43 protein-coding genes and 1 pseudogene (1 of these 44 only partly in view) are annotated in these 54624 nt (G+C 40.0%); 20 read left to right on the plus strand and 24 right to left on the minus strand.

Annotation, left to right across the window (positions count from 1 at the left end; genetic code table 11):
* Positions 1 to 589, plus strand: the 3' portion of a protein-coding gene (gene macB, locus G6Q48_RS11210) for a macrolide ABC transporter ATP-binding protein/permease MacB (RefSeq protein ID WP_166266498.1). It extends 1355 nt beyond the left edge of the window; 589 of the gene's 1944 nt are visible here — the last part of the coding sequence; the start codon falls outside the window, past its left edge; it ends in the stop codon at positions 587 to 589.
* Between the two features lie 63 nt (positions 590 to 652).
* Here the strand turns inward: macB and G6Q48_RS11215 are convergent, their stop codons facing one another.
* The 3 genes from G6Q48_RS11215 to G6Q48_RS11225 all read right to left on the minus strand — a co-directional run bounded on the left by G6Q48_RS11215 (position 653) and on the right by G6Q48_RS11225 (position 3760).
* Entirely contained in the window at positions 653 to 1717 is a 1065-nt protein-coding gene (locus G6Q48_RS11215) for a mannonate dehydratase (RefSeq protein WP_166266500.1), read from the minus strand.
* A gap of 29 nt (positions 1718 to 1746) precedes the next feature.
* Positions 1747 to 3009, minus strand: a complete 1263-nt coding sequence (locus tag G6Q48_RS11220) for an MFS transporter (RefSeq protein WP_166266502.1) — start codon at positions 3007 to 3009, stop codon at positions 1747 to 1749.
* 67 nt (positions 3010 to 3076) lie between these two features.
* Positions 3077 to 3760: an RraA family protein gene (locus tag G6Q48_RS11225; RefSeq protein ID WP_166266504.1), complete on the minus strand. Its 684-nt coding sequence runs from the start codon at positions 3758 to 3760 to the stop codon at positions 3077 to 3079.
* A gap of 199 nt (positions 3761 to 3959) precedes the next feature.
* On the opposite strand from G6Q48_RS11225, the gene G6Q48_RS11230 reads away from it, so the two are divergent.
* From G6Q48_RS11230 to G6Q48_RS11250, 5 genes are all read left to right on the plus strand, one after another.
* Positions 3960 to 4655 carry a FadR/GntR family transcriptional regulator gene (locus tag G6Q48_RS11230; protein WP_166266506.1) on the plus strand — a complete coding sequence of 232 codons (696 nt, stop codon included), beginning with the start codon at positions 3960 to 3962 and terminating at the stop codon, positions 4653 to 4655.
* 434 nt (positions 4656 to 5089) lie between these two features.
* Positions 5090 to 6436, plus strand: coding sequence for a purine-cytosine permease family protein (locus G6Q48_RS11235; RefSeq protein ID WP_102138442.1), 1347 nt, complete (start codon positions 5090 to 5092; stop codon positions 6434 to 6436).
* Positions 6437 to 6446: 10 nt separating this feature from the next.
* A complete protein-coding gene (locus tag G6Q48_RS11240; RefSeq protein WP_102138443.1) occupies positions 6447 to 7280 on the plus strand; it encodes a nitrilase-related carbon-nitrogen hydrolase in 834 nt (277 codons plus the stop codon).
* Positions 7277 to 8035, plus strand: a complete 759-nt coding sequence (locus G6Q48_RS11245) for an IclR family transcriptional regulator (RefSeq protein ID WP_102138444.1) — start codon at positions 7277 to 7279, stop codon at positions 8033 to 8035. The genes G6Q48_RS11240 and G6Q48_RS11245 overlap by 4 nt, the downstream gene beginning before the upstream one ends.
* 236 nt (positions 8036 to 8271) lie before the next feature.
* Positions 8272 to 9210, plus strand: coding sequence for a DUF1177 domain-containing protein (locus G6Q48_RS11250; protein WP_166266508.1), 939 nt, complete (start codon positions 8272 to 8274; stop codon positions 9208 to 9210).
* Positions 9211 to 9291: 81 nt separating this feature from the next.
* Here G6Q48_RS11250 and cspD read toward each other — a convergent pair whose 3' ends face one another.
* The gene (gene cspD, locus G6Q48_RS11255) at positions 9292 to 9534 is read right to left on the minus strand and encodes a cold shock domain-containing protein CspD (protein ID WP_102138446.1); all 243 of its coding nucleotides are present in this window, start codon (positions 9532 to 9534) and stop codon (positions 9292 to 9294) included.
* Between the two features lie 393 nt (positions 9535 to 9927).
* On the opposite strand from cspD, the gene clpS reads away from it, so the two are divergent.
* Together clpS and clpA are read left to right on the plus strand one after the other, a co-directional pair.
* Positions 9928 to 10248 carry an ATP-dependent Clp protease adapter ClpS gene (gene clpS, locus G6Q48_RS11260; RefSeq protein WP_102138447.1) on the plus strand — a complete coding sequence of 107 codons (321 nt, stop codon included), beginning with the start codon at positions 9928 to 9930 and terminating at the stop codon, positions 10246 to 10248.
* A 31-nt stretch (positions 10249 to 10279) separates the two neighbouring features.
* Positions 10280 to 12562 (plus strand): ATP-dependent Clp protease ATP-binding subunit ClpA, encoded by a 2283-nt coding sequence (gene clpA, locus G6Q48_RS11265; protein ID WP_102138448.1) that lies wholly within the window; start codon positions 10280 to 10282, stop codon positions 12560 to 12562.
* A gap of 60 nt (positions 12563 to 12622) precedes the next feature.
* Here the strand turns inward: clpA and infA are convergent, their stop codons facing one another.
* The 6 genes from infA to trxB form a co-directional block, all read right to left on the minus strand.
* Positions 12623 to 12841, minus strand: a complete 219-nt coding sequence (gene infA / locus G6Q48_RS11270) for a translation initiation factor IF-1 (protein ID WP_004244560.1) — start codon at positions 12839 to 12841, stop codon at positions 12623 to 12625.
* A gap of 140 nt (positions 12842 to 12981) precedes the next feature.
* Entirely contained in the window at positions 12982 to 13683 is a 702-nt protein-coding gene (gene aat / locus G6Q48_RS11275) for a leucyl/phenylalanyl-tRNA--protein transferase (RefSeq protein WP_166266510.1), read from the minus strand.
* Between the two features lie 7 nt (positions 13684 to 13690).
* A complete protein-coding gene (cydC, locus tag G6Q48_RS11280) occupies positions 13691 to 15433 on the minus strand; it encodes a heme ABC transporter ATP-binding protein/permease CydC (RefSeq protein WP_166266512.1) in 1743 nt (580 codons plus the stop codon).
* A gap of 2 nt (positions 15434 to 15435) precedes the next feature.
* Positions 15436 to 17202, minus strand: coding sequence for a heme ABC transporter permease/ATP-binding protein CydD (cydD, locus tag G6Q48_RS11285; protein ID WP_166266514.1), 1767 nt, complete (start codon positions 17200 to 17202; stop codon positions 15436 to 15438).
* Positions 17203 to 17615: 413 nt separating this feature from the next.
* Complete coding sequence (locus tag G6Q48_RS11290) at positions 17616 to 19295, minus strand: DUF7057 domain-containing protein (RefSeq protein ID WP_166266516.1); 1680 nt, start codon at positions 19293 to 19295, stop codon at positions 17616 to 17618.
* Positions 19296 to 19477: 182 nt separating this feature from the next.
* Positions 19478 to 20437 (minus strand): thioredoxin-disulfide reductase, encoded by a 960-nt coding sequence (gene trxB / locus G6Q48_RS11295; protein WP_004909448.1) that lies wholly within the window; start codon positions 20435 to 20437, stop codon positions 19478 to 19480.
* A 536-nt stretch (positions 20438 to 20973) separates the two neighbouring features.
* On the opposite strand from trxB, the gene lrp reads away from it, so the two are divergent.
* The 6 genes from lrp to G6Q48_RS11325 all read left to right on the plus strand — a co-directional run bounded on the left by lrp (position 20974) and on the right by G6Q48_RS11325 (position 29974).
* Positions 20974 to 21468: a leucine-responsive transcriptional regulator Lrp gene (gene lrp, locus G6Q48_RS11300; protein WP_004256338.1), complete on the plus strand. Its 495-nt coding sequence runs from the start codon at positions 20974 to 20976 to the stop codon at positions 21466 to 21468.
* Positions 21469 to 21892: 424 nt separating this feature from the next.
* A complete protein-coding gene (locus G6Q48_RS11305; protein WP_166266518.1) occupies positions 21893 to 25519 on the plus strand; it encodes a DNA translocase FtsK 4TM domain-containing protein in 3627 nt (1208 codons plus the stop codon).
* An 88-nt stretch (positions 25520 to 25607) separates the two neighbouring features.
* Positions 25608 to 26228, plus strand: a complete 621-nt coding sequence (lolA, locus tag G6Q48_RS11310) for an outer membrane lipoprotein chaperone LolA (RefSeq protein WP_102138454.1) — start codon at positions 25608 to 25610, stop codon at positions 26226 to 26228.
* A gap of 86 nt (positions 26229 to 26314) precedes the next feature.
* A complete protein-coding gene (locus G6Q48_RS11315; RefSeq protein WP_102138455.1) occupies positions 26315 to 27658 on the plus strand; it encodes a replication-associated recombination protein A in 1344 nt (447 codons plus the stop codon).
* A gap of 109 nt (positions 27659 to 27767) precedes the next feature.
* The gene (gene serS, locus G6Q48_RS11320; protein WP_004256329.1) at positions 27768 to 29060 is read left to right on the plus strand and encodes a serine--tRNA ligase; all 1293 of its coding nucleotides are present in this window, start codon (positions 27768 to 27770) and stop codon (positions 29058 to 29060) included.
* Between the two features lie 185 nt (positions 29061 to 29245).
* Positions 29246 to 29974, plus strand: a complete 729-nt coding sequence (locus tag G6Q48_RS11325; protein ID WP_102138456.1) for a sulfite exporter TauE/SafE family protein — start codon at positions 29246 to 29248, stop codon at positions 29972 to 29974.
* Here the strand turns inward: G6Q48_RS11325 and G6Q48_RS11330 are convergent.
* The 3 genes from G6Q48_RS11330 to G6Q48_RS11340 all read right to left on the minus strand — a co-directional run bounded on the left by G6Q48_RS11330 (position 29960) and on the right by G6Q48_RS11340 (position 32624).
* Positions 29960 to 30853, minus strand: a complete 894-nt coding sequence (locus G6Q48_RS11330) for a LysR substrate-binding domain-containing protein (RefSeq protein WP_166184662.1) — start codon at positions 30851 to 30853, stop codon at positions 29960 to 29962. The genes G6Q48_RS11325 and G6Q48_RS11330 overlap by 15 nt on opposite strands.
* Positions 30854 to 31004: 151 nt before the next feature.
* Positions 31005 to 31811, minus strand: coding sequence for a BPSS1780 family membrane protein (locus tag G6Q48_RS11335; protein WP_102138458.1), 807 nt, complete (start codon positions 31809 to 31811; stop codon positions 31005 to 31007).
* A 345-nt stretch (positions 31812 to 32156) separates the two neighbouring features.
* Entirely contained in the window at positions 32157 to 32624 is a 468-nt protein-coding gene (locus G6Q48_RS11340) for an Lrp/AsnC family transcriptional regulator (protein ID WP_166266520.1), read from the minus strand.
* Positions 32625 to 32773: 149 nt separating this feature from the next.
* Here G6Q48_RS11340 and G6Q48_RS11345 point away from each other — a divergent pair, with 149 nt between their 5' ends.
* A complete protein-coding gene (locus G6Q48_RS11345; RefSeq protein WP_166266522.1) occupies positions 32774 to 33196 on the plus strand; it encodes a DUF2000 domain-containing protein in 423 nt (140 codons plus the stop codon).
* A 47-nt stretch (positions 33197 to 33243) separates the two neighbouring features.
* Here G6Q48_RS11345 and pflA read toward each other — a convergent pair whose 3' ends face one another.
* From pflA to G6Q48_RS11365, 4 genes are all read right to left on the minus strand, one after another.
* Positions 33244 to 34041 (minus strand): pyruvate formate lyase 1-activating protein, encoded by a 798-nt coding sequence (gene pflA / locus G6Q48_RS11350; RefSeq protein WP_229597552.1) that lies wholly within the window; start codon positions 34039 to 34041, stop codon positions 33244 to 33246.
* 121 nt (positions 34042 to 34162) lie between these two features.
* Positions 34163 to 36445: a formate C-acetyltransferase gene (pflB, locus tag G6Q48_RS11355; protein ID WP_102138461.1), complete on the minus strand. Its 2283-nt coding sequence runs from the start codon at positions 36443 to 36445 to the stop codon at positions 34163 to 34165.
* A gap of 70 nt (positions 36446 to 36515) precedes the next feature.
* Positions 36516 to 37373, minus strand: a complete 858-nt coding sequence (gene focA / locus G6Q48_RS11360) for a formate transporter FocA (RefSeq protein ID WP_102138462.1) — start codon at positions 37371 to 37373, stop codon at positions 36516 to 36518.
* Between the two features lie 462 nt (positions 37374 to 37835).
* Positions 37836 to 38609 carry an IclR family transcriptional regulator gene (locus G6Q48_RS11365; protein WP_166266523.1) on the minus strand — a complete coding sequence of 258 codons (774 nt, stop codon included), beginning with the start codon at positions 38607 to 38609 and terminating at the stop codon, positions 37836 to 37838.
* Positions 38610 to 38955: 346 nt separating this feature from the next.
* Here G6Q48_RS11365 and G6Q48_RS11370 point away from each other — a divergent pair, with 346 nt between their 5' ends.
* Genes G6Q48_RS11370 through G6Q48_RS11380 form a run of 3 tightly spaced genes read left to right on the plus strand, consistent with a single transcriptional unit; the run spans position 38956 to position 42835 of the window.
* Complete coding sequence (locus G6Q48_RS11370) at positions 38956 to 39849, plus strand: dihydrodipicolinate synthase family protein (protein WP_166184650.1); 894 nt, start codon at positions 38956 to 38958, stop codon at positions 39847 to 39849.
* A 51-nt stretch (positions 39850 to 39900) separates the two neighbouring features.
* Positions 39901 to 41214, plus strand: coding sequence for an MFS transporter (locus G6Q48_RS11375; protein WP_102138465.1), 1314 nt, complete (start codon positions 39901 to 39903; stop codon positions 41212 to 41214).
* 25 nt (positions 41215 to 41239) lie between these two features.
* Entirely contained in the window at positions 41240 to 42835 is a 1596-nt protein-coding gene (locus tag G6Q48_RS11380) for a UxaA family hydrolase (RefSeq protein ID WP_166266525.1), read from the plus strand.
* A 67-nt stretch (positions 42836 to 42902) separates the two neighbouring features.
* Here the strand turns inward: G6Q48_RS11380 and ycaO are convergent, their stop codons facing one another.
* Entirely contained in the window at positions 42903 to 44657 is a 1755-nt protein-coding gene (gene ycaO, locus G6Q48_RS11385; protein ID WP_166266527.1) for a 30S ribosomal protein S12 methylthiotransferase accessory factor YcaO, read from the minus strand.
* 194 nt (positions 44658 to 44851) lie between these two features.
* On the opposite strand from ycaO, the gene ansB reads away from it, so the two are divergent.
* Complete coding sequence (gene ansB / locus G6Q48_RS11390) at positions 44852 to 45895, plus strand: L-asparaginase 2 (RefSeq protein ID WP_166266529.1); 1044 nt, start codon at positions 44852 to 44854, stop codon at positions 45893 to 45895.
* A gap of 535 nt (positions 45896 to 46430) precedes the next feature.
* Positions 46431 to 47828: a chitoporin ChiP gene (chiP, locus tag G6Q48_RS11395; RefSeq protein ID WP_166266531.1), complete on the plus strand. Its 1398-nt coding sequence runs from the start codon at positions 46431 to 46433 to the stop codon at positions 47826 to 47828.
* A gap of 166 nt (positions 47829 to 47994) precedes the next feature.
* Here the strand turns inward: chiP and G6Q48_RS11400 are convergent, their stop codons facing one another.
* From G6Q48_RS11400 to G6Q48_RS11425, 6 genes and pseudogenes are all read right to left on the minus strand, one after another.
* Positions 47995 to 48528 carry a bactofilin family protein gene (locus G6Q48_RS11400; RefSeq protein ID WP_232368197.1) on the minus strand — a complete coding sequence of 178 codons (534 nt, stop codon included), beginning with the start codon at positions 48526 to 48528 and terminating at the stop codon, positions 47995 to 47997.
* Between the two features lie 634 nt (positions 48529 to 49162).
* On the minus strand, positions 49163 to 49612 hold the full coding sequence (gene fur / locus G6Q48_RS11405) for a ferric iron uptake transcriptional regulator (protein WP_004256285.1): 450 nt from the start codon (positions 49610 to 49612) through the stop codon (positions 49163 to 49165).
* 269 nt (positions 49613 to 49881) lie between these two features.
* On the minus strand, positions 49882 to 50409 hold the full coding sequence (gene fldA, locus G6Q48_RS11410; RefSeq protein ID WP_004256261.1) for a flavodoxin FldA: 528 nt from the start codon (positions 50407 to 50409) through the stop codon (positions 49882 to 49884).
* Positions 50410 to 50563: 154 nt separating this feature from the next.
* Positions 50564 to 50857, minus strand: coding sequence for a LexA regulated protein (gene ybfE, locus G6Q48_RS11415; protein ID WP_102138471.1), 294 nt, complete (start codon positions 50855 to 50857; stop codon positions 50564 to 50566).
* 169 nt (positions 50858 to 51026) lie between these two features.
* Positions 51027 to 53126 (minus strand): annotated as a pseudogene (locus G6Q48_RS11420) (type I secretion system permease/ATPase).
* Positions 53127 to 53129: 3 nt separating this feature from the next.
* A complete protein-coding gene (locus G6Q48_RS11425; RefSeq protein WP_166266533.1) occupies positions 53130 to 54458 on the minus strand; it encodes an HlyD family type I secretion periplasmic adaptor subunit in 1329 nt (442 codons plus the stop codon).
* Positions 54459 to 54624: the final 166 nt, after the last annotated feature.

Consider the following 54624-nt stretch of genomic DNA (forward strand, 5'->3'; position numbering starts at 1 on the left):
GTTACCAGATACCACGGTAAATAGTAAAGTGCTTAATCGGCCCTATTACGACAGTATTACTGTACGGGTTAAAGACGGTTATGACGCTAAAACTGCGGAGCAGCAACTGATCCGTTTACTGACATTACGCCACGGTAAACAAGATATTTTCACCTATAACCTCGATACCTTTATTAAAACGGCAGAGAAAACAACCCAAACAATGCAGTTATTTCTCACACTAGTGGCCGTTATTTCATTAGTGGTCGGAGGAATTGGTGTGATGAATATTATGTTAGTTTCCGTTACTGAAAGAACGCGAGAAATTGGTATTCGAATGGCAGTAGGTGCTAGAACTAGCGATGTGATGCAGCAATTTCTCATCGAAGCCGTGCTGGTATGTTTGATGGGAGGGCTAATGGGGATTGGACTATCGTACGGGATTAGCTTATTGGCTCAAATGGCGTTACCGGGCTGGACATTTTCTTTTGATCCTGTGGCGTTAGTCAGTGCCTTTGTTTGTTCAACGGCCATTGGTATTATTTTTGGTTTTTTACCTGCTCGAAATGCGGCTCGCTTGAACCCAATTGATGCGTTGGCGAGGGAATAAATTGTACATATAAAGTACTCCATGCACATTTATCAAAATAGTGCATGGAGTATTATTTATATATTATTTCAGTACTTTAAGCAATGCTTGCATATATCCCATCGCATAGGCCATACCTGCGTGCCATGGGGCACCACATGACATTTGTGGCGTATGGTCAGGGATTAATACACCGGTATAATTATTTTCTTTTAATATTGTTAATACCTTCAACATATCAATATCGCCTTCATCAATGAAGGTTTCATGATAGTGTGGCACTTTACCTTTGACGTTCCTAAAATGGACGTATGCCATCGCATCTTGACTTGCATATTGTTGCACGGCTTCGTAAACGTTACCCTCAGACATTTCAGCGATGGTTCCAAGACAAAACTCTAGCGCATTTGATTTGCTTGGTTTTATATCTAATAATTTTTGATATAAGTGGGGTTGATTGACGAGCCTTGGCTGGCCTCTGACAAACTCTAGTGGAGGATCATCTGGGTGAGCAGCTAGGCGAACGCCTGCTTCTTCAGCGACAGGGATAATATGGTTTAAGAACCAAGTTAACCTTTCCCAGAGTTGCTCTGTTGTTGTTTCAGGGCGGTAACCATCACTATGGTTATTGATTTTCATATTCCATGCCATATTATCTGGCATTGGCTCTAGAATGTCTTCGTTGATGCCAGATAAACCAACAGTTTGAGCTCCTCCCCGTGCTTTATTTTCGATAACTCGTCCTGCGACTCCTGCCAAACTGAAATTATATCCAAAGACAGGAATACCTGCTTTCCCTACATTTCTAATAATGTTTTTGACGACTTCAAGCTGTTCTAATTTTTTAGGGCCGTCGAACAAAATATCATCCCAATGGCAAGGGTCAAAATTTTCAATTGCATAAAATGTTAAGCCAAACTTTTGCATCTGATCACGGATTTTTACTAACTCATCTACAGTCCAGACGTCTCCAATAGCTGTTCCCCAGCCATCATTATCACCGATTGGCTGGTCACTGCGTGAAAATCGTTCATTACTGTTAAAGTAGTCGACCATATGAACAACGATATGAGTTGCTCCACATTGTTTTGCAAAAGCATAATGTTCATCATTAAGCATATGTCGATATAAACCAAATCCTAGTTTCATAATTATTAACCTTTTAATTTGAAAGTTTCTTAGTTAGTGAGATTTAGTGGTTTTACATATAATGCGACACTGATTGCGCCAACAATACCTATTCCTCCTGCCACAAAAAATGCGATGCTATACATTCCAGACCATTCAATGATATAACCTGTAATTATTGGGCCTAAAATACCGGCGATATTTGCCATTGCGTGCACAAATCCACCAACTGCACCAATATTATTTTTTGCAACGGTATCTTGTAGGATTGCCCAATAGGTTGTAGCAGATAAATATAAGAAGAATATTCCGAATGCCATGAGTGCTACAGCACTTTCAACACTAGTTACATTACCGACAAGAAAGACAAGGATTGCAGATATTCCTAGACAACTAACCAATACAATTTTTCTAGAGAATAATGGTCTATTTGTTTTCTTTAAAACAAAGTCACAAAGTATCCCACCTAAAGCCATTCCAATAGCACCTAATAGCCAAGGTATAATACTCACTATACTCATATCTTTTATACTGAGATTTTGAACGTTAGATAAGTAACTTGGAAACCATGATAGAAAGAAAAACAAAATGTAATTTAGACTAAAGAATGCAAGCGTTGTTGCTAATATAGTCGGGCTCTTTATATAAAAAGATAATGGTTTCGAAATCGTACTTGTATTTTTTGATTCTACATTATTATCGTCAGATAAAATATATTCTAATTCCTCTTTAGATATTTTCTTATGTTGTTCTGGCTTGTCTTTAGCAATTTTTAACCATCCAAGTAGCCATATAAAACCTATTGCAGCCAGTATAAAGAATGCAACTCGCCAACCAGTTGTAATTATTAATATTCCCATTATAGGGCCTGCAATAGCGCCGCCTATCGGGTTACCTGCAGTTGCTACACCTATAGCAGTGGCAACTTCTTTTTTGGGGAACCAGTTATTAACCATTTTATTGAGTGTTGCTGCAAAGGGGCCTTCAGCTGCACCAAATAAAGTACGGATAATAAGCATAGAAATAAAACCAATTGTTACCCCGATCATGCCGCAAAAGATAGACCAAAGAGCCATACTTACGGCAAAAACTTTTTTAGGACCATATTTATCTGATGCATATCCACCAATGAAATTAAATAAAGCATACCCAATAGAAAAACTACTGAAAAGTATGCCCATTTCACTTGGTGTTAAGTTTAAATCTTTAGAAAATACAGGGGCTGCGATAGCAAATGCAGAGCGATCCATATAGTTTATCATCCCTCCAAGAGAAATGAATAAAACTAAATTCCATCTTATTTTTTTAAACATAAATCACCTTTGATATAATGATATGTTTATTATTTAATTTAATAAGACATATCTATTTTTATGTTTATCACATGACACCAAATTTATTATATGCTTCTACAGCACCCATTCCATTTGCTATTTCTTTTTGTACTTTATTCTCCATTTTTTGTTTTTCAAATGCATTCTCAATAACGTAAGACTCTACACTTTTAGGAATAATTAATACGCCTTCTTCATCAGCAACAATTAAATCACCTGGTTCAATTAAAATATTATTAATTTTGATTGGAACTCGATAGTCTAATACTTTCCCTCTTATTTTTTGATCCTGTGCATAGCTACCTAATGAAAATACAGGGAAATCAAGTTCTAGTATTTCTCTTTTATCTCTCGAATAGCCGTAAATAATAGCGCCCGCAGCGTTAAGTTTTTTAGCTCTTGTCGTCATTAATCCACCCCACAGGGCGTAGTTATGCGAGGAACCTGAAGCGATATAAACTTCACCTTCTTTTAAATTATCTAATGCTTCAAACATAATTCCGAAATCTTTATTTCCTAATGGTCCATTAGATGTAACATCAGGTGGCAACATATAGTCCGCTTCTAGTACAGGCATTGCTCGACCTACAATCTTCATATCCTCAGTCAACGGTTTGAGGATAGGAGGCAAAAACTGATGGTGTAATCCAATTTCATCTAGGATATCGCCTAAAAGAGCTACGGGTAATTCTTTCTTAATCTTATTAAACAAATCATTATCTTTATTCATCTTATATTCCTATATTCACGATCCTAATCTTCCTGTTTGGCTGTCAACCTGTCATACAAGCTAACAGTCTAGCCTTAATATTAAAAGAGGGTTAATATAGGAATTGTGATATGACTCTAGTTTTATTATTGCTTCAATCACAGGAAGATTATTTTTTTGATTTTAAATCAAATGGATATTGCTAATTTTGGGGGTTAGATTGCATCCTTTAATTGAAAAACAAACACTTTCAGAACAAGTTAGAAGCTATGTTCTATCTTTAATTTCTCAATCAAATCTAAATCCAGGTGATGAAATACCGAGTGAAAAAGAGATTATTGAACGTTTAGGGGTTAGCAGGGGCGTGGTTCGCGAGGCTTTTCAGAGTCTTTCTATATTAGGTATTTTAGATATCAGTAGCGGTAAAAAACCGAAAATACAAAGGCTTAACTCAAATCCATTAGAAACTATTTTTAATCATGCTATTGTGACTCAACAAGTTAATTACCAGCAAATTTTAGGCCTTCGACGTGCGATTGAAGTTGATTCTGCAGTATTGGCAGCTATGCATGGAAATAAAAATGATTATATCAAGTTAAGACAAATTGCAGATAAAATGCAGAAATCCCTTCTAATTTCTAATGACTGGGATTTATTCATCGAGAGCGATATTGATTTTCACTTAACATTAGCTGAAATGTCGCAAAATCCTCTGTATGCATTGATGTTAAAAGCATTAAGAGGCGCATTAGGAGGCTCTATTTCAGCCGGTTTATTGAACCAAAACAATCAAGATGAACATAAAAAAATTATTGATATTCATTTTGATATTTTAGAATCAATTGAAAAGCAAGATTTTGTGGAGACTGGGTTAAAAATGGATACTCACTTTAAATTAACCATGGACAGTTTTTAGAACAGCCACCCATAATAATTTTTCTCAGTGAGATGTTTGAGTGGCGAAGGATAAACTAAATTCCTTCGCTCTATTTTTTGTGTTAATCAGTTTTGCGAACAACGATAAATGTATATGCATGTATCGTAATAAATTTAGGTTAAATTCAGTCCCATTTTTTGGAACTGAGTTCCTCAATTAAATTCTGCTAATTAAATGCGTTATTTTTAACTCCTTAATTTTCTAATAATATTTTTTTTAATCTATATATTCCCTCGTTTCTTAAAATATTTCATAATAAAAAACTGTCTGAAAAGATAAATTCTGCTTGCGAATTGGTATCGATCATAGATATGATTTGCCCTGTAGAATAAATGAAACCCGGTTCCATATAATGGAACTTATAATAAAGCCAGTAAAAAACTAAGCAAAGACAACCACACAGCAGGTGCGATATGGCGAATAAAGCAGGTGAAGATTATTCTTTGGCTCGAGTACCCCAAAGTGCTCGTAGGCCGTTCTATGAAGTGTTAATTCTACGAATTGGTGCGCTAGCTTGTGTTTCTCAAGTGATGTTAGGTGCGGCTCTTGGTTATGGGTTAACTTTTTGGCAGGCGTTTTGGGCAACAATGCTTGGCTCTGTAATTTTACAGGTTGTCAGCTGGGGGCTTGGAGCAGCTGCATGCCGTGAAGGAATGTCGATTAGCCTACTGTCTCGGTGGGCGGGTTTTGGTAAGTTAGGCTCAGCTCTTATTGGTGGCGCGATTGCTATCTCCTTAATGGGCTGGTTTGGCGTCCAAAATGGTTTCTTTGCGGATGGTATGTATAAAGCGACTAATGTGCTAACACCAGGGACTTGGTCACTTATTACAGGTATTGCGGTGACGGTTATAACAGTATATGGGTATCGATTTTTATCTATTACTGCCAATATCTCAACGCCGCTATTTTTATTTGCGTTAGGCTGGGCGACATATAATTTATTATCAGGTCAAGATATTGGTACGCTTATCAATGACACTGAACCCGCCGGGCCATTAATGACTATGCCTGCGGCCATCACAATGGTTGCTGGTGGTTTTATTATTGCAGCAGTAACAACACCTGATATCAGCCGCTTTATGAAAGGGCCTAAAGATGTGTTTTGGATGACGCTCATCGGCACATTTTTCGGTGAGCTACTGGTCAATATGATAGCGGTACTGATGGCGCTGTCATTACGTACAAGCCAAGTATTTGATTTAATGATGGCGCTGACAGGCCTATTAGGTGCATCGATTGTTATCTTCTCAACAATAAAAATGAATGATATCAATCTGTATTCATCATCGTTAGGTTTTTCAACACTGTTAAATGCCATATTTAATAAGCATTTTGACCGCCGTTATTTAACGTGGGTGATTGGTATTTTTGGGACTATCGCTTCAATGTTAGGGATCTTAGATAACTTTATTGGTTTCTTAATTTACTTAGGAATAGCCATTCCGCCTGTCGCAGGGATCATGGTTGTTGACTATTATTTGTTGAAGCGTGACCGCAAAGAGCTAGATATCACTCGAGAACAAGGCATATTACCACCCAGCTGTGAAGCATATAACCCAGTAACACTTGTGGTATGGGTGATCGCAGTACTGGTTGGGTGGGGGACATCAGAATTAGGTCCACTACACGCTGACTATGGCATTCCTGCGCTTAACTCTTTAATTACTGGTGCTGTCGCTTATTGGATCGGAATGCGCTGGCAGGCGAAAGCGAAAGGTGTTGAAACGGTACACTTTCGCAAAGTGTCTCATTTAGATTAAGGATTAAACCATGTCAGGTACAAAAGTTAAAGTTGCTCTGGCTCAGTTTGATTCAGAACTTGGCAATAAAACTAATAACTTACAACGTATGGCACAATTGTGCCAACAAGCCGCGGATTCAGGAGCAAAATTGATTTGTTTCCCTGAACTGGCGACAACGGGTTACCGTGGTGACTTATTGACTACCAAGCTGTGGGATTTAAGCGATTCCATCGGAAGTGAAACTTATACGCTATTTAGCGAACTTGCTACTCGTTTAAATATCACTATTGTTAGCGGTTTTGTTGAACGCGGTGAATATTTAGGTGATATCTATAACTCTGTCGGTGTTTGGAACCCGGGGTGTGATGGTATTAGTGGCGTTTTTCGTAAAGTTCATGCCTTTGGTATAGAGAAACAGTGGTTTGGACGAGGTGATAGTTTTCCGGTGTTTGAAACCCCCATTGGTAAAATCGGTGTCATGATTTGTTATGACATGGGGTTTCCTGAAGTCGCACGAATTTTAACATTACAAGGCGCGGAATTATTATTAGCGCCTTCAGCTTGGTGCGTTCAAGACCGAGATGTCTGGGATATTAACAGCGCCTGTCGAGCATTAGAAAATGGAACTCACTTACTTGCGGTGAACCGTTGGGGCCATGAAGAAGATCTGCATTTATTTGGTGGTAGCAAGGTTTTAGGTCCTCGCGGCCAAGTACTTTGTGAAGCGGGCTGTGAAGGTGAGGAGCTATTAATTGGTGAGGTTGATTTTTTAAACCAAGCCCATACACGCTTAAATGTGCCTTATCTAAGAGACAGAAAGCCACAAAGTTATAGTGTATTAACCCAAGGTTCAGGGTCATGAGTATTTTATCTAGCGTTGTTGATGTTTACCAACTGTTCCTGCGTTCAGGGAACGAACTGACTGTGACAACGTTAGTTAATGAGTTAGGTATGCCTAAAAGTTCAGCCTCCCGTCTTTTAAAGCAAATGGCTGAACTCGGATTGCTTGAAAAGAAAAACAATGCACCTATATATCGACCGGGTTTGTTGATTATGGAATTAGCGCATCGGGCTAGAGGGATGAATCCATTAATCGATATGATGCTTGAAGCACTTGATGAACTTGCGAAAGATAGCGGGTTTACCAGTTATGTATCAGCACTTGATGATGATATGGTTCGTGTCGTTCATGCGCGCTTTGGCAATAGCATGTTACAAGTGATCACTCAGCCGGGTACGCGGTTGCCCATACTGGGGACTTCAACGGGACGTGCGTTATTAGCAAGGTTACCGCTAAATGAGCGGTCAAAAATCATCGGCCGCGAACTAAAAGAAGAGCAAGAGCAGGCTAAATTAGTTGAGCGTTTGGACATAGTGGCTGAGCGTGGCTGGGAATTTTCGATGGATGAATCTGTTGCTGGCGTCGCGTCAATATCAAGTACAGTTTTCGACCCAGCGCAAAATACGTTATATGCCCTGTGCTTAAGTTTACCTGCAACACAAATGAATGATGAGGTTATGGCACAGTTATCCATGAGTCTTTGCCATAAAGCTGCTTATCTTGGTTGTATGGTGGGTGACCCGTATTGGTTACAAAAAAGCATAAATAAGTCATGAGTTTATTTTGTTCATAAAAGTAAACAGTAGTAAGAAGTAGGTAGTAGCAGTAAGTAGTAAATTATAAATATTTATATTGTTAGTATTTTAAGTGCGTGAATACGCCTTCATCAGGAAAAATGAGACCTCAATTACGTGAGGTTTCATCTAGAGCGAAATGAGGTTAACTCATTATTTTAGGCGAGTTAACCTCAAAGTAGCTCTTCACTCCCATAAAAAAAATTAAAGGAAGTACAATGAGTCTAAAACAAACTCTTTGCGTATATGAGCTAATCGATTGCGCTAGTGTTAAAGGTGAAGACATTGTTGCATTGTTCCAAGATTTCTCACACATTGAAGTTATGTCTAAAACGGTTAAGGATCACAAAGGACAAAGCGATTTTGTTCGCATTCTTATTCCTGGAACACAAGGTAAATCACAGCATAAAGATGCGCCAACACTGGGGATCATCGGGCGTTTAGGTGGAATAGGTGCTAGGCCTTCTCGAATCGGTGTTGTGTCTGATGCAGATGGCGCAATTGCCGCACTTGCAGCAGCGCTTAAACTGGCACAAATGCATGAGAAGGGCGACCGATTACTCGGCGATGTCGTGATCACAACCCATATTTGCCCAAATGCACCAACACGTCCACATACACCTGTTGATTTCATGGACTCCCCCCTTGAAGATGCCACGATGAATCAACATGAGGCGATCCCAGAAGCGGATGCTATTTTGTCCGTAGATACCACAAAGGGAAATCGCTTACTCAATCATAAAGGGTATGCACTGTCTCCTACAGTAAAAAATGGTTGTATTTTACCCGTATCAGAGGATTTAATTCGTTTGATGGAGTGGAGTAGTGGCCAAAAAGCGGTGACATTCCCACTATCAATTCAAGACATCACGCCATATGGCAATGGCCTACATCATATCAACAGTATATTGCAACCTGCGGTATCAACATCTGCACCAGTGGTTGGTGTCGCTATTTGCTCAGAGACTGTGGTGCCAGGTTGCTCTACAGGAGCTAGCCATGAGGTTGATATTGCGGCTACAGTAAAATTTATGATAGAAGTTGCGAAAGAGTTTACAGCGAATCAGTGTGCATTTTATGATGTTGAACAATATGCATTATTAACTGCACTGTATGGTGATATGTGTCATCTGCAAACAGCGGGTAATCGTACTTAGTCATTTCAGAGAATAGCCACAGTTAATTATTAGCCTCATCAATGTAATTGAAATAATTAACTGTGCTCTATTGAGTAAAGCTTAGCTCGATTCGCTGTTATTAGCGGAATTGTCTTCAGCTTCAATAGGGATGATAAGCTCAGCGTGGTTGCCTTTTGGCCCAATGGTTAAACTGAACTGAACTTTCTGGCCCGCTTTTAGTGTCCTGTAACCGTCCATTTGGATACAGGAATAATGTGCAAAAATATCTTCTCCGCCATCAGCTGGGCAAATAAAGCCAAAGCCTTTTGCGTTATTGAACCACTTAACGATACCTGTCTCCATATTTCATCCTTCAAATTTACCAATATTTGCGTTTAGAGCTATGTATAAAAAACATACACCGAATAAGTATAAATACCGTGTTATTTGTTTACAAAATATACTGTAATAAATTGCCTTCTAAGGTCAAGAGGTGAGGCTCAGGAATTAGTGGAAAGTGTTCAGAATTCGCTAATCAATCGCGCTCATTTTTTGTAATATTTGATATGGTTCACAGATTGCTAACCATGGAAGCAAAGATGATTCCCATGCTACACTGTCATTTAATGCAATATAAACAAAAAATATCATAGTGACTAAATGGTATAGTTTTACGATGTTATCAATATGATTGATAGAAATCGTTGATAATAAAGACTATGCTTAAATTGAAGTTAAACACTGAGCAAGCAAGTAATGAGTGATTTTCTGGGCACATTTAAAACTGACGTCATTTTTAAAGATGAAATAGATCAAACCTTACAGCCACCATCGATGTATAAGGTGCTATTAAATAATGACGATTATACTCCGATGGATTTTGTTGTCGAAGTGTTACAAAAATACTTTTCTTTTGATGAAGAACGCGCTACACAGATAATGTTAGATGTCCATATTCAAGGAAAGGGAGTTTGTGGAATTTTTACTGCAGAGGTTGCTGAAACTAAGGCGGCACAAGTCAATACTTTTGCTCGTGAACATGAGTACCCTTTGCTTTGCACTATAGAGAAAGTCTAATTTGGCTTAATATCAATTTTGGGAGGTGCTTATGCTCAATCAAGAACTGGAGCTTAGTTTAAACGTAGCTTTTACGAAAGCGAAAGACAGTCGCCATGAGTTTATGACTGTAGAGCACCTATTGCTAGCGTTACTGAGTAATATCTCTGCTCGCGAAGCTTTAGATGCTTGTAAGGTTGATCTTGTTGCATTACGTCAAGAACTTGAACACTTCATCGCGCAAACTACACCTTTGTTACCCGAAAATGATAGCAGAGACACCCAGCCTACGTTGAGTTTTCAGCGTGTATTACAGCGTGCTGTTTTTCATGTGCAATCATCTGGGCGCAACGAAGTCAGTGGTGCAAATGTATTAGTGGCGATTTTTAGTGAGCAAGAGTCCCAAGCTGCGTACTTATTACGTAAGCATGATGTTAGCCGCTTAGATGTGGTTAATTATATTTCTCATGGCACGATAAAAGGCGAAGAGTCGTCATCAGAACAAGATATCTCTTCTAATAGCGTGCAGAATGAAGAGCAGCCGGTCTCAGAAGACCATATGGACAACTTTACGAGCAACCTGAACCAACAGGCCAAGAAAGGGAATATCGACCCACTGGTAGGGCGTCAGGCCGAATTAGAGCGTACTATTCAAGTATTGTGTCGCCGTCGTAAAAATAACCCATTATTAGTTGGCGAGTCTGGTGTCGGTAAAACCGCTATTGCTGAAGGGCTAGCGTGGCGTATTGAGCAAGATGATGTACCTGACGTCATGAAAGGTTGCACAATTTATTCATTAGATATTGGTTCATTACTGGCAGGAACCAAATACCGTGGTGACTTTGAGAAACGCTTCAAAGCATTACTGAAAATGTTGGAAAAAGATCCAAAAAGTATTTTATTTATTGATGAAATACACACGATTATCGGTGCAGGAGCAGCATCTGGTGGGCAAGTTGACGCGGCTAACTTAATTAAGCCGTTGCTATCAAGTGGCCGAATTCGTGTTATTGGTTCTACAACATACCAAGAATTTGGCAGTATTTTTGAGAAAGACAGAGCTTTGGCGCGTCGTTTCCAGAAAATTGATATTGTAGAGCCAACTCCAGAAGAAACAATTCGCATCATAAATGGGCTAAAACCTAAATATGAAGCGCATCATGATGTTCGTTATACCGCAAAAGCAATTCAAGCCGCGGTGGATTTATCGATTAAATATATCACTGATAGGCATTTGCCAGATAAAGCCATCGACGTGATTGATGAAGCAGGGGCGCGAACGCGACTGGTTGCACCAAGTAAACGTAAAAAAACCATTGGTGTACCTGAAATTGAAACTGTCGTGGCACGCATTGCCCGCATCCCTGAAAAAACCGTTTCCTCCAGTGATAAAGACAAACTCAAGACACTTGATTCACGTTTGAAAATGTTAGTTTTTGGACAAGATAAAGCGATAAATTCGTTGTCTGAAGCAATCAAAATGAATCGCGCAGGCTTAGGGTTAGAAAATAAACCAGTGGGCTCTTTCTTATTTGCTGGGCCGACGGGGGTGGGTAAAACGGAAGTCACGGTCCAGTTAGCTAAAGCACTGGATATTAAACTATTACGTTTTGATATGTCTGAGTATATGGAACGCCATACTGTTAGCCGTTTAATTGGTGCTCCTCCTGGCTATGTTGGCTTTGATCAAGGTGGCTTACTGACGGATGCAGTTATTAAACATCCGCACTCAGTGGTATTGCTAGATGAAATCGAAAAAGCCCATCCTGATGTGTTTAATATCCTCTTACAGGTCATGGACCATGGTACTTTAACGGATAACAACGGTCGTAAGGCTGATTTCCGTAATGTTGTAGTGGTAATGACAACCAACGCAGGGGTACAAGAAACTCAGCGTCGTTCTATTGGTTTTGCAGAGCAAGATAATAGCACTGATGCGATGTCTGAGATCAAAAAGGCGTTCTCACCAGAGTTTCGCAACCGCCTTGATGGTATCATTTGGTTTAACTCATTAACTCCAGAAATTATTACGCAGGTCGTTGATAAATTTATAGTGGAATTACAAGTTCAACTTGATGAGAAGGGCGTCTCAATTGAAGTCAGCGCTGCGGCTCGCCGTTGGTTATGTGAAAAAGGCTATGATAAAGCGATGGGTGCCCGACCTATGGCTCGCACCATTCAGGACAACCTGAAAAAACCATTAGCAAACGAGCTGCTATTTGGTTCATTAACGAATGGTGGCTCTGTAAGTATCGGGCTTGATGAAAAAAGTAACACACTGACATACAGCTTCAGTAGCGTGCACAAGGCCTCTCCGGAGGATGCGGTATTCTGACGAATAGACCACAGGTGTATTAATGCACCTGTGGTTGTCAGGCCTTGCCTGAAGAGAATATCAACGGCTACGGAAAATGATTCGGCCTTTGCTCAGGTCATAAGGTGTTAACTCTACAGTTACCTTGTCGCCTGTCAGGATGCGGATATAGTTTTTACGCATTTTTCCAGAAATATGAGCAGTCACCACGTGACCGTTTTCCAGTTCAACACGGAACATTGTGTTTGGCAGGGTATCTAACACAGTGCCCTGCATTTCAATATTGTCTTCTTTGGCCATCTAATCCTCTAAGTTTAATAACCTGATTTTTAACGGGCAAGATAATGCCCAAAAACCCACACTAAGTAAAGAAATGTCGCATTTTAACGCGATCTTTATTTTTACATGAGGGTATAAATTTACTATAAAACCAAAATTCGTTACTCGAAAATTGGCGGTATTTCAATCGATTGCGGTAACCAGCAGGCGGGGTCAATCGCTTTGTCACGCCACCGGTAAAGAATATGTAAAAAATCCCTACGGGATATCTCTTTTGCGCCCATTGAGGCAGTATGGTGGTTAAGTACCTGACAATCAAAAAGCTGCCCATTATAGCGCAAAAAATGAAAATAGAATGTAATAAAAGCAAATTTGGATGCATCATTCATTCTGCTAAACATGGATTCCCCACAAAATAGGTGCCCCATGTTCACGCCATACAGGCCTCCAACGAGTTTATCGCCATACCAAGCTTCAATGGAATGCGCCATCCCCGCTTGGTGTAATGCCAAATAACCTGCTTGCACTTCGGGTAAAATCCAAGTGCCCTCTTGACGTATAGAGCAAGCTGCAATAACTTGCTCGAAAGCATGGTTAATAGTAATGCGATAAGTCTGCTTTTTTAATGCTTTTTTCATTGACCGGCTAATATGTAATTCACCAACCATGAGTACGGCTCTAGGGTCTGGAGACCACCATAAAGGCATCTCTCCAGGATTAAACCAAGGAAAGATACCATCATAATAGGCAGCTTGCAGCCTTTTTGATGAAAGATCTCCACCAATCGCTAATAAGCCATTGGGTTCCCGCATCGCTTCAGACACGGGAGGAAACAAATAGGAGTCATCATCTAATTGGTACATATATGCCTCAGAGCGGTTGCTGTGCCCAGTGGCGCTGGCGGAACTGATAATATTGGCCTTGCATACTCAACAGCGCTTGATGGGTACCTTGTTCGATGATTTTACCATTATCCATCACACAAATGTTATCCATTTCCTCTAAGCCTTGCATACGGTGAGTAATGACAATTAATGTCTTATCAGCACATTTTTCCTTGAGCAGCGCTAAAATCTGCTGTTCAGTATGCGCATCAAGCCCTTCCGTTGGCTCATCCATAAGAATTAATGGTGTGTTATGTAACAACGCACGGGCAATGCCTAAGCGGCGTTGTTCCCCGCCAGAAAGTTGTCTACCGCCTTCACCCATCCACGCATTAAGCTTTAATTCGTTTTCTAATAAATTACCTAATCCAACTTGCTGTAATACTTCGTTTAATTCGATATCAGAGGCTTGTTCATTGGCGAGCAATAGATTATTGCGCAATGTATCACTAAAGACATGAACCCGTTGTGGCACAACAGACATTATATTGCGTAACGATTTTTCGCTAAATTCGTTAATAGGCGTGCCATTTAAGTAAATGGTTCCGCTATCAACATCCCAAGCCCGGGTTAATAACTGCAGAAGAGTGGATTTACCACAACCTGTTTTGCCTAATAAAGCAAGGTGTTGGCCTTTATTCAACGTTAAAGACACATTGTGAAGAACAGCAAATGGCTGTTCTGGATAGGTAAATGAAATATTATCGACAGTCAGATTTTCTAATGTTGTGATTGAAGGGCTTTCACTTGGGAAAGTGACCTCTGGTTTCGCGGTCATTAATTGGGAAACGCGAGTAGCAGATGCAATCACTTGACCCATATGTTGGAAGGCAACAGCAACAGGGCCTAATGCTTCGAAAGCCGCTAGCGCACAGAACACAAATAAAGCAATCAGTGCTCCCGGTTTTGTGTCGCCCCCTACATGGTCGGCAGCCATCCAAAGAAGTAGTGTTGCTGTAACACCAGAGGCAAATAAAATAATGGCTTGAGATAACCCAGTGAGGGCCGCTTGCTGTTGTTGGCGCACTTGCCACTTATTTTCGATATTAAGCAAGTTTTGGCGAAAACGTTCAGTGGCACCAAATAATGTTAACTCAGCTTGCCCTTGCAGTGCTGAGGTTAAAATAGTGCGATAACTTCCACGTAATTCGGTTAGCTCACGGCCAATGGGCTTTCCTGCACGATAAAATATAAATGGCATCGTAAATAGCAAGAACAACATGATGCCACCCAGAGTCCAAGCAAGACGTGGGTCGAGGTAACTTAAACCAAAAATAAGGACAAAGGTAACAAAAAATGCCGTAATGATCGGCGATAAAACCCGCAAATAGAGGTGATCTAGGGTCTCTACGTCAGCGACCAGACGATTGAGTAACTCCCCTTGGCGAAAACGGCTGATCCCCCCCGGCGAAAGGGGCAATACTTTACTAAAAGCAAAAACTCGTAAATGAGCAAGTACCTTAAAGGTCGCATCGTGGCTAACGAAGCGTTCTCCATAACGGCCTGCGGTACGAAAAATTGCAGCACCACGGACACCCGCAGCGGGTAACATGTAATTAAAATAATAAAGACCCGGAAACCCCGCAATTGCGGTTCCAGCTAAAAACCAACCGGAAAGGGTAAGTAAACCAATACTCGCCAGCAAGGTCACAATTGCTAATATGATGCCTAACGTAATTAAAAACCAATGGCGGCGGTAAAGGGCTAAGAAAGGTAATAAAATTTTCATTATCAAAGCTCCTCACTGCGATGGGCAAGTAACTGGGCAAAAGCGCCTTCTGACTGACTCAATTGTGTGTAATTACCTTGCTGAATGATTTGCCCATTAGCCATTACCCAAATTTGGTCGTAATCCAGGGTTTCTTCCAGTAAATGGGTGACTAAGAGGGTCGTTTGCTGGCTTGATAGCTGGTTAAGTGTCTGCATGACACGTTGCTCACTGTGGGAGTCTAGGCTTGCAGCGGGCTCATCTAAAAGTAGCATACGAGATGGTTTCAACAGGGTCCGAGCAACGGCAACTCGCTGAGCTTGGCCGACCGAAAGACGGGCAGCATAGTCACCGAGTTTGGTATTTAGGCCGTCAGGTAAATGAGCTAAGAATTCGGAAACATAGGCATTATCAATAGCCTGTTTAATTTCTGCTTCTGTAGCATTTGGCTTGCCTAAACAGATATTTTCAATCAATGTTTGCTCTGGAAGGTGGGGGTTTTGCCCAACCCAACCCAGTAACTCACGCCATTTGTCAGGGCATAATTCGCGAAGTTCAACGCCATTTATGGTGATGGAGCCGCGATAAGGTAGAAAGCCTAACAATAAATTCAGTAATGAGCTTTTCCCTGCACCACTTTGACCGACAATAGCAATACGTTGTTGTGGCTCAATATTGAAATCTAATGGCCCTGCAAGGCGCACGCCATCATGGGATAAAATTTCTAATTGTTTAGCCTGAATATAGATAGCTTCATTACTCAGTGTTTGGGTGCCTTGTTGAGCTTTTTTTTCCCCCTCACTGTTTAATAGCGTTTCGAGTGTTTCAGCGGCACCAACAGCTTGTGCTTTAGCGTGGTAGTATGTGCCAAGGTCACGTAACGGTTGGAAAAACTCTGGAGAAAGTATCAAAGCAAGGAAACCAGCAAACAGTGTGACAGGTAAACCATAGCTACCAAAGTTCATTTCACCAAGGTAGGAAAATCCAAAATAGACGGCAACAACAGCAATCGAAATCGACGCAAAAAACTCAAGTACGCCTGAAGACAGAAATGCCATTCTGAGTACTTCCATCGTTCTGGAACGAAAATCCTCTGTTGACTCGCGAATTTGCTTAATTTCTGCTTTTTCACGAAAAAATAGCCTTAAGGTATCTAGGCCTCGTAACCTATCAAGAAAACTGCCACTTAAACGGCCTAATGCAATAAAATTACGACGGTTAGCGTCTGCCGCACCTAAGCCAACTAATGCCATAAAAATCGGGATCAGCGGGGCAGTGACAAATAAAATGAGGGCGGCTGCCCAGTTAAATGGGAAGATAGCAATCAGGATCATAATGGGGATGATCCCTGCTAAATACATTTGTGGAAGATAGCGTGAATAGTAATCTTGCATGTCTTCAATTTGTTCAAGAATAATCGTAGCCCAACTCCCCGCAGTCTTACCTTTAACCCATACAGGGCCAAGTTCTTGAAGTTTATCGAGTACCATGGTGCGTATTTCTTGGCGCACCACTTGGCCACAACGAAAGCCAACACGTTCTCGTATATAAGTGACAATTGCGCGTAAGACGAAAACGCAGATCAAAAGCATAAAAGGGGTTAATAGCTGTTCTCGAGGAACGTTATCCATAATCAATGCTTGTAAGATAACAGCTAAGAACCAGGCCTGAGCAATAATCAGTAATCCGCTCAAAATGCCTAGTAACATAGAGATCCGCAACCAGCGCTTGGCAGGGGCACTGTGTTGTTTTAACCAACGTACCAATTCAGTCTGTCTTGATTTATCCATAATGATTTAGTTAGCAGGTGTAGTTTTAATGTCATTGAGTATAGTTAGGAAATACCAACCTAACGTTGCTTTACCATGCGTTATATTGCAGCTGGGCTGTTTTAAAACGCATGAGAACGATAATTTTTTGATCGGGTCACGCAATGGGTGATTATAAGAAAATCTGCGTTTTTGATCTTACCCATAAATTCGAGTATTAGGCTACATCATAACAGCTTCACCACCATATGTTGCATAATAAAAGTGGGTTATTTAAAGTGATTTGTGTTTTGTTATCAAATTGTTTTGTAAAGGTAAATTTAATATTTCAGTAGAGCTTGAGATGTAATGATATTGGGATGTTACTGTATTTTTACGTAATGAAAAGGCGGCTTAACAAAGAAATGTTAAGCCGCCTGCATTTTTAATTAGAATTAAGAAGAGGGGTCTATCATTAACCATTCTTTAGGTTTCAATTTAAAGTTTCCTTTCAATAAATTATCCCAAGCCTGATCTTTTTCTTTTATGGTATCAAATGAGTGAGTTTGCGTATCCATTAACTCCCAGCTTTGTTCCGTTTGTTGCCATATATGGCAATCAATATTAGAGCCACTTGGGTAGGAATAGCACATAACCACATCATCTTGATTGTTTTGGTTAATATCGGCCATAAAGCCAACACATGGGTATGGGTCGTATTGTGAAGTACAATACCATGCACTGCTAAGGTTTTCCCCGAGGTCGAACCAACTATCGGGTATTGTAGGGCTATTTTGAGCTTGAATTAAAACTGACTTTAGCGGTTTTCGCTGTTCTTCTTCATAAGGGCTAGTTTGGAATAGCTTTTGATATTCAGGGTTCTTATTGAGTTGTTCAAAAGCCTGTAGTCCTTTTTCACCTAATTGTTTTAAGTCATAAGCAAGGGAGCTATTGACTTTAATTTTGCCATTTTCAATACCTGCAAGAATACTGTTCAGTGTGATGCGTTTAAAATCAGCTATTGGGCTGTTAATAACTAATATAATGGCAATCAGAGATAAAATTCCTGCTTTATTGATAGACCCCAGATAGGACATCCAAGCTGATTTTTTATAGATAATGGCAATGCTATAAGCAAAAACCAGTGCAAATAGGAATAAGGCAATAGTAAAGGCATACAGGCGTTCAATACTCCAACTATACTGGTTTACTCGCACCAAAATGCCATAAAGAGAAAGCACTGAGAATGCATTGAGTAGAATAATGCTAATTAAAACAAAACCATTTAGGCCTGCACGGAATTGATATTGCGTTGTGCCATCGCCATACACAAAATTAATAAAAATGAGGTTTAAAATTAAAAACCATAGCATCACTGCGGAGCCTAAACCCGCAGAGGTTAAACCTGAAAAATGAGAAACAACGAAACCACCCAAGAAAATAACGGCAACAATATTTAAAAGAGGTAAGAAAAAACGAGCAATAAAGCTAACAAAATTACTGAGTTGTACATTCAATGTTGCGCGTAAAAAAGCTAAACTTACGTTGAAGCCAAGTGCAAAGCTCACCCAATAGATAACGTCGTTATCAAGAGCTTCACTCAAAAAAGTTAGGTTAACAATACCAAATAGAAAACTGGCTATTTTTACGATTAAAGTGAGTAACCCACCTATTGCAGAAGCTAGAACACCTAAAAAGGTATTTTTAATATATAGCCCCATCAAGCAACCGTAGTCGATTTTCCATGTTCTTGTGGTTTGCCACGATTGCATCCAAGGAAGCATAAAAAAGAGTAGAACAGTTAGGGTGATAAAGGCGAAGAATGGGTCTGCATCTGTCGGATTTTGAAAGTCTTGGGAATGCCAGTAATTGAGCCAGAAAATTAACCCAATAATGACAGCAATGTTGAGATAGAAAATAGCGGATTTTGCATTGGTAATTAGGTAACTTATTGCTGAAGGAACAAAAATGGCGAGCAAAATAGGTAGATACAGAGTGGTGGCGCTAAGTTGGCTTTCTAGACGGGTAGAGTAATCAGTCGTGGCTGTGATGACGATGCCTTGAATTACGGCAAGTATGACAATAATAAAATAAGAATAACCGCGAATGACATCACGTTCTGATTGTTGCCCCATACCTACACCTTATATTAATTAATGTTATGTAAAAACAGTATAGGCAGTATTAAAAAAGTACAATATAAACTTGGTCTTAAAAATATATGTAAAACTAATAGTTAAGATGGTTAACATAGGTAATAAAAAAGGCTTCAATTGAGGAAAAATTGAAGCCTATCTAAATCACAATAACTTATTGATTATTTAGATGCTAAACCATCAAGGTAGCGTTCTGCATCTAAGGCTGCCATACAACCTGTACCCGCAGAGGTAATTGCTTGGCGGTATATATGGTCCATGACATCACCTGCAGCGAACACACCTTCAACAGACGTTTGAGTTGCATTGCCTTGAGTGCCAGATTGCACTTTAATATAACCGTTGTCTAAATCTAATTGGCCTTCAAAAATACCGGTATTTGGGCTGTGGCCGATGGCAATAAATGCCCCCATAACAGGAATATCTTCTGTTACATGTGTTTTAGTACACTCTAAGCGCACGCCCGTTACGCCCATATCATCACCTAATACTTCATTTAATGTACGGTCGGTATGCAGAATAATATTACCGTTCTCAACTTTATCCATTAAACGATTAATCAGGATTTTTTCTGCGCGGAAACTATCACGGCGATGAATTAAATGGACTTCTGAAGCAATGTTAGAAAGGTACAGTGCTTCTTCTACTGCAGTGTTTCCACCACCAACGACAGCGACTTTTTGGTTACGATAGAAGAAACCGTCACAGGTTGCACAAGCTGAAACGCCACGGCCTTTGAACGCTTCTTCTGAAGGTAGGCCGATATAACGAGCGGAAGCCCCTGTCGCAATAATCAGTGCATCACAGGTATATTCATTTTCATCGCCAATTAAACGGAAAGGACGTTGTTTTAAGTCCACTTTTTGGATATGGTCAGATATGATTTCGGTGTCAAATTTTGACGCGTGCTCATGCATGCGTTCCATAAGCCCTGGACCGGTTAAACCTTCTGGGTCACCAGGCCAGTTTTCAACTTCAGTTGTGGTGGTCAATTGACCGCCTTTTTCCACCCCAGTAATCAATGCTGGGTTTAAGTTTGCACGTGCAGCATAGACAGCCGCAGTATAGCCCGCAGGGCCAGAACCAAGAATGATTAACTTGCGATGTGTTGTTGTGCTCATGAATTCCTCTTTAATCTAAAAAGCATTTACGAGATTGTAGGAGAAATAAGAGGCTAACAAAAGTGGTTTAAGTGTAAGTTAGTTTCATTTAGCTTATTTCATCAATAGGTAATACCGACAAAATGTAAGAAAATGTGACAAAAAGTTGCTTGTGTCACGCATCACAATTTTTAGGAATTATCTTGAATTAAGGCTGCGAAACGTTTTACTGGAAAAAAAAGCGAAATCTTGTACTGATTTTTATTCATTTGCTTTGACAATCGGCTGCGCATTTGCGAAAACATCAGTGTAAGAGTTAATTATCTAGCAGATCAATGGAAATGGCGCATTTTTGTTCTTACTGGAAAATTAACTTTACACTACTTACAAATTTAAAATACAAGTAAAAATTGTGGGTGATAATTACATTCACGCGAACTTCAGCATTATGAATAAAATTTGCTCCTGAACACGAATTCCTAAATAAATAGAGGTGGTGACTAAGGTGCTTATTTTTAGATGTAGAAAATAACAATTAGAGAAAGAGAGATAAAGAGATGATTGACAATAAAAAGCGTCCTGGCAAAGACCTTGACCGTATCGACAGGAATATATTAAACGAACTACAAAAAGACGGGCGAATTTCTAACGTAGAGCTATCTAAACGAGTTGGTTTATCTCCAACACCTTGTTTAGAGCGTGTACGTCGTCTTGAGAGACAAGGATTTATCTCTGGCTATACGGCGTTATTAAATCCACACTACTTAGATGCATCTTTGCTCGTGTTTGTTGAGATTACACTCAACCGTGGCGCTGCAGATGTGTTTGAGCAATTCAATACTGCAGTTCAAAAACTGGAAGAAATTCAGGAATGTCACCTAGTTTCTGGTGACTTTGACTACCTGTTGAAAACGCGTGTGCCAGATATGTCCGCATATCGTAAACTGTTAGGTGAAACTCTGTTACGTTTACCAGGCGTGAACGACACTCGTACCTATGTAGTTATGGAAGAAGTTAAACAAAGCAATCGCTTAGTGATCAAAACTCGCTAATTATTGCTTTTTAACCTCGATTCAGCACAGCATTTCAGCTTTGTTGCCGCACTGCAGTTTCAACGCTGAGTTTACTCAGCGTTGTTCCGTTTTTCTTACCCCATCTGTTGTTTTATCAAAATATCATGCTTTGTCGTTTAACTGCTTCAACAGGCTACTATCTGAGCCTTTCTATTGTGTTTTACGTAAATTACTAAGCAACTGATAAGTTTTATTTCCAATTTATTGATTCTAAAGCTATAAATATTTAGGATTTTTGACGAGAAATAGAAATTGAATCATCATACATTAGATGGAATACTGCATCTTAGTGCTTTGGTGAGGCCCTGATTTCCCTTAGTCGTTGTAAAGCAGGCAGAGTCAGGCGTTTAATGATAGAATAAACCTAGGTTAGTCAAGAACATCAGTTAGCAAAGAAACAATAATGAGCCAAGAATATACAGAAGATAAACATATCAAATTTAAAAAACTAAGTAGCGGAAGACGGCTATTAGAGGTTATTTTGCTCGCAATATGCTTGAGCGCACTCTTCTTAATGGTGGCTTTATTGAGCTTCAGCCCTTCAGATCCAAGCTGGTCACAAACGACTTGGAATGCCCCTGTGAAAAATTTAGGGGGGAGCGTTGGTTCATGGAGTGCAGATATCCTTTTCTCTGCTTTTGGTATTCTTGCATTTGCAATCCCTCCATTATTGCTTTTAGGGTGTTGGGCTATTTTCCAATATGAAAGTCAACGCCGATATATTGACTTTTTCTCTTTATCATTAAGATTAATTGGTGGGCTAGCGCTTATTTTATCCTCTTGTGGCCTCGCAGCTCTCAATTTTGACGACTTACCTAACTTCGCCTCTGGTGGTGTGATTGGCAGTGTATTTAGTAGTGCAATTATGCCGTGGTTCAACTCATTAGGTGCCACTTTAGCATTACTGTTTTTATGGGCGATAAGCTTTACGCTGTTTACTGGGTGGTCATGGCTTACCATTGCAGAAAAAATTGGTGCAGCCGTCCTTCTCCCGATTACGTTGCTAACAAATCGAGCAAGGGGAGACGATTTAGATGATTATGATTACGATGTTGAAGAAACTGAAGGGGCTTTACAGCGTGCGCAAGAAGCAGAGCACAGAGCCAATGATGACTTAGAACACATTGATGTTGATGATGTTTTATTTTCTGCACCCACAGTGGCTGAATTAGTCACAGAAGTCGACCCAACAACGGTAAAAACGACGAGCGAAGCGATTACAGCGCCAGAAAATCCAATCCCTTCGGTCAATCAAAATGAATTAGAACAAGATCCAGAACCCGCTTTCTCGACAGTAGATGAACCGAGCACATATCATTTTGAAGTACCAGAAGATTACCAACCTAAGCTCGGTGCTGGTTTTGATGCAATATCAGAAACTGCTAATGAGCCGTTAGTTCAATCGTCTGCGTATGTTGCACCAGAAGAACCGATGTTTGGTGTTCATCATAATCAACAAACAGAGCCTCAAAAACACGATAATATCGCTTCTCCAGGGTACTCGAATAATCAGGCAACATCTGTTAATCAAGCAGCGTTTGAACCACAGGCGACATCAGTGTCATCACTTGATCCTTCAAATATAACGCAAAACATTATTCCGTCATCTGTCACTGAAAGGGTTTCTAACCCGGCTGCATTAGCGGCTGCAGGTATTTCAGTCGCGGCACTGGAGCGTCATGCTCAAGTTAAACAAAATATGGAGCCAGAGCTTCCGCGACCTAATCCTGTTCGTTTACCGACGCGTCGTGAATTATATGGCATTCGCATTCCTTCGTTACGTGATGCAGAACTACAACGGCGTGAAGAAGAAGCCTCTAAACGTGAGCAGGTGTATCAGCAGTGGTCTGCAAGTGAGTCTGACGAGCCTGCAACTGATGATGAAGCGCAACAAGACGAATTACTACGAGCGCAGTTTTTAGAACAGCAACGCGAACGTTATGGTGATGTTGATGAAACTGATTATGAAGCACCGTTAAATAGCGTGCATTCTAATGAAGACCAATTGCAAAATGAGCCAATGGCAGAAAATAAAGCCAGCGCATTTACGCAGCCAGAGATTGAACACCGCTGGGCGTCGGCTTCACAACAATCTAATAATACACATACAATTCCAGAGCCTGAGGAAGTCCCACCAACACTGGATAACAGCTATCAGCCGCAGTTTACGCAAGCGTATTCTTCTCAAGAACAAGAGGACTTTGAGCCTAAGATTGATTTAAGAAAAGAGTTTTCTGTACTGGATAGTTTTACTCCTGTTGATGATTTGGTTGACAATGAGCCTGCAGACCCATTATTTATGCCATCATTTAGCGCGACTTCCGTTCCACCTGCAGTTCCACAAAATAATATTGCAGAAGGGCTTGGCAATTCACCGTCAATAACTCAAACTTTTGCACAGCCACAGCAGCCACAGCAGCCACAGCAGCCACAGCAGCCACAGCAGCCACAGCAGCCACAGCAGCCACAGCAGCCACAGCAGCCACAGCAGGATAGCTTATTCCACCCGTTCTTAGTGCGTAATGACCAACCATTACCAAAGCCAACAACCCCAATGCCGTCTCTTGATTTGCTGGCAAGTCCGCCAGCGCAAGAAGAGCCAGTGGATATGTTCAAACTAGAACAAACAGCAAGGTTGATTGAAGCAAGGCTAAATGATTATCGTGTTAAAGCTGAAGTGGTTGGGTTCTCTCCAGGTCCTGTTATTACTCGGTTTGAACTTGACCTAGCACCGGGAGTAAAAGCAGCACGGATATCAACATTGTCACGTGACCTTGCTCGTTCATTATCAACCGTAGCTGTACGCGTTGTAGAAGTGATACCGGGTAAACCTTATGTGGGCCTTGAACTCCCTAATGAGAAACGGCAAACCGTTTATTTAAGTGAAGTTTTAGATTGCGATGACTTCCGTAAAAATCCGTCACCACTGACAATCGTGCTAGGTAAAGATATTGAAGGCGACCCCGTTGTTGCTGATTTAGCGAAAATGCCGCACTTACTCGTTGCGGGGACAACCGGCTCTGGTAAGTCGGTTGGGGTGAATGCAATGATCCTCAGCATCTTGTATAAAGCGAAACCAGAAGATGTCCGCTTTATCATGATTGACCCGAAAATGCTCGAGTTATCCATTTATGAAGGTATCCCGCACCTATTGACGGAAGTGGTTACTGACATGAAAGATGCAGCGAATGCTTTGCGTTGGTGTGTGAATGAAATGGAACGCCGTTATAAACTGATGTCTGCGTTAGGGGTACGTAACCTCGCGGGTTATAACGAGCGCATCAAAGCGGCAGAAGAAATGGGGCGGCCAATCCCTGATCCACATTGGAAACCCGGTGATAGCATGGATGTCGAACATCCAACGCTGAAAAAAGAGCCTTACATTGTCGTCATGGTTGATGAATTTGCTGACTTAATGATGACGGCAGGTAAAAAAGTGGAAGAGTTAATTGCACGGTTGGCTCAAAAAGCGCGTGCAGCAGGTATTCATTTGGTATTGGCAACTCAGCGGCCATCGGTTGATATCATTACTGGACTAATCAAAGCAAATATTCCAACGCGGATTGCATTTACGGTATCCAGTAAGATTGACTCACGCACGATCCTTGACCAAGGTGGAGCTGAGTCGTTATTAGGTATGGGGGATATGCTATATTTACCACCAAACTCTTCAATACCTGTGCGGGTACACGGTGCCTTTGTTCGTGACCAAGAGGTTCATGCAGTTGTGAATGACTGGAAAGCTCGCGGTAAACCACAATATATTGATAGCATCACAACCTGTAGTGATGATAGCGAAGGTGGTGGTTATGATAGCGGAGGTGAAGAGCTCGACCCACTGTTTGACCAAGCAGTTGAGTTTGTTGTTGAGAAACAACGCGTTTCCATTTCTGGGGTTCAACGCCAATTTAGGATTGGTTATAACCGAGCTGCAAGGATTGTCGAGCAAATGGAAATCCAAGGTATTGTCAGTGAGCAAGGGCACAATGGTAACCGTGAAGTTCTGGCTCCTCCGTCAATGGGACATTAATAATTTAGTGTGCTAATTGCTGGTTTAATTTAAGGGGTGTATAAAGACGTAACACCTCTTATGGTAATAATTTTAAGGTCTTTCATCGATGAAAAAAATGATGTTATTGGGTGCGTTAGCCCTAAGTTTACATATTGGCCAAGTATTGGCAGACGCAAGCCAAGACCTTCAAGAACGTTTGAATAAGGTCAATAGCTTCCAAGCTAGCTTCTCGCAGAAGGTGACGAGTCCTGAAGGGGATTTGGTTCAAGAAGGTGTTGGGGACTTATGGCTTGAGCGTCCAAATTTATTTAATTGGAACATGACATCACCGGATGAAAGTGTACTTGTGTCAGATGGGAAAAATTTGTGGTTTTATAACCCGTTTGTCGAGCAAGTGACCGTGACTAATTTAGCTGATGCCACGCAGGATACGCCATTTTTACTGATTACGCGTAATGACCCGAAAGATTGGAAACAGTACTCAATCATTCAGCAGGGAAATACGTTTGATTTAAAACCAAAACAAACTAGTGGAACTTTAAAACGTTTTTCCATTACGGTTTCTCCCGAAGGGACGATTGAGCAGTTTTCAGCGGTTGAGCAAGATGGCCAAACTAGCGCTTATCAATTAAAAGAGCAGAAAAATGGTCGCGTTGATGCAAGTAAATTCAAATTTACAGTACCAAAAGGCGTCACTTTAGATGACCAGCGCTCAAATACCAAATAAGATTGATTAGAGAAAATATTAACCAGCAGTATTCATATTTGCTGGTTAATATATAAGATATTTTAAGAAGTAAAAAAGAGGATATCGTGGGTAACCTGTCTCTTGATTTTTCGCAGAATGAATTTCAACCTTTAGCAGCAAGAATGCGGCCTGAAACCCTTGAGCAATATATTGGGCAAAAACATTTACTGGCAGAGGGGAAACCGTTGCCACGTGCGATTAAAGCGGGTCATCTGCACTCCATGATTTTATGGGGGCCGCCAGGAACAGGTAAAACAACGCTTGCTGAAATTATTGGTAATTATGCACAAGCCGATATTGAACGTATTTCAGCAGTCACCTCTGGTATTAAAGAAATTCGAGAATCCATTGAAAAAGCTCGGCAAAATCGCAGTGCAGGGCGAAGAACCATTTTATTTGTCGATGAGGTTCATCGTTTTAATAAAAGCCAGCAAGATGCATTTTTACCACACATAGAAGATGGCACGATTACATTTATTGGTGCGACAACAGAAAATCCATCATTTGAATTAAATTCTGCATTGTTATCGCGTGCTAGGGTGTATTTGCTTAAATCCCTTGAAGAAAATGATATTGAACAGGTATTGTTGCAAGCACTGGCTGACACCTCTCGTGGCCTTGGAGGGCAAAATGTTGTTCTGCCTGATAGCACGCGCAAAATGGTTGCTCAGTTGGTTAATGGGGACGCTAGGCGTTCATTAAATCTGCTGGAAATGATGGCGGATATGGCCGAAGCGGATAGCCAAGGGCAGCGTATTTTATCCGCTGATTTATTAAAAGAAGTCAGTGGTGAACGAACCGCAAGGTTTGATAACAAAGGCGACCGTTATTACGACTTAATTTCTGCTTTGCATAAGTCGATTAGAGGCTCAGCACCAGATGCCGCACTGTACTGGTTTGCAAGGATCATCACCGCGGGTGGTGACCCACTGTATGTTGCTCGCCGGCTACTTGCAATTGCATCAGAAGATGTGGGTAATGCGGATCCTCGTGCGATGCAAGTCGCCATTTCAGCTTGGGATTGCTTCACGCGTGTGGGGCCAGCCGAAGGTGAGCGTGCGATTGCCCAAGCCATTGTTTATTTAGCATGTGCGCCGAAAAGTAATGCGGTTTATACCGCCTATAAGGCAGCGATTAAAGATGCGCAAATGCAGCCGGATTACGATGTGCCAGAACATCTTCGAAATGCCCCAACTAAACTATTAAAAGAAATGGGTGCAGGGAAAGAATATCGTTATGCGCATGATGAACCGAACGCATATGCTGCGGGGGAAAACTATTTTCCTGAACCTATGCAAACAACGCGTTATTACTACCCTACGAAACGGGGTCAAGAAAGCAAGTTTGCTGAAAAACTAGACTGGTTAGCCCAACAGGATCAAATTAGCACCACAAAACGCTATCGCTAAACTGGGCAATGCGGTAAGGTTATATAGCGAAATACTTTACTTTATTTGTTGTGCTGGAATGCACACTCAAAAAGTGTCATTAATTACTAACAATAATCACAGGATAAGCATGCTCGATCCCAATTTACTGCGTACGGAGCTAGACGCGGTTGCTGAAAAACTGGCTCGCAGGGGTTTTACCCTTGATGTGGAAAAGCTGCGTGAATTAGAAGAACGCCGCAAAGTTTTACAAGTTGAAACTGAAACCCTGCAAGCAGACCGTAACTCGCGATCGAAAACTATTGGTGCGGCGAAGGCACGTGGTGAAGATATCGAACCATTACGTCTGGAAGTTAACCAATTAGGCGAAAAATTGGATTCTGCAAAAGCAGAGTTAGATAAGCTGCAACAAGAAATCCGTGATATTGCCTTAAGTATCCCGAATATCCCAGATGACCAAGTGCCTGATGGTAAAGATGATTCTGACAACGTTGAGGTTGCACGTTGGGGCGAGCCTCGTCAGTATGATTTCGAAGTTAAAGACCATGTCAGTCTTGGCGAGTTATCCGGTGGCTTAGACTTCCCAGCTGCGGTAAAACTGACTGGCGCTCGTTTTGTTGTTATGAAAGGGCAAATTGCTCGCATGCACCGTGCATTGGCACAATTCATGCTTGATTTGCATACTGAACAACATGGTTACCAAGAGTTGTATGTTCCGTATTTAGTCAACCATGACACGCTGTACGGAACTGGCCAATTACCAAAGTTTGGTGAAGATTTGTTCCATACTAAACCATTGGAAGAGGAAGCGGACAGCAGTACTTATGCGTTGATCCCAACCGCAGAAGTCCCGGTGACTAACTTAGTTCGCGATGAAATTTTAGATGAAGACTCACTTCCTCTGAAAATGACTGCACATACCCCTTGTTTCCGTTCTGAAGCAGGGTCTTATGGCCGTGACACACGCGGTTTGATCCGTATGCATCAGTTCGACAAAGTTGAGTTAGTGCAAATCGTTCATCCAGAAAAATCCATGGATGCATTGGAAGAGCTGACTGGCCATGCCGAAAAAGTATTACAATTACTGAACTTGCCTTATCGTAAAGTGATTTTATGCACTGGTGATATTGGTTTTGGTTCACGTAAAACCTATGACTTAGAAGTGTGGTTACCAGCGCAAAATACGTATCGTGAAATTTCATCTTGTTCCAACATGTGGGACTTCCAAGCGCGTCGTATGCAAGCTCGTTTCCGCGGTAAGAGTGATAAGAAAACACAACTTGTTCATACTCTGAATGGTTCTGGTTTAGCGGTTGGTCGTACATTGGTGGCGATTTTAGAAAACTACCAATTAGCAGATGGCCGTATTGAAGTTCCAGAAGTATTGCGCCCATATATGAAAGGGTTAGAGTTCATCGGTTAATTTCCGTTACTCCTTCAAACATAAAACGCGACTGATGGTAGTCGCGTTTTTTTTTTGTGTAATTTAAAGTGTTTTGGTAAAAACATCCTCAGGCTAAGCCTGATCCCACCTCAATATTTTCCAAATAGCGACATTTAATGTAGGACATTAATCTACGGTAAAGTAAATTTATCGGAGTGATATTGATGGGTGTAATTATTGGTGTTTTCTTATTAGCAGGTATTGTAAAAGGAGTGATTGGACTAGGGTTACCAACAATCGCAATGGGATTATTAAGCACGTCAATGGAGCCTGTTGCCGCTGCTAGCTTGTTAATTATTCCTTCGTTAATCACGAATATATGGCAATTATTAATTGGTCCACAATTTATGGCGCTAATCAAACGGCTCAGTGGTTTTATTATTGGGGTCATGCTTGGCACATTATTCAGTTTTTTACCTTCTTTAACCTCGGCATCTCGCTGGACACTCCCTGCACTGGGTATCGTACTTATTATTTATGGGATATGGGGTTTAGTGGCTAAAAAAATGCCATCTTCCGAGAAATATGAAACATGGCTTTCGCCAACAGTGGGTTATATCACAGGTGTGATTACGGCTGCTACCGGAGTATTTGTTATTCCAGCTGTTCCGTATTTACAAACATTAAAATTAAATAAAGATGAGCTTATTCAGGCTCTAGGGTTAGCATTTACCGCATCAACAGTTGCATTAGCCATTAGATTATCCATTGACCAGCAACAGTATGATATTAATTGGAGTTTATCTGCCTTTGCCTTAATTCCTGCTATTGGTGGAATGTATCTTGGCCAATATTTTCGCCAGATCATTAGTGAAAAGGTATTTCGTCGTTGCTTTTTTATTGGGTTAACAGGATTAGGGATTTACATGGCGGCAAACTTAGCTTTCAGATGACCAGTTAATTAAAAAATGAATAAACTCGTTGGTATAATCAGGTAATTGGCTGAAATCTCGTGCGCAGATAACTAATTTTCGACATGCCCAATCTTCGGTCAATTGCACTATTTTAGTAGTAGAAAGTTGACTACGCTGTGCCGCTTGTTTGGGAATAATAGCAATGCCAATGCCATCATTAACCCCTTGCATTACAGCATCTAGAGTTGGCATGCGTACCCGGTAGTTGAGCCGTTTGCCTTGTTGTTTGGCATTATTATCAATATGTTTTTGTAATGGGTTATCTTCTATCAACCCCACAAATTCAGCATCAATAATATCAGAAAATGGAACACTCTTTTGGCTCGCCCAAAAGCTATCTTTATGGGCAAAAACGACTAATTCATCTGAGCTGAATGGTTGAATATCCAGACCAGTGAGGTCAGTAGAATCTGCGATAATACCAATATCTGCAATTTTATTTTTGATGGCAGTGACGATGTTAGCACTTGGCATTTCCTTCACGGATACAGACATAATGGGGTGTTGTCGTAAATATGCGCTAATACGGGCGGGTAAAAATTCCATTTGGGCAGAAGTATTACAAAGAATATTAATATGCCCACGCAGGTGTTGACTATATTGTCGCAGTTCATCTTGCATTAATTCAATTTGCTGCAAAACTGTTTTCGCATGCTCAATAAATACATGGCCTGCATTCGATAATGAAACACCTTTCACTGAACGAATAAATATAACGATGTTTAATTCGTTTTCTAGCCCACGTATTCGTTCACTTGCAGATTGCAGTGTAATATAAGTTAGTTTCGCTCCTTGGGTGATACTTCCTGCATTGGCGACATTAACACACAGTTTTAAATCAGTGATATCGAAATACATGGAAAACAACTCCAATTTATGAAAAGAAGAGGGAAATTATCATTTAAAGGAATATATGTGAATTTTTTCGGGATAGCAAAAAGGAAAGCAAATGCTTTCCTTTTTTTAGAACTAATGATTTAACAAAGTCGTCAAATCATCATATTTTGGTTTATTTTACTTGCGAGAAAAACAGGCTACGGTAGCTGCTGTAATAGCAAACATACATAATTGGCATAGAAACTAATAAACCTAAACCTAATGGAATAACTGAAATTATCATTAAGATAGAGATAACGATAAAGAACAGAATACCTGGCAGGATGTTTTTCTTAACGGCTTGTAAGCTTGCAGAAATTGCAGCGCCAACCGTGAAATCATGGTTCATCACTAATGCAGGAGCAAACCAAGTTAAGGCTGTACCCACTAATGCTGCAACAGCCATGATGATGATTGCAAAGAAGAATGTACCTGAAGAGGCAAGGATAGCAGCGTCTGATGGCGCACCATATTGGTTGCTTTCCATCAGTAAACCGAACATTGCAGAACCACCGATAATAAATGCGATGATCATACCAACTAAGTTAGCAGCAAAGTTGATTGCGCCTACAGCAAACAACGTACCAAATTTATTTTGGAAGCCTGCAAATAGTAAGCCGATTTCTGCTTGACCTGTTTTACGTTGATTTTCACTGATAGCAATAATACCACCGATAAAAATAGGTGTAATAAATGTAATTAATAAATTTAAGAATGGGATCATTGAAATGATAAAGATCACAGCAAACAGAACAATGTTAATCAAGATCCACATTCCCAGTTTTTCTTTAACGAGAGACCATGATTGGCTGATCCAGTTAACACCTTCGCCTGCATCTACTGCACGCGGTTCTGCGTGAAAAACAAATGTATCAGCTTGCGTTTGCGCATTAATTGTAGGTGCAGGGTTGTTATCTGCACTGAAGTTTTCATTATTCATAATAAAAAAGGAACCTGTTAGTCGTAGTGAATTAGCGATTAATTATTATTAATAAGTTTTTTGAGCTTATACTCATTCTTGTAACTTATCGGCAGTAGTATGCAGATAAGTTAGCTTATTATAAAGCAGACTATTCTGGTAAGGTATTTTTGATTAGAATTTTCTTGTATAAAATATTTTCTATCGAACTAAGATAGTTATCTATGCCTTAATGCACTGAATAGAATACGAATATTTAGTATATTTAGCGAAAAAAGCTATTTTGGGTTCTATCAACAAGGTTGAATCGTCAATTAAATAATCACGATTCATAATAATTAAGTAAGATTTTATTTAATTTAAAAGCTAAATAAGTGATATTGGGTAAGTATCTAACGGCTTAATTTCTTTAAGTACAAACATACTTTGCATTTCTTTGATACCTGGTAGCCGGCGAATAACCGTCATAGCAAAGTCGGCATAGGAGTCTAAATCATGGGATACAACCTGTAGTAAAAAGTCAGAATCACCACCAATACTGTAGCAAGCGACGACATTTTCTAGCTCAGTCACTTCTTGTTCAAATTTTTGTGCTTCAGCCTCGCTATCACTATCAATAATGACGCGAACAAAAACCATGACGCCTAAGCCAATCTTTCTACGATTGAGAATGGCGCGATACCCTTGAATAACATTTTCTTCTTCTAATTTTTTAACCCTTCGCCAACAGGGAGAGGCCGACATGCCTACTTTTTCGGCAAGTACTTGGTTAGTTATTCGAGCGTCATCTTGTAGTAACTTCAGTATTTTTATTTCTGTCTTGTCTATTGCCATAAATGGAAAGCTCTACCTTGAAAGTGCTTTTAATAGGATAAATTCACCTAAATCTTAGCGTGTAATGACTGAGTTAGAAAGCCTATTTCTTTCTTTAAATGTCATAATTATTGGGAAATTGAATACACATAAAATAGTAGGGGACAGGAATGATATTTAATCCAGCTGAGCATCGTTGTGCTATCGTCGTTAATCAGGATTTATCTAACGGGTTGGCAATGAATGCCGCTAGTGTGATTGGTGTGAGTTTAGGAAATAAAGTTAATAATATAGTAGGGGAAGATTTGAATAGCACAGATAATATTAATTACCCCGGGGTGATTTATGTGCCATTACCGATTTTAAAATCACCAGAGCAGTATATTAAAGAGATTGAAGTGGCTGCATTAAAGGTAAATGAAATATACGTTATTCCTGTTAGTTTGCTCGCTCAGTCTTGCCGTACTTATGATGAATATCAGCAAAAACTATCTGAGCAGCAATATAAAGATATTCAATTGGCAGGGATCGGCTTGGTGGGGAATAAAAAGGCAGTTACTCAGCTAATTGGCCATTTACCTTTGTTTAGATAGGAATAATAGCAGATAAAGTAGAGGCTCTATAAAGAGCCTCAAATTGGTTAGTACATCACTTTGTGACCATAACTTTCTAGAATACTTTTAACTCGTTCCATCACTTCTTTTGATGGTGGTCTAACGCCATCTAGTTTGTATTCTTCACCCATGGTTTCCCATTTGTGTTTACCAAGTTCGTGGTAGGGCAGTAATTCGATTTTTTCGATATTGCTCATATCTTTGGTAAATTCGCCCAGTAAATGTACTGAATGGTCGTCATCGCTCCAACCTGGCACGACAACATAGCGTACCCAAGTTTTCTGGTTGCGTTTGGCAAGGTAACGAGCAAATTCCAAAGTACGATGATTAGAAACACCTACTAATTTTTGATGAATATCGTCATCGATTTGTTTTAAATCTAACATCACCAAGTCAGTGACATCCATCAGTTCATCAATCACTGGGTCGTAGCGGCGCACGAATCCATTGGTATCAAGGCAAGTATGAATATTCTCTTTCTTACAGGCACGGAACCAGTCACGTACAAATTCAGCTTGTAAGATAGCTTCTCCGCCTGAGGCGGTAACACCTCCGCCAGTCGCATTCATAAAGTGGCGATAGGTTACGGCTTCTTTCATTAATTCTTCAACGGTAACAATGTTGCCACCGTGGGTATCCCAAGTATCGCGATTATGGCAATACAGGCAGCGCATTAAGCAGCCTTGAAAAAATACAATAAAGCGGATCCCAGGGCCATCGACGGTTCCGCATGATTCAAATGAATGAATACGGCCGAGTGTGGTTGGGGTTTCTGTCACATTAGTCGTCGCTATTGTTTTGGTTTTAGTATCATCGATAGACATAGCAGGCACTCCAAAATATCCTTCATACCGCAAACTTTAGAGAAAAATATCGTTGCTGGTATAGATAAAAAGACCCCGTAAAGCGGGGTCTTTAATTTACTTTATTTTAATGAGCTAATTATTACATTGTACTGGTGAAAGTACGAGTAATAACGTCTTGCTGTTGTTCTTTAGTCAGTGAGTTAAAACGTACAGCATAACCAGATACACGGATAGTCAGTTGTGGATACTTCTCTGGGTTTTCCATTGCATCTAACAGCATTTCACGGTTCATAACGTTAACGTTTAGGTGCTGGCCGCCTTCAATAGACGCTTCGTGGTGGAAGTAACCATCCATCAGACCCGCTAAGTTAGTTTTACGAACGTCGTCATCTTTACCTAATGCATTTGGTACGATAGAGAAAGTATAAGAAATACCATCTTTCGCGTAAGCAAATGGCAGTTTAGCAACAGAAGTCAGTGAAGCTACCGCACCTTTTTGGTCACGACCGTGCATTGGGTTTGCACCTGGTCCGAATGGCGCACCTGCACGACGACCATCTGGTGTATTACCTGTTTTCTTACCATACACAACGTTAGATGTGATGGTCAGGATTGACTGAGTTGGTACCGCGTTACGGTAAGTAGGCAGTTTCTGAATTTTCTTCATGAAACGTTCAACTAAGTCACACGCGATATCATCTACACGAGAGTCGTTGTTACCAAATTGTGGATATTCACCTTCGATTTCGAAGTCGATAGCGATACCGTCTTCATCACGAATTGGTTTAACTTTCGCATATTTGATTGCAGACAGTGAGTCAGCAGCAACAGATAGACCCGCGATACCACAAGCCATGGTGCGGTAAACATCACGGTCATGTAGTGCCATCAGTGAAGCTTCATAGCTATATTTGTCATGCATAAAGTGGATGCAGTTCAGTGCAGTGACGTACTGAGTTGCTAACCAGTCCATGAAGTGGTCCATTTGGTTCATCACAGTATCGAAATCTAAGACTTCATCCATGATTGGCGCATGTTTAGGACCTACTTGCATTTTCAGTTTTTCATCAACACCACCGTTGATGGTATACAGCATGGTTTTCGCTAAGTTTGCGCGAGCACCGAAGAACTGCATTTGTTTACCAACAATCATTGGGCTGACGCAACATGCGATTGCGTAGTCATCGTTATCGAAATCTGGACGCATCAAGTCATCGTTTTCATACTGAACTGATGAGGTATCGATAGACACTTTCGCCGCGAATTTTTTGAAATTCATTGGCAGTTTTTCTGACCACAGGATAGTCATGTTTGGCTCAGGAGATGGGCCCATGGTATACAGTGTGTTCAGGAAACGGAATGTGCTTTTCGTTACCAGAGTACGACCATCAAGGCCCATACCCGCTAATGATTCAGTTGCCCAGATTGGGTCACCAGAGAACAGCTCATCGTATTCAGGCGTACGTAAGAAACGTACCATACGCAGTTTCATGACTAAGTGGTCAATCAGTTCTTGCGCTTGTTGTTCGGTGATTTTACCTGCTTCTAAGTCACGTTGGATATACACGTCTAAGAAGGTAGATACACGACCAAATGACATTGCAGCACCGTTTTGTGATTTAACAGCGGCTAAGTAACCGAAGTAAGTCCACTGTACTGCTTCTTGTGCGTTTGTTGCTGGTGCAGAAATATCGTAACCGTATTTTGCAGCCATTTCTTTCATTTGACCCAATGCACGGTGCTGTTCAGCAATTTCTTCGCGCAGTTGGATAGTCATTTGTAAGTCTTCACCTTTTTCTAATCTTTCTTGCAAAGAGGTGAATTGGTTAAATTTGTCTTTCATCAGGAAATCAATACCGTACAGTGCAACACGACGGTAGTCACCGATGATACGACCACGACCATATGCATCAGGCAGACCCGTTAAGATACCTGATTTACGGCATTTTAAGATGTCTGGCGTGTAAACGTCGAAAACACCTTGGTTGTGAGTTTTACGGTATTCAGTGAAGATTTTTTTGATTTCTGGATCTAAAGTACGGTCGTATGCTTTACATGAGCCTTCAACCATTTTGATACCACCGAACGGGATAAGACCACGTTTCAGAGGTGCATCAGTTTGTAAACCAACGATTGTTTCTAATTCTTTTGTAATATAACCAGCATCATGGGAAGTGATGGTTGATGCGACATCTGTGTCAAAATCAACTGGCGCATGAGTGCGGTTTTCGATTTTGATCCCTTCCATGACTTTATCCCACAACTTGTCAGTTGCTGGAGTAGAGCCTGCTAAGAAAGATTCATCACCTTCATATGGAGTGTAGTTTTTCTGGATGAAGTCACGTACATCGACGTTGTCCTGCCAGTTACCTTGGTTAAAACCTTGCCATGCTAAAGCGAATTTTTCATTTAACTCGGACATGATACTTTTACCTTTTAACAATGGATCTTTTAGGGATCTTAATAAATCTTTTCGTGTGTGTCAGTGGCTATTAGTGTTTTTGGCCACTACGTAAATGCATAAACCAATAAATGAGGCCGACTAAAATCGCGCCGCCAATAATATTCCCGATAGTGACTGGAATTAAGTTATCTGTAATAAAATTACCAACCGTTAGATGTGAAAATTGGTCTGGAGACATATTTATTTGAGACCAATATTCAGCAGGAGCGAACTCTTTAATCATAATGCCTAACGGGATCATGAACATGTTTGCGATACTATGCTCAAAACCGCTCGCCACAAACATCGCGACAGGTAAAACTAAAACGACCAGTTTATCAGTTAAACTACGGCCGGAGTAACTCATCCAAACCGCAAGGCAAACCATTAAATTTGCTAAAATTCCTAATGCAACAGCTTCAATAAAGGTATGGTGTAATTTATGGCTGGTGGTTTGTAATACATTTAACCCCCATTGGCCATTGGCTGCGGTGTATTGCCCTGCAAACCAAATTAGTGCAACAAAGAATAACGCACCAATTAAGTTACCAATATAGACATTAAACCAGTTGCGGAACATTTGCCCCCAAGTAATTCTACCTGTGGCTTTTGAGACGATAGTGAGTACGGTGGAGGTGAAAAGGTCTGCGCCACATACAACCACTAACATCAGACCTAAGGAGAAACAAATCCCGCCAATAAGTTTAGTGAAACCATAAGGCGCTTCAGCTGCCCCAGTTGTTGCTGTGATATAGAATACAAACGCGATAGAGATAAAAATACCGGCAGTGAATGCTGACAAGTAAGTAATTGCAGGATGTTTATTTGCCTTATAAAAAGAGGCATCATCTGCGACTTGCGCCATTACAGCTGGTGGCAATAAATTAAAAGGGTTGTCAGCTTTCATACCAACACTCTCTTACAAAGTTGATTAATTATAGCACGCAATAATAGTAACAAAGGGGATAAATGGGAAATTTGATATGGATCATGAACTCGCTAGAGAGAGAGGTAAAAATGGTTAATGCAATGTTAAAATCAAGCGTAACCTAATGAAATAAATGATAAAAATATTTTTTAAAATTTATTAAAAATTTTTATAAAGTCAATTTTAAGCATCAGAATAAGTAAAAATATACGCGTAAATGTTAACTATTTAACATGAATATGATCCCTTTGGCATAAAATTTAACTTATGTTTGCATAATACCCTATTTAATTAGGGGGGATCCCGATATATCTTTCTTAGCTAAACTGTCTTTTTGCAATATTTATCTAACAATTATGCAAATAATAAAAGATTCATATAAATTAATCTATGAATTAAAGTGATATGTCTTAATGAAGTAATCCGTTTTTATCGTTATGGCTAGGTATAAAACTCAATATTTTCCAGTGTATTCAGTTCTTGCTCGATGCGTTCACGGCTCGTTAATAGTGTTTTGATGACCTGATCGATTTTTTGCTCATTGATACGGAAAGTGGGGATAGACACGCTAATTGCTGCTATGATTTTATCCCGCTGACGTAACGCGACAGCATAACAGGTTGTCTCTTCATTTATTTCTTTATTATCAATTGCATAGCTGTTTTTTCTGACGTCATCAAGTTGCTGACGTAGTTCCGCTAGAGTTTGCACACTGTATTGAGTTAAAGGGGTAAAACCCGAAGGGTAAAGCTGGGAAATTTGCTGGTCACTGTAATTGAAAATCATGGCCTTACCCAGTGCAGAATATATAGCAGGTAAGCGAGTACCAATATTAGAGATTAATTGAACTTTTTGCGCTGATTGAACTTTATCAATGTATAGCACATCAGCACCATCTAAAATCCCCATTTGGCACACTTCATTGCATTCATCTACGATATGTACCATTTCCCTATGAACCATTTTGAGCCAATAGGATTTTTCGAAAAATGAGCGGGAAAGGAGCGAGCAGGCGATACCTAAATAATATAGTTGGCTATTGTCATCATAATTAATATATCGATGTTCAACCAACGTTTTTAAGATAGGATAAATCGTCCCCTTTAAGATTTGTGTTTTATCAGAAAGTTGTGTCAAAGAAAGCCCAGTATTTTCAGCCGATAAAACTTGCAGTATTTCTAATACCCGAATTGTCGGCATGTGCCCCGTAGACATTAAACTACCTCCCTGATTAATTTTGTCGCTATTCTAGGTTTAAAATACCACTATGTAAATCATCTCAGAAATACCTTTAGTCTCAAATTGGTCATTCTTAATGATGGGTAAAGTCATCCAAAAGGCGTGAGCTTGCTCAAAATTTAGTAATAAAAAAAACAACTGCCAGCCAGTTTAATGGCTATTTTCTCACTTTAAATTCCTTTTTAATCAAATTGTTATATTTGGACTATATATGGATTGAATGAATTTGACTCAATCAGTAATTCATGATTTCTTGTTGTTTGTTTTTATTTGCGAATACAGTTTGTATATATGAACAATAATCAGCAAGGAGATTATCGGTATGGAAAGTCGTTATATCACGCCAGTAGTGACCATTTTTGATGACAAAGGTCGAGTGGATACAGAACAAAACATACGTGTTTATGACTCATTGAAAGGCAAGGTCTCTGGTTTTGTCACTATGGGCAGCACGGGGGAATTTTTTGCGCTCAATATGCAGAGCTCAAAAACATTAATCGACCTATGTGGTCGTTATCCAAAGGAGGAAATGCGTGTTTATGCAGGGGCAAGCCGCCTTGATGTGCAAGAGTCGATTGAATTAGCTAACTACGCATACGAAAAAGGAATTGATGGAGTGATGATTATCAGTCCATATTATTTTCCGTTGGATGATGAAGGTGTTTTTCGTTTTTACAGTACGATAGCAGCAAAAACATCTGCTAACATTTTCATTTATAACTTTCCTGAACGAACAGGTTATTCTGTCTCTCCAGATGTTTGCCTACGTTTAGCGGATAAATACCCCAATATCATCGGGTTGAAAGATACCATTCCTGATACGACTCATACTGCCCAAGTAATTGAAACGGTGAAATCACGCTTGCCTCATTTTGAGGTATACGCAGGTTACGATAATAACTTTGCTCATGTGGTGCTATCGGGAGGAAATGGTTGTATTGGTGGGCTTTCAAATATTGTTCCGCAATTTTTCGCATCATGGATGCAGGCGTTTACCCAAGGTGATTTAGCTTTAATAGCGAAACACCAACAACGAGTAGACCAATTGATGGCTATATATGGTGTTAATGCGCCATTTATCCCAACCTTTAAAAAAGCGTTGCAACTAAAAGGTGTGATTAATTCAGACTATTGTACAGCTCCATTTATTGGGTTGAACAATAAACAGGTTGAGCAACTTCAGCAGTTATTAACCCTTGCTGATTCACCACTCTGACTTTTCCTGAATCAAACACAATAGAACATCTTATCAACAGGGAAAAATATCATGGCGACAATCAAAGCTTATAACAATCCTGTTTTAAATTCTGCGATAGCTAAATCGTGGAAACGTTTAGTGCCTCTGATGTTTATTTTATATTTTGTTGCATTCATTGACCGGGTCAATGTGGGTTTTGCTAAAGATGCAATGCAAGTCGACATTGGTTTGTCTGATTCTGCGTTTGCTTTTGGTGCAGGTATTTTCTTTGCGGCATATGCGCTGTTTGGTATTCCCGCTAACTTAATTTTAAACAAAATTGGCGCACAAAAATGGCTGAGTATTACCACGGTAATCTGGGGAGTTCTGTCTGCAATGACAGGTTTTGTCACCAATGAGACGCAATTTATTATTTTACGCTTCTTATTGGGGTTGGGCGAAGCCGGGTTTTATCCAGGTATTCTATTATTAGCTTCCATTTATTTCCCCAACAATGTACGCGGCTCTGTAATTGGGATCTTCGTTTTAGGCGTACCTTTGGCGTTGACGCTGGGCTCACCATTATCAGGCGCATTACTGGAATTGCATGGCTGGTTAGGTCGGCCGGGTTGGTTCTGGATGTTTGTTATTGAAGGCCTTCCTGCTGTTGTGATTGGTATTTTTGCTTTCTTTTATTTGGATGACAGCCCTGAAAAAGCGCGTTTTTTAACTGAAGAAGAGAAAAAGGCCCTAATAGAACAATTAGCAAAAGAAAATGCAAAAACGGAAACCACATCGGTATCATCCGCACTGAAAAATATCAAAGTTTGGCACCTTGCACTGATTTACGGCACGATCCAAATCTCAGTATATGGTTTGATGTTCTTTCTGCCTTCCCAAGTTGCATCCTTAATGGGAGAAAGTTTAGGCTTTAAACAATCATTAGTTGCTGCAATACCTTGGGCTTGTTCTGCATTTGGGGTGTATTACATTCCTCGTTTTGCCGACCGCCATCCAACCCGTCGCATCGAAATCTCAGTTTTGTGTATGTTAGCTGCCGCATTAGGCTTGGCATTGTCAGCATTTGCTAGCCCTGTTTTTGCTATTGCGGCGTTATGTTTAAGCGCGGTTGGCTTTTTATCCGTTCAACCAGTGTTTTGGACGTTTCCACCTCAGTTATTAAGCGGCCCTGCATTAGCGGCAGGAATTGGTTTCTGTACCACTATGGGGGCATTTTGTTCATTCCTCGCACCAATAATTCGTGTTGAAGTCGATAAAATGATGAATAGCAATACCGCAGGTATCGTGACGTTAGCGGTGATCACCGTCGGTTGTGCCATCTTAATCGCATTACTTAAAAAAAACGCCCACAACAATAACATAAAGGCTTTGTCATCCCATTAATGGCATGCTTTCTGGAAGGTGAGATATGCAAAAAATATTAAGAATCGATGAGAGCGACAACCTAATTGTTGCCTTAAAAGACCTGCAAGCAGGAGAGGCTTATCGCTGGGGAAATGAAGACGTGACCCTAGTGACAGATGTTAAAGCAAAACATAAGTTTGCGATGGAAGCGATACCTATTGATGGCATTGTTTCGATGTATGGCACCGCAGTAGGAAAAGCCACAAAGCCAATCGCAAAAGGAGAAGTTATCACCGTTGATAATATTCGCCATTACGCAGCCCCAGTTTCTTTAGAACAAGACGTACCATATGAGTGGAAAGCCCCTGATGTGTCTGCATATCAAGGGCGCACGTTTAAAGGCTATGTCCGTGAGGATGGGCGAGTGGGAACCGCAAATTACTGGCTGATCTTTCCATTAGTATTTTGTGAAAACCGCAATGTAACAAAACTTACTGATGCCTTAAATGAAGCATTAGGTTATACCAATAATAGTTTGAAAAACTTTGCATTAGATTTAACTGTGGGTGAGCAAGGGGGCGTCGCAAAACCTAAATTATTCCCACATATAGAAGGCGTGCGTTGCATTACGGTCACGAGTGGTTGCGGTGGCGCGACCTCTGACAGTAAGACCATGTGTGATGTGCTTGCTGCCTATGCGGATCACCCCAATGTCATCGGTATTACCGTCTTCAGTTTGGGCTGTGAAAAAGCACAGCGCAAAATGTTTAAAGAGTCACTCGCCGTTCGTAACCCCAATTTTGCTAAACCTGCACTTTACTTCCGCCAGCAAGAATGGAATAGCGAAGAAGAAATGATGCAAACCGCTTTGAAGCAAACTTATGAATGCATGAAGGCTGTCATACCGCAATCACGTATGGATGTTCCGTTGTCCCATTTAAAACTCGGTGTGAAATGTGGTGCTTCTGACGGTTTTTCTGGGATTTCGGGTAATCCAGCGATGGGGCTAGTCTCTGATTGGCTCGTCACGTTGGGGGGCGCATCTGGGTTAGCTGAATTCCCTGAATTGTGTGGTGCAGAAGGGGATATGGTGAAGCGATGCATCTCTTTTGAGGATAAGAAAAAATTCTTAGACTTGATGGAATGTTATGAAAAAACAGCGAATTTCTTTAATACTACGATTGCGGATAATCCGAGTCCCGGCAATGTTGCGGACGGATTAATAACCGACGCGATTAAATCGACGGGAGCGGCTAAAAAAGGTGGAACCTCACCAATTAGTGCGGTATGCGACTATGCGGAGCCAATGCCAGACAGCGGGTTATCATTAGTTTGCACGCCGGGTAATGATGTTGATGCGGTCACTGGCCTCGTTGCTGCAGGCTGCAACGTAGTTATTTTTTCGACAGGGCTCGGAACTCCCACAGGAAACCCGATTGTGCCAGTTTTAAAAATATCGACTAATAGCGCAATTGCAACACGTTTGTCAGACATGATTGATTATGATTGTGGGCCAATTATTGATGGGGTTCCATTACCGACAATAAGTAAAGGGTTATTTGAACGGGTGATTGAAACGGCAAGTGGTGACTATCAGGTCCAAGCGGATCGGCTAGAGCAGTTTGATTTCTTATTATGGAAACGTTCATTGGATTTATAATTAATATAAACCAATAAAATGTAAAAATGTTGACGGGGTGAACTCCCCGTCAACGAATCAATTCACATTATGCATTGTCACGCTTTGCTTTTTGCAGCTTTTCATAAGCTGCCAGCAAGGCTTGGTGCGCAGGAAGTGCTTTCAGTTCTTCGTCAATCGACCACAAACCATAAAAGCATGCTTCCCCAGCGATAGCAGCGGATGCCGCATCTACTGCTTCTTGCCCATACATACGTACAAATGCGTTGTAGTATTGCGCAGGGTCACGCTCTTCTTCTTGGGATAACAACAACAGGGTTTGCAAGCAACGATAATAATTTGCACGCTCAGCAGTAAATACCGAACTATTGAAGTCTTGTGTCCATTCAACCCAAGCCAGTGCTTGTTCAAGATCACCACCCGCCAGTGCTAACATGGATTTTAGCTCGCCAATACGCAGGTTACTCCACCCATTGTCTTTACCTACAGCCAAACCGAGTAATTCACGAACACGGGTAAAATCATCTAAACCGTCATCATCTAGTTGCTCGATAAGGGCAAGATAATCTTGTTTTTCCCATTGGCTATCAGGCAGGTTGATAATGGTGTCGCGTAAATAAGCGCCCATCGCGTTATTTGCGATATGTAAATCTTCTACTGGGTAAATATCAGACATACCCGGGACTAAAATACGGCAAGCGTAGACACCCAAATGGTTATAATCTGCAATATAGACTTCAGCATCTAATGTATTGAAAATACTGATAAGTGTTGCAAATTCTTCTTGAGTTGTGCCTTTAAAGCTCCAATCTGCAAAGGCATAATCGGCATCATCTTTAAACAAATCCCAGCTAATTAAACCGCTTGAATCAATAAAGTGTGTTTCAAGGTTTGTGTGTTCAGCCACTTCCTCGTCATCAAAGGTCGGCGCATTAAACACATCGAGGTCTTTTAAGCCACGGCCTTGCAGCAATTCGGTGACGGTACGCTCAAGGGCAACACCAAAGTCAGGATGAGCACCAAATGAGGCAAAACAAGTCCCGTTCTGTGGGTTAAATAATACCACACAAATTACAGGGTATTGGCCGCCCAGTGATGCGTCATAACAGAAAATTGGAAAACCTTCTTTTTCTAAGGTTTCAACGGCTTCAACTACTGCAGGGTAGCGTGCCATGACGTCAGCAGGGATAGCCGGTAAGCTAATACTTTCAGCAATGATTTTATTTTTTACAAAGCGTTCAAAGACTTCGGAAAGGCCTTGTACACGGGCTTCGTTGGCGGTATTTCCCGCAGACATTCCGTTAGAAACATATAGGTTGCCAACGATATTCATTGGAATGTACACGGTTTGGTTGTCTGATTGGCGGGTAAATGGCAGAGCGCAGATACCACGTTCTTCATTGCCGGACTGTAAGTCAATTAATTGGCTAGCGGCTAAGGCGTTGTCGGGGTCATAAAACTTAATCAAACGATTGTCTAATAACCCTTCAGGTAAACTGTCATCTTCGGTTAATGGGAACCATTTTTCATTAGGATAATGAACAAAATCCCCTTCAGCGATAGATTTACCGAGGTAAAAGTCCGCAAAGAAGTAATTCGTTGATAAACGCTCAAAATACTCACCAAGCGCTGAGGCTAATGCGGCTTTTTTGCTCGCCCCTTTACCATTAGTGAAGCAAAGCGGGCACGCTTTATCGCGAATATGTACAGACCAAACGTTGGGAACAGGGTTTAACCAAGAGGCTTCTTCAATATCAAACCCTAATTTCTTTAATTTGGTTTGAAATGCATCGATGGAATCTTCAAGAGCGGCATCTTTGCCGGGAATAAAAGTTTGGCTCATTGTCAGTCACTTGTGAATAGAGTGTTTCAAACGGCCTATGATACGGATTTTTGTCGTAAGCCTCACGCTTTTTATTTATTCATAGTTAAATCATCTTAATATTTATTATTTATCCTAAAATAATTGCATAGGTCACATCAAATCCAGCATAAATCCACATAATAACTGAAGTTTATTAATGAAAGGAAAATAGGATGAAAAACAGAAATAAAGCGCTTTTAGCGACATTGGTTTCACTGTTTGCCGTATCCGCTATCGCTCAACCTAATATTACGGTATTGGCGACAGGGGGAACGATAGCAGGTGGTGGTGATTCAGCCACATCTTCCAGTTATCAAGCGGGTAAAGTCGGGATTGATGCTTTAATTAATGCCGTGCCAGAAACCCAAAAAATTGCCAATTTAAGTGGTGAGCAGTTGGTGAATATTGGTTCACAAGATATGAATGACCAAGTCTGGCTGACACTGGCGAAAAAAATTAACCAAGATTGCGATAGAACAGATGGTTTTGTAATCACTCATGGTACTGATACTTTAGAAGAAACGGCATTTTTCCTTGATTTAACCACGCAATGTAAAAAGCCAATTGTCTTGGTTGGTGCAATGCGTCCTTCAACAGCTTTGGGCGCTGATGGTCCTTTGAACCTGTATAATGCAGTAGTTTTAGCGACGGATAAGTCTGCTGGAGAGCGTGGTGTTTTGATGGCAATGAACGATAAAGTCGTGCAAGGCCGTAATGTGATGAAAATGAGCACCACTGAAGTACAGGCATTTGATGCCGTTAATAGTGGGGCAGAAGGTTTTATTCATGATGGTAAAGTCACCTATTTCCAAGCACCACAACCACGTGGTGACAAAGCGGCATTTGATGTAAGCAAACTCGAAAAGCTCCCTGCGGTAGGTATCGTTTATAATTATGCGAATGCATCAGCAGCTCCTGTGAAAGCCTTGAGAGAAGAAGGGGTTGAAGGAATTGTAAGCGCAGGTGTGGGTAACGGTAATATGTATAAAGTGGTATTTGACGCTTTAGCAAAAGCAGCGAAAGAAGACGTGGTTGTCGTTCGTTCAAGCCGTGTACCAACAGGTTATACAACAAGAAATGCTGAAGTAGATGACAATTTATATGGTTTTGTAGCTTCAGAAAGGTTGAACCCGCAAAAAGCGCGTGTATTGCTGCAATTAGCCTTAACCCAGACTAAAGATCCCCAGCAAATTCAGGCATTATTTGAAAAATATTAATTATCAAAATAAGTGTTAATTCAATACAGCGGGGTGCAGTAGCCTGTACCCCGTTAGTTTTATTGTTGCTAAGAAATTTCATATTTATGTATGTTATTTTTCAGCATAACAACATTTATCCTAAGCATTTCACTCAATATCTGATTTTTTTTAAGACAATTAGGTCAATGTGGTGATAGAAATTAGAGAATTCTTATCAAATAGCAAAAATTAAGGTCCAAAGGGTTAATTTACAGATTTTATCTTAAGCCCCACCGAATGTGTTTCTCTTCATTATTTTTCATATTTATCAATATATTAAATTTTATTTTTAGTAAGGTCATCACCGGTGATAATGGCAGTTAATTAAAATTAATGTGCCGTTGATCATATTTTGGCAACAAAGCCTGTATCTGTGTTGATAATTCGCGTTGCAAAAAATAGGCTAAATACATCGCAAGAGGCATAACTCATTGTGAATATTTAGATTTAAATGGAAAGTTAAATCGTATTTCGGCCGAAAAATAAAATTAAAAAATATTAGAGGAATACAAGAATGGTTAATAAAAATGTCAATACTGGCAGGAAATTGCTCGTCTTAAAAATTGCAATAGCGATGCTTCCTATTGGTTACCAGCCAATTATGCATGCGGAGCAATTTCTTGAAGATTCAAAACTTACTGGTGGCCTTTACTACTGGCAACGAGATCGTTCACGTAAGGATTTAGACCCAAATAGCGATAAATATAAAAAATATGCGGATAATCTTAAACACTCAACGTTTAATGCCAGCCTAGATTTCTCATCCGGCTACTTCCAGGACATCATTGGGCTTGATTTAGCCGGTTTTACAGCTATTGAGCTATCAAATAGTGGGCCTGCTGCGCCAAATGAAATCGGCTTTAGTGATGCGAAATCACGTTGGGATGAAAAATGGACAGGGGATCGCAGTGGTGTGACTTTTTATAAGGCTGCTGCAAAATTGAAATATGGCCCTTTCTGGGGGAGAGGCGGCTATATTCAGCCAACGGGGCAAACGCTTTTAGCATCCCATTGGAGTTATATGCCTGGAACATACCGCGGATTAGAGCTGGGTGGGGTGTTTGATTTTGAGCAAAATGGTGAACTCAGCATGTCTTATATGTGGACCGACCGCTATAAAGCGCCTTGGTACCGTAGTATGTATGACTTTCGTGAAGCGGATGGTAAAACTGGGATCAGCTATTTACACTCAATTGGCTTTAAATATGACTTTAAAAACCATCTAGTCCTTGAAGGTGCATATGGGCAAGCTAAAAGTTATATGGATCAATATTTTGCCAAGGTTTCCTATGCTACTCCTGTTGTAGGCCGTGACTTACGTATGTCTTATCAATTTTATGGAGCAAAAGACAAGGTTTCAGACGGCGGAGTTAACGATGTTTATGACGGTTTAGCTTGGTTGCAAGCGATGACATTAGGTTACACCTACGATGAATTTGATTTTAAAGTTGAGGGAACCTATGTAAAAGCTAAAGGCAATCAAGGTTATTTCCTACAGCGTATGACCCCTGGCTGGGCAACATCAAATGGCCGTATGGATATTTGGTGGGATGGCCGTTCAGACTGGAATGCTAATAATGAAAAAGCAGTAATGGCAGGTGTCATGTATGATTTAAAAAATTGGGATTTAGCCGGATGGAAGGTCGGAACCTCATATATTTATGGATGGGATGCAAAACCAAGTACGAATAGCCAATATGCTCAAGATGTACGTTTGAAAGAAAGTGCATGGAACTTTGATATTTTATATACCGTACAGTCAGGTAGAGCGAAAGATACGTTGTTTAAACTGCATTTTACCAAATATGATAACCATACAGATATTCCGAGCTATGGCGGTGGTTACGGAAATATCTTCCAAGATGAAAAAGATATTAAATTTATGGTGATGATGCCATTTACTGTATTTTAAAGTATAAAACATTTTAGTCACAATGACTGCTATAGGGGAAACCATGGCAGTCATTAAAGGGTATTACCTTATATTTTTAATAATGAATAAGATATTAGCGTAAGGATAAATGCCTATATTAAAGCTTAAAAATAAGGTGAGTATTTTCACCTTATTTTTATTGTAATTATAAAGATGCATTATTTACACTTTCATTGAGTATGAAAGTGTCTTGTTTTAGTTTATCTTTTAATACGGTAACTTTTTCTGAATGATGAGCTGGGTTTTTAACTTGTGCTTGACCAGATAAAATCCCACCTTTTTTAATTGATAAACTGCTGTAATGGATCGTGCCGTGGATTTCTCCATTATTTTCAATACAAATAGTATCAGAGTGGCATTCACCTTCAATTCGCCCATTTACCACCAGTTCTTTGCAGGTGATATTTCCTGTCACTTGGCCGTTTAACATAACTTTAACCATATTATCTTTTCCAGTTATATTCCCAATGACTTTTCCGTAGATATGCACTTGCTCATTAGAGGTAATATTTCCTTCAAAAATAACGTCCCTAGAGATAATCGTATTCGATTTTTCTTCACTAATAGTTGGAGTTGATAGTGTGACTTGTTCTTCTATCTTTATGGTCACTTCAGGCTCACTACTTATCGAAGGGGGCGTTGCTGTAGGTGCGGGCTTGTTTTGTCTTTTGGTGAACATTTTACTTACCTTTTTTTGATTGAAGTATACGATCAAGAACAGTATTGATAATGCAAACGAAAATAAGGCGATAGTTAAATAGCTAAAAAACCACCCTATTAAAGTAAGAAACCAGAAGAAAAAACTTGTATTGAGAAAAAGATATGTTTTTTTCATCAGTTAATCTCTTACAAATTACTAAAGTACTCAATAAGTTTAGTCAATAAATGTAATTACACATTTAAATTGTACGTTAACGTTATGGCTACATTTGAATCATTAACTCTCTAATCTAGAGTTAAAATTATAGTAAGGTAATAAAATAATTTTATATAGTATGAAACCCTAGAAATCATCTATAATATTATTTATATACTACTTTGATATGTAAGTGTAATTCTAGATAATAGAATATATTCATCGGTGAAATAATATAAAGGTTTTGATTTGAATTGCAACTATTATAGTTTCTAGGGGAAATTTTTACTAACTAAAAATTTTAGTGATAAATAGTTAAATTTAAGTTATTCACCAGAAATTATCACTAATCGATTGAAAAAATATCGATACTTAAAATAAAAAACCCTGATAAAGTTTATTATCAGGGTTTTGGTATTTTTAACCATTACGCTTTATCAACGATGGTTGAATACTATTACTCTTTTGCTTCGTGTGCGTCAGCATTATCACGGCAATCACCGTCTGCGCAATGACCATATAGATATAAACTATGGTTAGATAGTTTAATGCCATGGCGAGCAGCGATATTTTTTTGGCGAGTTTCAATGGATTCGTCAGTAAACTCAATCACTTTTCCACAATCTAAACAGATTAAATGGTCATGGTGATGTTGCTGAGTTAACTCGAATACAGATTTACCACCCTCGAAGTTGTGACGGGTTACGATACCAGCATCATCAAATTGGTTTAACACGCGGTATACGGTTGCTAACCCGATCTCTTCACCCATATCGATCAGCTTTTTATAGAGATCTTCCGCACTGACGTGGTGGCACTCAGGCTCTTGAAGTACTTCCAAAATTTTTAATCTTGGAAGAGTGACTTTGAGTCCAGCATTTTTCAATGCTTTATTGTTGTCTGTCATGCGGGTTTGTCCTGTATCTTAAATCATAAATTTAACAATAATGAGACATTTTTAACATCAATACAGTTGTCTTCTAAACTGATTTACAATTATAGGCATGGAAAATAAAAATAGAAACCATGCATTGTCTCATTATTTTGATAATCTCTTGAGAACCTATCCTATTAGGATACCTTATCGGTTATTTTAGTTCACACCACTGGTTTAGGTGATTCATTTTGTGCAAAACAGTGGTGCAATCTATGGGTAAGGGTTCTTTATATGAACTATTAGCCTAAAATTTCAGCTAAAGACATTTCTTCAGAGATTTGTTTTACCCATGCATCAACACGTTCATCTGTTAGCTCAGGTTGACGATCTTCATCAATAGCTAAACCAATAAAGTGGTTGTCATCTGCCATGCCTTTGGATACTTCAAAGTGATAACCTTCTGTTGGCCAATGGCCAACAATAACAGCACCACGAGGTTCGATAATATCGCGGATCGTACCCATAGCATCACAGAAATATTCAGCGTAGTCTTCTTGGTCTCCACAACCAAATAAGGCGACAAGTTTACCTTCGAAATCAATTTCTTCGAGAGTAGGGAAGAAATCATCCCAATCACATTGGGCTTCACCATAATACCAAGTTGGAATACCGAGAAGTAGAATGTCAAAAGCTTCAATATCTTCTTTGCTACATTTTGCGATATCGTGAACTTCTGCTACATCTTTGCCTAATCTTTCTTGGATCATTTTGGCAATATTTTCTGTGTTACCTGTGTCACTTCCGAAGAAAATGCCTATGACTGCCATAAAGTGATTAACCTCTTGTTTTTCTAAGAGAGCTAGAGGCGATAATTTGCCTTCTAGAGCCCATTTAGAACGAAAATAGATAGAATATTACGCCTTATTCTGGCGAAAAAATGTTGCTAAGTCTGTCAAATTTGTGTGATTTATCAAGATAACGTTATTTGAGTATTGATGTATCGACATGCTCAAGTTGTGACATTAAAATTTCTTCGATCAATTCACTACGGCTTATATTTTTATCTTCAGCTAACTGATTCAATACCGCGACAGCTTCTTCGTTCAGCTTCAATTCAACCCTGCGCAATCCCTTCACTTTATCTCGTTTCAGTTGGTTGCGTTTGTTGATCCTTAATTGTTCATCCCGTGATAGCGGGCTTGTTTTAGGTCGCCCAGGCCTTCGTTCCTCAGCGAACAAATCTAGCGTAGTTCGATCTGTTTGTTCTTTTGCCATGTTTATAACTGCTAAAAGGGTGTGCCAGTAATTCAGCGCGCCATGATACCCTAGCTAATTCCCTTGTGCTATAGCTTCATCTATGATGATTTGGTTTAATTGGTTGTAAAGTGAGCACTTTTAGTAAAAAAACACCACTTGTTATAGCCGTGATGCTTTTTTATACGCGTTATTGTGTTTGTTGGTACCATAAATTGGCGTATAAGCCATTTGATTTGAGTAAGTTTTCATGTGAATTCATTTCGTGTACTTCTCCTTGGCAAATCACACATATCCTATCTGCGTGCATAATCGTATTTAACCGATGCGCAATACTAATAACGGTTCTTCCTTGAGTAATTAATGGCATGTTTTCCATAATGGCGGCTTCTGATTCATAATCGAGTGCGGAAGTAGCTTCATCGAGAATTAAAATATCGGGTTCGGTGAGCAAAGCACGTGCAAGCGCAATTCGTTGACGTTGACCGCCTGAAAGGTTTAAGCCTTTTTCTGATAAGGGGTAACTAAAATTATCAGGTAATGACATTATAAAGTCATAAGCGCCAGCTAATTTTGCTGCGTGAATAACTTGTTCATCAGTCGCTTGTGGATGACTTAATCGAATGTTATCAGCGATAGAGCCGACGAATAAGGTACTTTCTTGTAATACGACGCTCATTTTTCGGCGTAATGAAACGGTATCTGCAACCGCGAGATCCATACCATCAACAATAACTTGCCCGTGCTGTGGGACATAAAGTCGTTGTAATAACTTTGTTAGGGTACTTTTCCCGGAACCTGAAGGGCCGGTAATGCCAATAAATTCACCTGCATTAACCGTTAATGACAAATTATTGAGAACTTCGGGCGTATCAGGTTGATAACGAAAGCGAATATTTTGAAACTCGATTTTTCCGTGAATATTTGACGTATTTGCAATCCCCTTACGTTCATTTTCTACGGGCTCATCAAGAATATCTCCCACTCGACGTAATGAAATGATGGTGTGTTGGAAATCTTGCCAAACTTGGGCAAACCGCAACACAGGCTGTGTAACATGCGCACTTAGCATATTAAATGCCACTAATTCGCCAGGCGAAATCCCACCATTTAGCACCTCTTTGACACCAACCCACAAAAGGATTGCGGTAGTTATTTTGCTCACGAATGTCATTAATTGAGAGGCCACCTCACTGCGCATTGAAACTTTAAAGCTTTGAGTTAGCTGTTTACTAAATATTTTTTTCCAGCGTTGGTTAAAGTACTTCTCTGTTGCTGTCGTTTTTATGGTTTCAATCCCAGTAATACTTTCAGTAAGAAATGTGAGACCATTTTCATCGGCTTGATAGGATTTTTCAGTTTGCTGGCGAATAATTGGGCCTAGGATCATCCATAAAACAAAGAATACCCCCATAGAGCCTAATAAAATCCAAGTCATCAAACTACTGTAGGAAAATAAAACCGCGACAAAAAGAATGACAAAGATAAAGTCTATAAATAGCATCAGAGTTGAACCCGTTAAGAATTGCCTTATATGGGCTAATTCACGGATCCTTGCGATAATTTTACCGGTTGGTCTTAGCTTAAAATAATTTAGAGGTAAGGCCATTAAATGGCGATAAATTTTGCCTGATAATTCAGCGCTGATCTGGCTGCTACTATGACTAAAAATTTTATTACGAATAAAGCCATATATCGGCTCTGCAATAGCAATGGCAAAAATTGCCAATGCAATGACATGCAAATTTGAGAGACTGCGTCCAACTAACACTTTGTCGATTAAATTTTGAAATAATAAAGGGCTAATTAAGGCAAAAAGCTGAATAATGGCAGAGAGAATAAAAATATTTCGTAATTTAACGTGTTGGCGCAAAATAGAGGGAATAAACCAACTAAAGCCAAAGGCTTTTTTTTGCTCGGGCTCTAATTGTTCTTTAATGAGTAATACGTCAAATTCAGTTTCTGGAAGTACAGTAGAGTTATGAATGGGTTCCCGTTCGTCATCGGAGGGGTTTATGAGTACCAGTTCATTTTCTTGGCTAATAACTTGCCAAAAACCCGCTACATAGATTAAAGCAGGTAAAGGCAGCGTGCTTAATTGTGTATATTGCGCGGTAATAAGCTCGGTTTCATACCCTAATGTATGTGCGCATTCTCTAATTTCTCACTCAGTAGGGGATAAAGCTTGCATACCAATTGCATGCCTGAGTTGATCAGATGAAACATTGTTTTGGTAATATTTAGCCACCCAAACTAAAGCATCCAAGCCATGATTATTTAATTGTTCCATCGATTATTTCTCTCTCATCGCGTTTGAGGTGTATTCATTGATAGGGCTGAGCAAGTAATCAATAATGCGACGTTTATCCGTTTTTATTTCAGCTACAATGGATAAACCGGGAGTCAGTTCAATGGACTCACCATCGACGAGTAGTTCTTTTTGATTAAGACCGATTTGTCCTAAGAATACTAATCCAAGGTTTTCATCGAGAGTACTGTCACGAGATATGGAAATCACTTCACCTTCAACCGTGCCATAACGAGTGTAAGGGAAAGCATCTATTTTCACTTCTGCTCTCAACCCTTCATGGATGAACCCAATATCTTTGTTCAAGATTTTAATTTCAGCTAATTGAACATGATTATTAGGAACTACCGCCATTAACTGCTGTGCCGGTTGTAGCACAGCCCCTAAAGTATGTGTAGCAAGCTGCTGAATAGTGCCATCAACGGGAGCTCGTATAATCTCTAATTGATTCCTCTCTTTATTTTTTAATAATTCTTGTTCAAGAGAAACTCGCTTAAAGTCGGCTTGTTTGTATTTTTCATCCCACTCTTGGTTTTTTTGTGCTTTCATTCTGCCCATCTTTTCATTTAAGGCGTGATGCTGGCTTTTTAGAATTGATAACTCAGATAATTTGGTGACTTTTTCTTTTTTAGCGATTAATAGTTCCCGCTCTTGTTCTAAAAACTCTTTCTGGCTGATTAACTGCTTTTCTGTTAACGAATGGTGTGCATCAAGGCGCTTTTTGATGTTCACAATGAGGGAGTTGATGGTTAGTAATTCATCTTTTCTAGCTTGTTGATTAACAATATTTAATTGAATTTCATTGTTAAGTTCATTAATTAATGAATCAAATTCTATTTTTTGTGTTTGAAAGCTAGCCCGCGCATTGTTCTGTTCTGTTTCAGTTAATTGACTAAATAAAGGTAATTGTTCAAGGGGCTGTTGTGAAATCAATGATTGATAAATTAGTATTTCAGATACATGGAAGTTATGTTGATAATTTAAACTTAGGATATCTTGGTCAACGCCGAGCACATTGACAGTAATTAAAGGATCCCCTTGTTTTACTACTTGCCCATCAGTAACATGAATATGTTCTAAACGGCTTAATTCAAACGCTTGAATTAACTGTGTTCGTCCCGAAACAATCAGTTTCCCCTGAGTCGTTGCTTGAATATCCAATTTGCCAAAAAATGACCAAGTCACGGCAAGAAAAACGCCTATACCAATAGAAATAGCGACATATAGAGCCAAATAAGACGGTGGTGTCTTTAATATTGCCAAGTGTGAAGGCAAAAAGCTGTTATAACGGTTTTTATCTAATCGATGTTTCATTTTACGTCCATGTCTGATTTCAGAGACTGTTGTAGAGTCCACAAGTGTTTATAAAAATCACCTTGTTTGTAGCGCGGCGAAATATTTTGCATAAATAAGTAATCAATTCCGCATTATATAGACTCGGTTAAATTGCTGATTTTGCACTATGCAAAATTGATCACTA

The sequence above is a fragment of the Providencia sp. M-27 genome (genome assembly GCF_011077905.1).
GTDB lineage: Bacteria > Pseudomonadota > Gammaproteobacteria > Enterobacterales > Enterobacteriaceae > Providencia > Providencia huaxiensis.

Bases quoted from the DNA above. Each gene is read 5' to 3' on its own strand.
- G6Q48_RS11215 (WP_166266500.1), bottom strand. From the start codon at position 1,717: ATGAAACTAGGATTTGGTTTATATCGACATATGCTTAATGATGAACAT.
- G6Q48_RS11220 (WP_166266502.1), bottom strand. From the start codon at position 3,009: ATGTTTAAAAAAATAAGATGGAATTTAGTTTTATTCATTTCTCTTGGA.
- G6Q48_RS11225 (WP_166266504.1), bottom strand. From the start codon at position 3,760: ATGAATAAAGATAATGATTTGTTTAATAAGATTAAGAAAGAATTACCC.
- G6Q48_RS11235 (WP_102138442.1), top strand. From the start codon at position 5,090: ATGGCGAATAAAGCAGGTGAAGATTATTCTTTGGCTCGAGTACCCCAA.
- G6Q48_RS11240 (WP_102138443.1), top strand. From the start codon at position 6,447: ATGTCAGGTACAAAAGTTAAAGTTGCTCTGGCTCAGTTTGATTCAGAA.
- G6Q48_RS11245 (WP_102138444.1), top strand. From the start codon at position 7,277: ATGAGTATTTTATCTAGCGTTGTTGATGTTTACCAACTGTTCCTGCGT.
- G6Q48_RS11250 (WP_166266508.1), top strand. From the start codon at position 8,272: ATGAGTCTAAAACAAACTCTTTGCGTATATGAGCTAATCGATTGCGCT.
- cspD (WP_102138446.1), bottom strand. From the start codon at position 9,534: ATGGAGACAGGTATCGTTAAGTGGTTCAATAACGCAAAAGGCTTTGGC.
- clpS (WP_102138447.1), top strand. From the start codon at position 9,928: ATGAGTGATTTTCTGGGCACATTTAAAACTGACGTCATTTTTAAAGAT.
- clpA (WP_102138448.1), top strand. From the start codon at position 10,280: ATGCTCAATCAAGAACTGGAGCTTAGTTTAAACGTAGCTTTTACGAAA.
- infA (WP_004244560.1), bottom strand. From the start codon at position 12,841: ATGGCCAAAGAAGACAATATTGAAATGCAGGGCACTGTGTTAGATACC.
- aat (WP_166266510.1), bottom strand. From the start codon at position 13,683: ATGTACCAATTAGATGATGACTCCTATTTGTTTCCTCCCGTGTCTGAA.
- cydC (WP_166266512.1), bottom strand. From the start codon at position 15,433: ATGAAAATTTTATTACCTTTCTTAGCCCTTTACCGCCGCCATTGGTTT.
- cydD (WP_166266514.1), bottom strand. From the start codon at position 17,202: ATGGATAAATCAAGACAGACTGAATTGGTACGTTGGTTAAAACAACAC.
- G6Q48_RS11290 (WP_166266516.1), bottom strand. From the start codon at position 19,295: ATGGGGCAACAATCAGAACGTGATGTCATTCGCGGTTATTCTTATTTT.
- trxB (WP_004909448.1), bottom strand. From the start codon at position 20,437: ATGAGCACAACAACACATCGCAAGTTAATCATTCTTGGTTCTGGCCCT.
- lrp (WP_004256338.1), top strand. From the start codon at position 20,974: ATGATTGACAATAAAAAGCGTCCTGGCAAAGACCTTGACCGTATCGAC.
- G6Q48_RS11305 (WP_166266518.1), top strand. From the start codon at position 21,893: ATGAGCCAAGAATATACAGAAGATAAACATATCAAATTTAAAAAACTA.
- lolA (WP_102138454.1), top strand. From the start codon at position 25,608: ATGAAAAAAATGATGTTATTGGGTGCGTTAGCCCTAAGTTTACATATT.
- serS (WP_004256329.1), top strand. From the start codon at position 27,768: ATGCTCGATCCCAATTTACTGCGTACGGAGCTAGACGCGGTTGCTGAA.
- G6Q48_RS11325 (WP_102138456.1), top strand. From the start codon at position 29,246: ATGGGTGTAATTATTGGTGTTTTCTTATTAGCAGGTATTGTAAAAGGA.
- G6Q48_RS11330 (WP_166184662.1), bottom strand. From the start codon at position 30,853: ATGTATTTCGATATCACTGATTTAAAACTGTGTGTTAATGTCGCCAAT.
- G6Q48_RS11335 (WP_102138458.1), bottom strand. From the start codon at position 31,811: ATGAATAATGAAAACTTCAGTGCAGATAACAACCCTGCACCTACAATT.
- G6Q48_RS11340 (WP_166266520.1), bottom strand. From the start codon at position 32,624: ATGGCAATAGACAAGACAGAAATAAAAATACTGAAGTTACTACAAGAT.
- G6Q48_RS11345 (WP_166266522.1), top strand. From the start codon at position 32,774: ATGATATTTAATCCAGCTGAGCATCGTTGTGCTATCGTCGTTAATCAG.
- pflA (WP_229597552.1), bottom strand. From the start codon at position 34,041: ATGTCTATCGATGATACTAAAACCAAAACAATAGCGACGACTAATGTG.
- pflB (WP_102138461.1), bottom strand. From the start codon at position 36,445: ATGTCCGAGTTAAATGAAAAATTCGCTTTAGCATGGCAAGGTTTTAAC.
- focA (WP_102138462.1), bottom strand. From the start codon at position 37,373: ATGAAAGCTGACAACCCTTTTAATTTATTGCCACCAGCTGTAATGGCG.
- G6Q48_RS11365 (WP_166266523.1), bottom strand. From the start codon at position 38,609: ATGTCTACGGGGCACATGCCGACAATTCGGGTATTAGAAATACTGCAA.
- G6Q48_RS11370 (WP_166184650.1), top strand. From the start codon at position 38,956: ATGGAAAGTCGTTATATCACGCCAGTAGTGACCATTTTTGATGACAAA.
- G6Q48_RS11375 (WP_102138465.1), top strand. From the start codon at position 39,901: ATGGCGACAATCAAAGCTTATAACAATCCTGTTTTAAATTCTGCGATA.
- G6Q48_RS11380 (WP_166266525.1), top strand. From the start codon at position 41,240: ATGCAAAAAATATTAAGAATCGATGAGAGCGACAACCTAATTGTTGCC.
- ycaO (WP_166266527.1), bottom strand. From the start codon at position 44,657: ATGAGCCAAACTTTTATTCCCGGCAAAGATGCCGCTCTTGAAGATTCC.
- ansB (WP_166266529.1), top strand. From the start codon at position 44,852: ATGAAAAACAGAAATAAAGCGCTTTTAGCGACATTGGTTTCACTGTTT.
- chiP (WP_166266531.1), top strand. From the start codon at position 46,431: ATGGTTAATAAAAATGTCAATACTGGCAGGAAATTGCTCGTCTTAAAA.
- G6Q48_RS11400 (WP_232368197.1), bottom strand. From the start codon at position 48,528: ATGTTCACCAAAAGACAAAACAAGCCCGCACCTACAGCAACGCCCCCT.
- fur (WP_004256285.1), bottom strand. From the start codon at position 49,612: ATGACAGACAACAATAAAGCATTGAAAAATGCTGGACTCAAAGTCACT.
- fldA (WP_004256261.1), bottom strand. From the start codon at position 50,409: ATGGCAGTCATAGGCATTTTCTTCGGAAGTGACACAGGTAACACAGAA.
- ybfE (WP_102138471.1), bottom strand. From the start codon at position 50,857: ATGGCAAAAGAACAAACAGATCGAACTACGCTAGATTTGTTCGCTGAG.
- G6Q48_RS11425 (WP_166266533.1), bottom strand. From the start codon at position 54,458: ATGAAACATCGATTAGATAAAAACCGTTATAACAGCTTTTTGCCTTCA.